At 53.3% G+C, this 53,492-nt stretch carries 50 protein-coding genes (1 of these 50 running past the window's edge); 28 read left to right on the top strand and 22 right to left on the bottom strand.

Features of this window, described 5'->3' with window-relative positions:
• Positions 1-128: 128 nt before the first annotated feature.
• Positions 129-3,182: a BPTD_3080 family restriction endonuclease gene (locus tag PHE17_RS06450; protein ID WP_301015001.1), complete on the top strand. Its 3,054-nt coding sequence runs from the start codon at positions 129-131 to the stop codon at positions 3,180-3,182.
• A gap of 4 nt (positions 3,183-3,186) precedes the next feature.
• Positions 3,187-5,982 (top strand): site-specific DNA-methyltransferase, encoded by a 2,796-nt coding sequence (locus PHE17_RS06445; protein WP_301015000.1) that lies wholly within the window; start codon positions 3,187-3,189, stop codon positions 5,980-5,982.
• Positions 5,983-5,989: 7 nt separating this feature from the next.
• Here PHE17_RS06445 and PHE17_RS06440 read toward each other — a convergent pair whose 3' ends face one another.
• The 9 genes from PHE17_RS06440 to ppsA form a co-directional block, all read right to left on the bottom strand.
• Positions 5,990-6,742 carry an HIRAN domain-containing protein gene (locus tag PHE17_RS06440; RefSeq protein ID WP_301014999.1) on the bottom strand — a complete coding sequence of 251 codons (753 nt, stop codon included), beginning with the start codon at positions 6,740-6,742 and terminating at the stop codon, positions 5,990-5,992.
• Positions 6,739-7,671: a HipA domain-containing protein gene (locus PHE17_RS06435; protein WP_301014998.1), complete on the bottom strand. Its 933-nt coding sequence runs from the start codon at positions 7,669-7,671 to the stop codon at positions 6,739-6,741. The genes PHE17_RS06440 and PHE17_RS06435 overlap by 4 nt, the downstream gene beginning before the upstream one ends.
• 109 nt (positions 7,672-7,780) lie before the next feature.
• Positions 7,781-8,521 carry a dolichyl-phosphate beta-glucosyltransferase gene (locus PHE17_RS06430; protein WP_301014997.1) on the bottom strand — a complete coding sequence of 247 codons (741 nt, stop codon included), beginning with the start codon at positions 8,519-8,521 and terminating at the stop codon, positions 7,781-7,783.
• The gene (locus PHE17_RS06425; RefSeq protein ID WP_301014996.1) at positions 8,514-8,912 is read right to left on the bottom strand and encodes a hypothetical protein; all 399 of its coding nucleotides are present in this window, start codon (positions 8,910-8,912) and stop codon (positions 8,514-8,516) included. Before PHE17_RS06425 ends, PHE17_RS06430 begins: the two co-directional genes overlap by 8 nt.
• A complete protein-coding gene (locus PHE17_RS06420; protein WP_301014995.1) occupies positions 8,909-9,274 on the bottom strand; it encodes an EamA family transporter in 366 nt (121 codons plus the stop codon). The genes PHE17_RS06425 and PHE17_RS06420 overlap by 4 nt, the downstream gene beginning before the upstream one ends.
• Complete coding sequence (locus PHE17_RS06415) at positions 9,274-11,790, bottom strand: TIM-barrel domain-containing protein (RefSeq protein WP_301014994.1); 2,517 nt, start codon at positions 11,788-11,790, stop codon at positions 9,274-9,276. Before PHE17_RS06415 ends, PHE17_RS06420 begins: the two co-directional genes overlap by 1 nt.
• 8 nt (positions 11,791-11,798) lie before the next feature.
• Positions 11,799-13,307 (bottom strand): phospholipid carrier-dependent glycosyltransferase, encoded by a 1,509-nt coding sequence (locus PHE17_RS06410; RefSeq protein WP_301014993.1) that lies wholly within the window; start codon positions 13,305-13,307, stop codon positions 11,799-11,801.
• A 141-nt stretch (positions 13,308-13,448) separates the two neighbouring features.
• Positions 13,449-14,294, bottom strand: a complete 846-nt coding sequence (locus tag PHE17_RS06405) for a pyruvate, water dikinase regulatory protein (RefSeq protein WP_301014992.1) — start codon at positions 14,292-14,294, stop codon at positions 13,449-13,451.
• Positions 14,291-16,678, bottom strand: coding sequence for a phosphoenolpyruvate synthase (gene ppsA, locus PHE17_RS06400; RefSeq protein ID WP_301014991.1), 2,388 nt, complete (start codon positions 16,676-16,678; stop codon positions 14,291-14,293). The genes PHE17_RS06405 and ppsA overlap by 4 nt, the downstream gene beginning before the upstream one ends.
• A 269-nt stretch (positions 16,679-16,947) precedes the next feature.
• Between ppsA and PHE17_RS06395 the strand changes: the two genes are divergently transcribed.
• Positions 16,948-17,853: a LysR family transcriptional regulator gene (locus PHE17_RS06395; protein WP_301015005.1), complete on the top strand. Its 906-nt coding sequence runs from the start codon at positions 16,948-16,950 to the stop codon at positions 17,851-17,853.
• Here PHE17_RS06395 and PHE17_RS06390 read toward each other — a convergent pair.
• Positions 17,760-19,028, bottom strand: coding sequence for a glycosyltransferase (locus PHE17_RS06390; protein WP_301014990.1), 1,269 nt, complete (start codon positions 19,026-19,028; stop codon positions 17,760-17,762). The two genes, PHE17_RS06395 and PHE17_RS06390, sit on opposite strands and share 94 nt — an antisense overlap.
• A gap of 385 nt (positions 19,029-19,413) precedes the next feature.
• Between PHE17_RS06390 and ccoN the strand changes: the two genes are divergently transcribed.
• From ccoN to hemN, 13 genes are all read left to right on the top strand, one after another.
• On the top strand, positions 19,414-20,847 hold the full coding sequence (gene ccoN, locus PHE17_RS06385) for a cytochrome-c oxidase, cbb3-type subunit I (RefSeq protein ID WP_301014989.1): 1,434 nt from the start codon (positions 19,414-19,416) through the stop codon (positions 20,845-20,847).
• 12 nt (positions 20,848-20,859) lie between these two features.
• Complete coding sequence (gene ccoO / locus PHE17_RS06380) at positions 20,860-21,468, top strand: cytochrome-c oxidase, cbb3-type subunit II (protein WP_301014988.1); 609 nt, start codon at positions 20,860-20,862, stop codon at positions 21,466-21,468.
• A 9-nt stretch (positions 21,469-21,477) separates the two neighbouring features.
• Positions 21,478-21,657, top strand: coding sequence for a cbb3-type cytochrome c oxidase subunit 3 (locus tag PHE17_RS06375; RefSeq protein WP_301014987.1), 180 nt, complete (start codon positions 21,478-21,480; stop codon positions 21,655-21,657).
• Positions 21,654-22,550 carry a cytochrome-c oxidase, cbb3-type subunit III gene (ccoP, locus tag PHE17_RS06370; protein ID WP_301014986.1) on the top strand — a complete coding sequence of 299 codons (897 nt, stop codon included), beginning with the start codon at positions 21,654-21,656 and terminating at the stop codon, positions 22,548-22,550. The genes PHE17_RS06375 and ccoP overlap by 4 nt, the downstream gene beginning before the upstream one ends.
• A gap of 163 nt (positions 22,551-22,713) precedes the next feature.
• Complete coding sequence (gene ccoG / locus PHE17_RS06365) at positions 22,714-24,114, top strand: cytochrome c oxidase accessory protein CcoG (protein ID WP_301014985.1); 1,401 nt, start codon at positions 22,714-22,716, stop codon at positions 24,112-24,114.
• A 14-nt stretch (positions 24,115-24,128) separates the two neighbouring features.
• Positions 24,129-24,623, top strand: a complete 495-nt coding sequence (locus PHE17_RS06360; RefSeq protein WP_301014984.1) for a FixH family protein — start codon at positions 24,129-24,131, stop codon at positions 24,621-24,623.
• 179 nt (positions 24,624-24,802) lie between these two features.
• Complete coding sequence (locus PHE17_RS06355; RefSeq protein ID WP_301014983.1) at positions 24,803-25,351, top strand: DUF302 domain-containing protein; 549 nt, start codon at positions 24,803-24,805, stop codon at positions 25,349-25,351.
• Between the two features lie 48 nt (positions 25,352-25,399).
• A complete protein-coding gene (locus PHE17_RS06350) occupies positions 25,400-27,139 on the top strand; it encodes a tetrathionate reductase family octaheme c-type cytochrome (protein WP_301014982.1) in 1,740 nt (579 codons plus the stop codon).
• Positions 27,124-27,744 (top strand): cytochrome b/b6 domain-containing protein, encoded by a 621-nt coding sequence (locus PHE17_RS06345; protein ID WP_301014981.1) that lies wholly within the window; start codon positions 27,124-27,126, stop codon positions 27,742-27,744. The genes PHE17_RS06350 and PHE17_RS06345 overlap by 16 nt, the downstream gene beginning before the upstream one ends.
• Before the next feature lie 7 nt (positions 27,745-27,751).
• Positions 27,752-28,603: a TlpA disulfide reductase family protein gene (locus tag PHE17_RS06340; protein WP_301014980.1), complete on the top strand. Its 852-nt coding sequence runs from the start codon at positions 27,752-27,754 to the stop codon at positions 28,601-28,603.
• A 6-nt stretch (positions 28,604-28,609) separates the two neighbouring features.
• A complete protein-coding gene (locus tag PHE17_RS06335) occupies positions 28,610-28,984 on the top strand; it encodes a hypothetical protein (RefSeq protein ID WP_301014979.1) in 375 nt (124 codons plus the stop codon).
• A gap of 49 nt (positions 28,985-29,033) precedes the next feature.
• Positions 29,034-29,498 carry a rhodanese-like domain-containing protein gene (locus tag PHE17_RS06330; protein WP_301014978.1) on the top strand — a complete coding sequence of 155 codons (465 nt, stop codon included), beginning with the start codon at positions 29,034-29,036 and terminating at the stop codon, positions 29,496-29,498.
• Positions 29,499-29,885: 387 nt separating this feature from the next.
• Positions 29,886-31,271 (top strand): oxygen-independent coproporphyrinogen III oxidase, encoded by a 1,386-nt coding sequence (hemN, locus tag PHE17_RS06325; RefSeq protein ID WP_301014977.1) that lies wholly within the window; start codon positions 29,886-29,888, stop codon positions 31,269-31,271.
• Between the two features lie 10 nt (positions 31,272-31,281).
• On the opposite strand, the gene fnr is transcribed toward hemN, so the two are convergent.
• Positions 31,282-32,034, bottom strand: coding sequence for a fumarate/nitrate reduction transcriptional regulator Fnr (gene fnr, locus PHE17_RS06320; protein ID WP_301014976.1), 753 nt, complete (start codon positions 32,032-32,034; stop codon positions 31,282-31,284).
• A gap of 174 nt (positions 32,035-32,208) precedes the next feature.
• On the opposite strand from fnr, the gene PHE17_RS06315 reads away from it, so the two are divergent.
• Together PHE17_RS06315 and pssA are read left to right on the top strand one after the other, a co-directional pair.
• On the top strand, positions 32,209-32,328 hold the full coding sequence (locus PHE17_RS06315; RefSeq protein ID WP_301014975.1) for a DUF3149 domain-containing protein: 120 nt from the start codon (positions 32,209-32,211) through the stop codon (positions 32,326-32,328).
• A 189-nt stretch (positions 32,329-32,517) separates the two neighbouring features.
• Positions 32,518-33,297, top strand: a complete 780-nt coding sequence (pssA, locus tag PHE17_RS06310) for a CDP-diacylglycerol--serine O-phosphatidyltransferase (protein WP_301014974.1) — start codon at positions 32,518-32,520, stop codon at positions 33,295-33,297.
• 6 nt (positions 33,298-33,303) lie between these two features.
• On the opposite strand, the gene PHE17_RS06305 is transcribed toward pssA, so the two are convergent.
• The 6 genes from PHE17_RS06305 to PHE17_RS06280 all read right to left on the bottom strand — a co-directional run bounded on the left by PHE17_RS06305 (position 33,304) and on the right by PHE17_RS06280 (position 39,129).
• Positions 33,304-33,702 (bottom strand): hypothetical protein, encoded by a 399-nt coding sequence (locus tag PHE17_RS06305; protein ID WP_301014973.1) that lies wholly within the window; start codon positions 33,700-33,702, stop codon positions 33,304-33,306.
• Positions 33,703-33,789: 87 nt separating this feature from the next.
• Complete coding sequence (locus PHE17_RS06300; RefSeq protein WP_301014972.1) at positions 33,790-34,272, bottom strand: hypothetical protein; 483 nt, start codon at positions 34,270-34,272, stop codon at positions 33,790-33,792.
• A 20-nt stretch (positions 34,273-34,292) separates the two neighbouring features.
• Positions 34,293-37,106, bottom strand: coding sequence for a hypothetical protein (locus PHE17_RS06295; protein WP_301014971.1), 2,814 nt, complete (start codon positions 37,104-37,106; stop codon positions 34,293-34,295).
• A 37-nt stretch (positions 37,107-37,143) separates the two neighbouring features.
• The gene (locus tag PHE17_RS06290; protein ID WP_301014970.1) at positions 37,144-37,968 is read right to left on the bottom strand and encodes a hypothetical protein; all 825 of its coding nucleotides are present in this window, start codon (positions 37,966-37,968) and stop codon (positions 37,144-37,146) included.
• A gap of 25 nt (positions 37,969-37,993) precedes the next feature.
• Positions 37,994-38,485, bottom strand: coding sequence for a hypothetical protein (locus tag PHE17_RS06285; RefSeq protein WP_301014969.1), 492 nt, complete (start codon positions 38,483-38,485; stop codon positions 37,994-37,996).
• A 68-nt stretch (positions 38,486-38,553) separates the two neighbouring features.
• On the bottom strand, positions 38,554-39,129 hold the full coding sequence (locus tag PHE17_RS06280; protein ID WP_301014968.1) for a hypothetical protein: 576 nt from the start codon (positions 39,127-39,129) through the stop codon (positions 38,554-38,556).
• 180 nt (positions 39,130-39,309) lie between these two features.
• On the opposite strand from PHE17_RS06280, the gene PHE17_RS06275 reads away from it, so the two are divergent.
• From PHE17_RS06275 to folK, 7 genes are all read left to right on the top strand, one after another.
• Positions 39,310-39,552: a helix-turn-helix transcriptional regulator gene (locus tag PHE17_RS06275; protein ID WP_301014967.1), complete on the top strand. Its 243-nt coding sequence runs from the start codon at positions 39,310-39,312 to the stop codon at positions 39,550-39,552.
• A gap of 9 nt (positions 39,553-39,561) precedes the next feature.
• Entirely contained in the window at positions 39,562-40,482 is a 921-nt protein-coding gene (locus PHE17_RS06270) for an SPFH domain-containing protein (RefSeq protein ID WP_301014966.1), read from the top strand.
• A gap of 200 nt (positions 40,483-40,682) precedes the next feature.
• Entirely contained in the window at positions 40,683-42,233 is a 1,551-nt protein-coding gene (locus tag PHE17_RS06265) for a 2-isopropylmalate synthase (protein ID WP_301014965.1), read from the top strand.
• Between the two features lie 6 nt (positions 42,234-42,239).
• Entirely contained in the window at positions 42,240-43,049 is an 810-nt protein-coding gene (locus PHE17_RS06260) for a uracil-DNA glycosylase (RefSeq protein WP_301014964.1), read from the top strand.
• Positions 43,033-43,503 (top strand): ribosomal protein S18-alanine N-acetyltransferase, encoded by a 471-nt coding sequence (gene rimI, locus PHE17_RS06255; RefSeq protein ID WP_301014963.1) that lies wholly within the window; start codon positions 43,033-43,035, stop codon positions 43,501-43,503. The genes PHE17_RS06260 and rimI overlap by 17 nt, the downstream gene beginning before the upstream one ends.
• Before the next feature lie 80 nt (positions 43,504-43,583).
• On the top strand, positions 43,584-44,882 hold the full coding sequence (pcnB, locus tag PHE17_RS06250) for a polynucleotide adenylyltransferase PcnB (RefSeq protein WP_301014962.1): 1,299 nt from the start codon (positions 43,584-43,586) through the stop codon (positions 44,880-44,882).
• On the top strand, positions 44,879-45,367 hold the full coding sequence (gene folK / locus PHE17_RS06245) for a 2-amino-4-hydroxy-6-hydroxymethyldihydropteridine diphosphokinase (RefSeq protein WP_301014961.1): 489 nt from the start codon (positions 44,879-44,881) through the stop codon (positions 45,365-45,367). Before pcnB ends, folK begins: the two co-directional genes overlap by 4 nt.
• Here the strand turns inward: folK and PHE17_RS06240 are convergent.
• Genes PHE17_RS06240 through PHE17_RS06230 form a run of 3 tightly spaced genes read right to left on the bottom strand, consistent with a single transcriptional unit; the run spans position 45,352 to position 50,197 of the window.
• On the bottom strand, positions 45,352-48,492 hold the full coding sequence (locus PHE17_RS06240; RefSeq protein WP_301014960.1) for an efflux RND transporter permease subunit: 3,141 nt from the start codon (positions 48,490-48,492) through the stop codon (positions 45,352-45,354). The two genes, folK and PHE17_RS06240, sit on opposite strands and share 16 nt — an antisense overlap.
• On the bottom strand, positions 48,489-49,559 hold the full coding sequence (locus PHE17_RS06235; RefSeq protein WP_301014959.1) for an efflux RND transporter periplasmic adaptor subunit: 1,071 nt from the start codon (positions 49,557-49,559) through the stop codon (positions 48,489-48,491). The genes PHE17_RS06240 and PHE17_RS06235 overlap by 4 nt, the downstream gene beginning before the upstream one ends.
• Positions 49,556-50,197, bottom strand: a complete 642-nt coding sequence (locus PHE17_RS06230; protein ID WP_301014958.1) for a TetR/AcrR family transcriptional regulator — start codon at positions 50,195-50,197, stop codon at positions 49,556-49,558. The genes PHE17_RS06235 and PHE17_RS06230 overlap by 4 nt, the downstream gene beginning before the upstream one ends.
• 123 nt (positions 50,198-50,320) lie before the next feature.
• Between PHE17_RS06230 and PHE17_RS06225 the strand changes: the two genes are divergently transcribed.
• Both PHE17_RS06225 and PHE17_RS06220 read left to right on the top strand, forming a co-directional pair.
• Positions 50,321-50,896 carry a DUF6174 domain-containing protein gene (locus PHE17_RS06225; RefSeq protein ID WP_301014957.1) on the top strand — a complete coding sequence of 192 codons (576 nt, stop codon included), beginning with the start codon at positions 50,321-50,323 and terminating at the stop codon, positions 50,894-50,896.
• A 101-nt stretch (positions 50,897-50,997) separates the two neighbouring features.
• Complete coding sequence (locus tag PHE17_RS06220) at positions 50,998-51,354, top strand: YajD family HNH nuclease (protein ID WP_301014956.1); 357 nt, start codon at positions 50,998-51,000, stop codon at positions 51,352-51,354.
• 6 nt (positions 51,355-51,360) lie between these two features.
• On the opposite strand, the gene PHE17_RS06215 is transcribed toward PHE17_RS06220, so the two are convergent.
• A complete protein-coding gene (locus PHE17_RS06215) occupies positions 51,361-51,849 on the bottom strand; it encodes a GNAT family N-acetyltransferase (protein WP_301014955.1) in 489 nt (162 codons plus the stop codon).
• Positions 51,849-52,133 carry a DUF1778 domain-containing protein gene (locus tag PHE17_RS06210; protein WP_301014954.1) on the bottom strand — a complete coding sequence of 95 codons (285 nt, stop codon included), beginning with the start codon at positions 52,131-52,133 and terminating at the stop codon, positions 51,849-51,851. Before PHE17_RS06210 ends, PHE17_RS06215 begins: the two co-directional genes overlap by 1 nt.
• Positions 52,134-52,255: 122 nt before the next feature.
• Here PHE17_RS06210 and PHE17_RS06205 point away from each other — a divergent pair, with 122 nt between their 5' ends.
• Positions 52,256-53,492: the start of an SUMF1/EgtB/PvdO family nonheme iron enzyme gene (locus tag PHE17_RS06205; RefSeq protein ID WP_301014953.1), read on the top strand. 1,622 nt of this gene lie beyond the right edge of the window; 1,237 of the gene's 2,859 nt are visible here — the first part of the coding sequence; the start codon lies at positions 52,256-52,258; the stop codon falls past the right edge of the window.

The following is a 53,492-nucleotide window of genomic DNA, read 5'->3' as shown; positions in this document are numbered from 1 at the left end:
CGCCAACAGTTTTACGCCTTGATGGATCGGTTTGTAGCGTGCCATGCCTGCTTACCCGTTCGGATGCTTGCGATGCCTAATTATCCCACAACATAGGGGTTTGGAGGGTTTTTCTACAGCCTCAACGGATGCAAAACCCCTTTTTTGAACAACCCATACTGAATTCACCCTACGCCTACCCAACCCGGCACTGGGAGCTGGATGATCAAGGCCAGCCCACCCAGAAAACCATTGAAGCCCGTCGCCGTGCCGATTTCATTACCCCTATCCCTAAGCCCAAAAAACGCAAAGATGCCGCGCCCCAGCAAGATTTACTGTTTGATATACCAGAGCTGGCAAGTCAGGGACAAAAATACGATCCGACTTCGCTGATCAATGAATTGCGCAAGTACGTGGATGACTGGCGCAAACTCCCGCAAAAAGACTGGAAGGTGACACCAGAAACCGCTCGTTTGCTGCAACATTGGCGTTCCCACGAATTCAACAGCATCCGCCCGTTTTTCTGTCAGGTGGAAGCGGTCGAAACAGCCATCTGGCTGCTGGAAGTCGCACCGACTTCTGGCAACAAAGGCCGCTATTTTCTGGATCATCTGGAAGGTGCGAATCAGGAAGCCAACCCCGAACTGCTGCGACTGGCGCTGAAATTGGCTACCGGGGCAGGCAAAACTACCGTCATGGCGATGCTGATCGCGTGGCAGACCATCAATGCGGTACGTTACCCCAACAGCAAACGTTTCACCCGTGGTTTCCTGATTGTCGCACCGGGCTTGACCATCCGTGACCGCTTGCAAGTGTTGCAACCCAATGACCCGTACAGCTATTACCAGAGCCGTGAACTGGTTCCGGGCGACATGCTGCCCGATCTGGAACGCGCCAAAATTGTCATTACCAACTACCATGCTTTCAAGCTGCGCGAACGCATGGAGCTTTCCAAAGGCGGGCGCTTGCTGCTTCAGGGGCGCAAAGGCGAGCCGCTCAATACGCAGGAAACCGAAGGCCAGATGTTGCAGCGGGTTATGCCGGAACTGATGGGCATGAAAAATATCATGGTGCTGAATGACGAGGCGCACCATTGCTACCGCGAAAAGCCGGGCGAAGACGACCTCAGCGCCTTGAAGGGTGAAGACAAAACCGAGGCACAGAAAAACAACGAAGCTGCCCGCCTGTGGATTTCCGGGCTGGAAGCGATCAAGCGCAAGCTGGGTGTGCTGCGGGTGATGGACTTGTCCGCCACGCCTTTTTTCCTGCGTGGTTCCGGTTATGCCGAAGGCACGTTGTTCCCGTGGACAATGAGCGACTTTTCGCTGATGGATGCGATTGAATGCGGCATTGTTAAACTGCCGCGCGTGCCGGTGTCGGACAATATCCCCGGCGGCGAAATGCCCAAGTTCCGCGATTTGTGGACGCATATCCGCACCCGAATGCCGAAAAAAGGCCGGGGCAAAGCCAATACCCTTGACCCGCTCAGCCTGCCGGTGGAATTGCAGACTGCGCTCGAAGCCCTGTACGGGCATTACGAAAAAACCTTCCATTTGTGGCAAGAGAGTGGCATCACCGTCCCGCCCTGTTTCATTGTGGTGTGCAATAACACCTCCACTTCCAAGCTGGTGTATGACTTCATTGCCGGTTTCCAGCGTGACAATGATGACGGTTCCAGCAGTCTGGAAAACGGGCGGCTGGCACTGTTCAGGAACTACGACGCACATGGCAACCCGCTGCCACGTCCCAATACCCTGCTGATCGACAGCGAGCAACTCGAATCTGGTGATGCACTGGATACCAATTTCCGCAGCATGGCGGGGGATGAAATCGAACGTTTCCGCTACGACATGCGCGAGCGTGGCGACCACAAAGGGGCGGAAAACATCACCGATCAGGACTTGCTGCGCGAGGTCATGAACACCGTGGGCAAGCAAGGGCGGCTGGGCGAATCCATCCGCTGCGTGGTGTCGGTTTCGATGCTCACCGAAGGTTGGGACGCGAACACCGTCACGCATGTGCTGGGGGTACGCGCTTTCGGCACGCAATTGTTGTGCGAACAGGTGATAGGCCGTGCCTTGCGCCGCCAGTCGTATGAGCTGAATGCGGATGGCCTGTTCAACGTGGAATATGCCGACGTGCTGGGCATTCCGTTTGATTTCACTGCCAAGCCGGTGGTGGTGAAACCGCAACCGCCGCGTGAAACCATCCACGTCAAGGCGATCAGCCCGGCACGCAACCCGCTGGCTATCACCTTCCCACGGGTGGAAGGCTACCGGGTCGAATTGCCGGAAGAACGCCTCAGCGCCACCTTCAACGAAGATTCGCTGCTGGAACTGACGCCAGCACTGGTCGGGCCATCCATTACCCGCAATTCCGGCATCATTGGCGAAGCAGTGGATTTGAACCTCAAGCATCTGGGCGACATGCGCCATTCCACCCTGTTGATGAACCTGACCAAACGGCTGCTGTACACCAAGTGGCGCGACCCCGGCGAAGAACCGAAACTGCATTTGTTCGGGCAACTCAAGCGCATCGCCAAGCAATGGCTGGATGGCTATCTGGTGTGCAAGGGCGGCACGTACCCGGCGCAACTGATGTATCAGGAACTGGCGGACATGGCTTGCGAGCGCATCACTGCCGGGATCACGCGGGCAATGGTCGGGGAACGCCCGGTCAAGGCCATGCTGGATGCTTACAACCCGACCGGCTCCACCGCGCACGTCAGTTTTCACACCGCCAAAACCGACCGCTGGGAAACCAGCCCGCAGCATTGCCACGTCAACTGGGCAATCCTCGACAGCGATTGGGAGGGCGAATTCTGCCGGGTGGTGGAAGCGCACCCGCGTGTCATCGCTTACGTCAAGAACCACAATTTGGGACTGGAAGCGCCCTACCAGTACGGTTCCACCCGGCGCACCTACATCCCCGATTTCATCGTGCTGGTGGATGACGGGCAAGCCGACCCGCTGAACCTGATTGTCGAGATCAAGGGCTACCGGCGTGAAGATGCCAAGGAAAAGCGGGCGACGATGGAAAACTACTGGGTTCCGGGAGTCAACAACCTCAAGCGTTACGGGCGCTGGGCGTTTGCCGAATTTGGCGACGTGTGGGGGATGGAAGAAGATTTCGCACAAAAAATTGCAACGGAATTCGACAGCATGATCAATACCAGCATTGTGGGCAAACAGGGACAGGAATAAACACATGGCACAACAACCTTCAGACAAAAAAACCGTTTCTGCCCTCAAGCACACCGAGGCCACGCGCAAAAATATCCCCACCGCTGAATACCAGTCGGTGATGCGTCAGGACGAGGCCAATCCGGTGCGGGTCGCGTATGAGCGGCGTAACCGTGACTTTGATCCGCAATTGGTGTGGCGGGGCAAGGATGAGCAGGATTGGTCTGATCTGGTGGTGAATGCGCCGCCGTTGTACATTCAGGACAAGGTGCATCCGAAGGTGCTGATTGATGACTTGCTGCGGCGTAGCGGGCAGGATGACAAGGCAGCGGAGAACCAGTTTGAGCTGTTTGCCGATTTCAATGGCGTGCCGAGTGAGGAAGCCCGCACCGAGTTCTACCAGCATGATGCCAACTGGACGAACCGCATGATTCTGGGTGACAGCTTGCAAGTGATGGCATCGCTGGCGGAACGTGAGGGCTTGCGCGGCAAGGTGCAGTGCATTTACCTTGATCCGCCGTATGGGATCAAATTCAACTCCAACTTCCAGTGGTCAACCACCAGCCGCGACGTGAAGGATGGCAACAAGGAACACATCACCCGCGAACCCGAACAGGTCAAAGCCTTCCGCGATACGTGGCGTGATGGCATCCACTCCTACCTCACCTACTTGCGTGACCGGCTCACCGTCGCCCGCGACCTGCTCACCGACTCCGGCTCTATCTTCGTCCAAATCGGCGACGAAAACGTCCACCGCGTCCGCGCCGTCCTCGACGAAGTTTTCGGCGATGAAAATTTTTGCGGACAAATCGTTTTTCGTAAAACTACTGGTAAAGGAAGCGGCCTTCTGGATGTAACCACAGATCTGCTGCTTTGGTTCGCAAAACGTCGCGAAGAGGTTAAGTTTCGGAATTCCTACGAGCCAAGAAACTGGCGTTCAGAAGTTAACATTCGATTTGTTGAACTATCAGACGGCACTCGTCGTAATCTAACAAGCGAAGAAATTTCGAGTGTGGCAGAACCACCACCTAATTCACGTGTTTATCGTCCGAATCCATTGACAAGTGCTCGGTCAAAAAATGCCAATGACCTTCAAAGCTATACGTTTCAGGGCACTTCTTATTCACCAGGAAACCGCACATTCAGTACAAATCTCACCGGTCTAAAAAAGCTGGAATTAGCAGACCGACTATTACCAATTGGGCGCAGTCTTAATTTTATCCGCTACTTCAATGATTTCCCGTTCAAGTCTAGTTCGGATATTTGGGAAGACACCCGTACAGGAGGGTTTGGTGATGACAAACTTTATGTTGTTCAAACTGTGCGTAAAGTTATTGAAAGATGCATCTTGATAACGACTGATCCGGGGGATTTGGTGCTTGACCCGACGTGCGGCAGCGGCACAACCGCATACGTGGCGGAGCAATGGGGTCGCCGCTGGATCACGGTGGACACCTCACGGGTAGCACTGGCCTTAGCCCGCGCCCGCATCATGGGCGCACGCTACCCCTATTACCTGCTAGCCGACTCCCCCGAAGGCCAACAAAAAGAAGCCGACATCACCCGCACTATCCCCGCCAGCAAACCCACTTACGGCAACATCCGCCAAGGCTTCGTCTACGAGCGCGTCCCCCACATCACCCTCAAAGCCATCGCCAACAACGCCGAAATCGACGTAATCTGGGAAAACCACCAAGCCAAACTCGAACCCCTGCGCCAACAACTCAACACCACCCTAAAGCAAGACTGGCAGGAATGGGAAATCCCCCGCGAAGCCGATGAGAAATGGTCAAAAGCCGCCAAACAACTGCACGCCGACTGGTGGAAACACCGCATTGCCCGCCAGCAGGAAATCGACGCCTCCATCGCCGCCAAAGCCGACTACGAATACCTCTACGACAAACCCTATGACGACAAAAGCAAAGTGCGCGTTGCCGGGCCATTCACCGTCGAAAGCCTTTCCCCCCACCGCGTCCTCGGCGTGGACGAAAACGACGAACTGATGGATGGCGTCAAAGAATCCGCCAGTGGCTACACGGATGCTCGCGATTTCGCCCAGATTATCCTCGAAAACCTCAAAACCGCCGGAGTCCAGCAAGCGCACAAAGAAGACAAAATCAACTTCATCAGCCTGCAACCTTGGCCGGGCGACCTGATCTGCGCCGAAGGCCGCTACCTCGAAGGCAACACCGACGGCGGTGAAGAACGCCGTGCCGCCATTTTCATCGGCCCCGAATTCGGCACAGTCTCGCGCCCCGATCTGGTACAAGCTGCCCGCGAAGCCGGTGACGCCGGATTCGACGTGCTGATTGCCTGCGCCTTCAACTACGACGCGCATTCCGCCGAATTCCACAAACTGGGGCGCATCCCGGTACTCAAAGCCCGCATGAACGCCGACCTGCACATGGCGGAAGACCTCAAAAACACTGGCAAAGGCAACCTATTCGTCATCTTCGGCGAACCCGACATCGACATCCTCGACGCAGGCAGCAACCGCATCCAAGTCAAAGTCAACGGCGTGGACGTATTCAAACCCCAAACCGGCGAAGTCATCAGCGACAATGCTGACGGCATCGCCTGCTGGTTCATCGACACCGACTACAACGAAGAAAGTTTCTTCGTGCGCCACGCCTATTTCCTCGGCGCAAATGACCCGTACAAGGCACTCAAAACCACCCTCAAGGCCGAAATCAACGAAGAAGCATGGGCAACGCTCAACAGCGACGTTTCCCGCCCGTTCAAAAAGCCGCAGTCAGGGCGGATCGCGGTGAAGGTGATCAACCATTTGGGGGATGAGGTGATGAAGGTGTTTCGGATTTAGCAGTCAGCTATGAAGCCACTTTCAGCATAACGGGGCATTCATCTTCAAACTCACCATCAGCAAAGGTGGTGAAGTTTGATAACCACGGAGATTCCAGCCTGCACATCAAACGGTACTGTAACGGTGCAGTCAGATTAATCTTGGCGACAGATAGCTTCACGTTGGCTGGGGGTTGCGCATCCAATAACTGATTAATGTCAGCCGTAAAGAAACTGGGGCAGTAGCCGATAATTTCCGGTGGGTCATTCGTCCTGATCGCCAGTGCCAAAGCATCCGCCCGATTCTGCACATCCTTCATCAGGAATAGCTCATCACCACTTTGCAATGTGGCGATTCTGTCAGCCTGTCGGGTAGGTACATGACGGATGCCATGCACAAAAAACTCCACTACATACTTGCCATCCTGCTTTTCAGGGTAAGGGAACAGTTGCAAGTTGTCAGTAGCACGGATGCCACCTGATCTGGACAGTTCATCCATATCGGTGACGAGCTGTTTGCTCAAGCCCAACCACTCCATGTAGTCGGCATATTCCGGGCGGTTCTTGGCTAACAGGCGATTTTTGAAGATAGGGAACAACGCCTGCGACTCATAGGTTTTAGTGACGTTGTTCATCACCCCAAACGGGACAAATTCTGGTGATTTTTTGGCTGACTGGCTATAGCGGAACGAATAGATACCCCCACGCTTTTCCAGTAACCCCAAGGTCATCCAGCGCCGACTCGTTGGGTTTTGCCAGAATAACAGTAGCTTCTTACTCATAACTCCAGACCTAAAATAAATTTCCTGTTCGCTTCCAGATATTTCAGCGTAAATTCGCTGGTCACAGCATCCATCCCGAATTCTGCGGGCACTTGCCCAAGAATGTGTTCAATTTGTGCTGGTTCTATAGCACCTAGCCGTTCAACCCACTGCTTAATTTGCGCTGGTTTCTTGCTCATCATTGCGGCACTCTCGAAACATTCCAGATTTCGTAACCGCTGCGTGCCGTCATTGCTGAAAAATGGCGTTCTGGCCTTCCGGGCAAAGCCTTCTACAGAATACCCCACATCCTTGGTCTTCAAGCGTTCTTTTTTCTCTTCTATCGTCAAACGGCAGGCCAGACTGGACGCATGGTCGAACGATGGGGCAAGGAAAATCCCCCCGCTTGGTTCAGTATAGTCCAGAATTATGCCCCAATTCTGGTCGTGCCGATCCTGATTACCTATCAAACAGTCGAACATCAAGTATGCTACAAACATACCTGCCACATCATAAACGCCTTCATCGCTTGTGGGTTTGTACCCAAGTGGTAGCTGGACGACTTCCTTTTGTTGCCATTGGTAGAGCAGTGCCATGACAGTATTTAGCCGGTATTGCCTCAACTGAAATGCCTGTTTTTCATCATAACTCTCGACAAACTTTGTCAATATTTCATTGCCGTGTGCTAACAACCAGTTTTCAGGAACAAAAGATGGAGATACAACAGCCTGCTGCTTTTGCCATGTAGCCAGATCGTAGCCTGCACTGGGTAGCCCAATGAGTCGAGCCAGTTCATAGGCAACTTTTTCTGCCCAGTTCTCGCCTGTTCCCGCACGTCCTACCTTACAAAGTTGTTGAACACCCGCAGCTTCATCATAAAACCAAAATTTCGGCTTACTGCCTAGCTGCTCTAGCTGGTGACGTTCCGTAATTTCAGTAATTTGATACATTCATGCAATCCCGTTTGAGTGGTTTTTTTCCAATTGGTGGTGCAGTTTACAGCCTGTTTGAAAACCTTCTCAAGGTAACACATGAATTTCCTGATCGCTGACACGTTCACTACATCGCCCGATGCAACCACCGAATCTTCAACAAATCCGTAAACATGCGGATCGAATCCTTAATTGGGTCAACCTTGGAGCCGTCCATGTGTTCCCATTTCACCGCCACCTCCTTGATTTTAAAGCCCTGCTTGCGGGCAATGTACAAATGCTCCACGTCAAAGCCGAAGCCGTAAATGCGCTGTAATAAGGCAATCCGTTGCGCCGCTTCACGCCGGTAGGCCTTGAACCCACACTGCGTATCCTTGATGCCGGGAACAGAGAGGGTGCGCACGGCTATGTTGAAGATCAGGCTCATCGCATCCCGATACCACGGCTTTTTTTCCACCTCGGAATCCGCCAGTTTGCGTGAACCGATCACCACATCGAAGCCTTGCTCAAAGTACGGCAGCAGCTTTTCGATTTCTTCAATCGGGGTGGAAAGGTCAGCATCACTGAACAGCACGATGTCGCCGGATGCTTTGATCATGCCGCGTGCAATCGAAAAGCCTTTACCGACGTTTTTGATGTTTTCCATCAACTGGCCTTCTTCCTGCTCCTTGGTTTCCTTGCCGTAAATGTCGATGAATTTCACCACTTCGGTGGTCAGGTCGCGGCTGCCGTCATCCACCACGATGATTTCGCTGCGGTAGGTTTGGCGGGAGAGGTAATCCTTCACCTTGTACAGCGAATCGGCAATCCGGCTTTGCTCGTTGTAGGCCGGAATGATGATGGAAAGGTAAGGTCGTTCGTTATTCATGTTGTTTTGCCTCAGAAGGTGCTGCTACCAGCGCCACGCCCAGCATGATCAGCATGATCCCGCCGGTCTTGCCCAGCGTGAAAGATTCGCCGATCCGGGGCCATAGTACCGCGCCCAGATAAACCAGAATGTACCCCACGCTCAGTAAAGGGTACGCCACGCTCAGTTCAAAATGCCCGAGCACATAAATCCACACCAGCATGGCAATGCCGTAACAGACAATGCCCGCCACCACCCACAGCACGCCAAACCATTGTTCCGTACTAACCTGCCCGGATTGCAACGCGGGGAAAAACGCCGCCAGCGCCCCCACCGATTGCATCCCCGCCTTCATGAACAATTGCCCCAGCGCCCCGCAGGTAATCGAAATCGCCATCAGTAACCATTTCATGCGATACCCCCGACCAGCAGCGAAATGCCTGCCATGATGAAAGCCGTGCCCAGCCAGCGGCGCGGTGGAATGCTTTCATGGAACAACTGGCGAGCTGCCAGCATCACCACCACATAGCCTAGGCTCAGCATCGGGTAGGCAATGCTCAGTTCCAGCTTGCCCAGTACCACCAGCCACAGCAGCAAGCCCGTGCCGAGGAAAAACACGCTCAGCAGGATGTTAGGTTTCAGCAGTAAAGACAGCGGCGAACCCGTGTGGGTTGCCAGATCGTGCGCCGCCAGTTTCTGAAAAATCTGCGCCGTACTGCTGCACCCGATGGATAGCACCAGCAGTACATAAACCCACAGGGAAGCGTTGTGCATTACTTTTTCTCCTTCGCCTGATAGCGGATGTCGATGTGGTGATCCTGTTTGGCTGCGAGTGCAGGCAAGCGCAGTTGCAGGGTATTGGGGTTGATGCGTTGCCAACCGTAGCCGGATTTCCCGGCAGCATCCAGCGGCTTGTCATCAACGCTGATGGAGGCAACTGGGGCGATTTCTGCCAGTACCAGTTGCACTTCGCGCTGTTCGGGAGCGTCTTGGTAGTCGCCTTTGGCGGCATCTAGCCAGATGTGCTGGTCGTTTTCCCCGCGCTGCTGGCGGATGCGGGTAGTGCGCACGGCGTCTTGCAAATAGGCAGTGGTTTCGCCGTCATCTTCATACAGGGTGAATTCGCTGGCTTGATTGTGCGGGAAGATGTCCAGTTTCAACAGCGTGGGTTTATCCATGCTGCCTTGGGTGCGTCCGAAAGCATCCACACTGCCATCCGCCATAGCCAGAACCGGGATGATCGCTCCGGCGCGTGCATACAACGGCAGGCGGTAGAGCTTACCGTGGTACAACGGGACGTTTTCCAGCCATTCGCCTTTGCTGCCTTGCCACGCATGGGTGTGGTAATCGAACCACTCGCCTTTGGGCAGGTAAACACGCATGGCCTTGCTGCTGGAACGTGTTTCTAACGCCGCCAGCAAATCATCGCCAATCAATTTTTCCGCACCCATACCACGCAGCGCCGGGTCGTTTTCATCGGCGTAGATTGCCGGGGCAATGATCGGGTCGCCGAAACGGTGGGCGCGGTGCGCTAGTGCATAGTAGTAAGGCATCAGTTCGTAACGCAGGCGTGCATTCGCCCGGTTGCTGGCAATATCACCGACTTGATCCGGCGCGGTGTGGAAGCAGTTGCAGACATTATCCGCGTGCGGGCGCAGCGGCAGGTCAATCAGCGCAGAAACCGCGAACCAGCGGGTATACAAATCCCCATACGCTTCCGGCTTGCCATCAAACGATTTGCGGTAGAAGCCACCAGAATCCGAGCCGAAATAATCCACCCCCGACAGGCTCATCTGCATCTGCGCATTCAGGTGGGAAGCGAGGTTCTCCAGCCGTGCCGGAATATCCCCCGACCACATGCCCGCGCCGTAACGCTGCATCCCCGGCCCACCGGAACGTGACAGCATGAACGGGCGGTGCTTGCTGCCATTACGTTGATACCCCTCGAAAATCGAGCGATGCCATAACAGGTTATACAAATTGTGCAGATCGGAATGGTGGGTTTTGCCGGGCGTAAAGCCGTGATAAACACCATCGGCGGCGAAATCCATCGGTTCGCCCAAATCTGTCCAATGCCCTAGAATGCCCATGTCCACCAGAGGTTGGCGTTTGGTGTCGTGCCAGTAAGCGGCGGCTTCTGGGTTGCTCCAGTCGATCATCCCGCCTTTGCCCCACCACGGTTTTTTTGCCAGATACACCGGCTTGCCATCCGGCTGTTTGACCAGATAGCCCTTGTCCTGCAAGGTTTGGTGTTCCGGCAAGCCCCGGCTGACGTAGGATTCCTCGATCAGCATCAACCCCACGTGCTGTTTGCTCAGTTCCTTGATTTTGTCGGCAGGCTTGGGGAAATGGCTTTCATCCCACGTCAGCGCCCCCATGCGGCTATCCTCAGAGCCGTCAATGATCCCGCCGAACCACTGCAAATCCATCACGAAACCGTCCAGCGGAAAGCCATTGTTCTGTAAGGATTTACGCACCCCGTCCAGTTCCGCCCAGTCATCGTAGCCGTATTCGGACATCCACAAGCCCAGCAGTTTACGCGACGGAACCAGCGGCTTGCCCACCAATTGCATGTAACCACGCCGTAAATCCGCCAGTGAATCACCCACGCGGAAATAGAAACGCAGGTCATCCCCGCCGCTTACCCCGACTTTCAGCGGGTCTTGTTGGAAATCCCAGTTTTGCGGATAGGAATTGTCCAGAAACAGCGACCACGGCGTTATGTCCTTACCGAGTGCATAGAGGATGGGGAATTGGGTATTGCCGACCAAACCGCCGTTGGCATCGACTAATTGGTTGCCGTATTTGCTGCCTGCCACCCGCGTGCCGCGTTTTAGCCAGTCGCCATCGGTTGTGCCGGGGGCAGGGTGCTGCTGACCAAGGCCGTAAAGCTGTTCCACCTTACCCTTATCCATTGCCAGCGTAAATCCGCCGTTGTTGCCGAGACCGGGGCATAGCCGGGTAACGTCACGTTGCTTCACATTGTCATAGACGCCGAGGCAGAGTGATGTGGTATCAAGCGTCAAACGCAGGCGGCTGGTTTCCTGCACCTGCTTGTCACCCTCCATACGGATGTCTGCCGCGTTGGGTGCAAGTTTGTCGTCCAGCACATAAGGGCTGGGGGGAAATGCAGGTTCATTGCAACGTGCTGCCGGGCGGTAACTGGTGCGGAACAGGCCGGGTTCCAGCACCTGCACATCCATGCACGCCAGTTCAGTACGGGCAGCAAGTTGTGCGGCTGGCGATGCACCCGCCCACAACAGCAACAAAGGGATGAACTTGCGTATCATCTGCATCCTTATTTGAACATCGCATCTTCAGTGATGGGAATGCGCGGCGGACGGGTGCTTTTGTACAGTTCCAGCACACCCTTATCCTGCCTGCTCATCACTTGCGTAGTTTTCCAAGGGATTTCCAATACCTTTTCATAGCCCCGGCTTTTCATCACCCCGCGCAAATCTTGGTTGGCGGTGGGCTGGATCAGGTTATCCATGAATACGTAGGTAAACTTGTTGTCCCACAAGGCTTCGACCACATCTTTCTTTTCCGATTTGCCATCCATGTTGTTGTCCATCCATTGCAATTCCTTGATGTGATTTTGCGAAAGCTTGCCGAAGGCGGCATAACGCATCAGGTAGGGGTCTTCGCTGGCAATGGTGGTATTGGCATCAATAGGCTGTGCTGCCATTGCGTCGATGATTGGGCGTACATCCGGGTAGCCATTTTCCATATCAAGCAGTAGGGCGTAATTCAGCCATACCATGCCCAGCACCATAGCCGCAGCAACTGCCTGCACCGCCAGTTTGAAATTGAAACGTTCCAGCACATTCCACAACAGCCATGCCATCACTGGCGAGAGGAAAAACAGCGCGTACACCAGATGCTTGTACAGCGAAATCATGTTTTTTCCGTGCAAATGGTAAGCCGCCAGTGGCAAAGCAAATACCAGCAGGGTCAGCATGATCAGTGTCGTGCGGTCACGCAGGGCTTGCCCCCGCAGGCGGAATACTTGCCAACCCAGCGCTGCCAGCCACATTGTCAGCGGCAAGGCCAGATACAGGGTTTCCATGTGCAACAGGTATTCGTAGTTGGAGTTTGCACCATGCACCCCTTTGATCTGTATGGTGTACAGCCCTTGCAGGTCTTCCCAGTGCAAACCGACATATATCCCCAGAATCAGCGTAACGCCCAAGCCAAACAGCACACCCACCAGTGGTGATAACCATAAGGCCACCAATACCAGCAAAGGTAGGTAGGCAACCACGATATATTTACTGGTTACAGCTAGCGCAAACAATGCCACCGCCATCAGCAATGCCAGGTACCGTTGCCTGCCCTGACGCTCGCACGCTTGTAGCAACGGAGCCAACGACAGGCTGAAAAATGTCAGAGCAATGATGTCGTAAGTCGCAAACTTGCTGATGAAAATATGTGCCGCCTGCATCGCAAACAGCGCCACGCTCAAGCCCGCCAGCACCACCGAGCCGTATAACTGGCGCACAAAGAAATACATGCCAGCCAATGACAACAGGCCAAGCAAGCCCGCGACTGCCCGTGCCCCTTCCAGCCCCGCGATGGCCTCACCGATGCCCAGCAGATACCAGTCTAGGTTGGAACCAAAAATGTAGAAATAGGTACGCCATTCCTTGCCCGCCAGCAATTGCTTGCCGACAAACAAGTAATCGTATTCGTCGATATGCCCGCCGTTGAAATTGAGGTGAAGGCGCATGGCAGCGGAAAACAGTAATCCACAGAGGAGGGCAGCGAGGAACAGGTAAGGTATCGCGCCGGGCTTGCGTATTGCCACAGGCTGTCTCCCTTGAGTTATTTTTATACTGAATAATGGGTTTATCCGCAGGGTACTGCATGGGGCGGTACCCGACGACTAATCACTATCGTAATCAATAATCTGTATGGGCGCGATATAAAACCAGATAACTGGTGTAGCTTATTCGCCGTACAACTGGCGCTTGAGGCCGCTACGGTTAATGATGGTGGTGGCAATTTCCTCAATCGAGATAGCAGTGGTGTCAATGAACGGAATATTTTCCCGTCGATAGAGACTGTGCTGCCATTCGAGTTCCTGCTGGCATTGGCTGAGTGAGGCATAGCGGCTGTTAGGCTTGCGTTCCTGCCGGATGCGTTGCAACTGTTCCGCCGTAATGGTCAGCCCGAACAGCTTGTTGCGGAAAGGGCGGATGATCGCAGGCAGGGTAGAGGAATTCATATCCTCTTCTGTCAGCGGGTAATTGGCAGCGTAAATGCCGTATTGCATTGCCAAATACAAACAGGTCGGGGTTTTGCCAGAGCGTGATACACCCACCAAGATAATATCAGCGTCCGCAAAGTTTTTGGCGCTGATGCCGTCGTCGTTCGCTTGCGCGAAGTTGATGGCGGAAATACGCTTGGTGTAAGAGGCATTGTTGTGCAAACCGTGCGAACGCCCGATAGCGTGGGAGGATTGCTGCCCTAACTCTTGCTCCAACGGCCCGATAAAGGTGTCGAAGAAATCGTAAATGGTGCACTCGGCCTTCTCAATCCACAAGCGTACTTCTGGGTTGATCAGGGTGCTGAATACCAGCGGGCGGCAACCATCGAGTGCCGCCATCAGGTTGATCTGTTCCACCGCCTCGATAGCCTTTTCTTCGGTATCGAGGAAGGGGATGCCGACTTTGCGCCACTGGATGCCGTCAAACTGGGTCAGCAAGCTGTGACCCAGTGTTTCGACGGTAATGCCAGTCCGGTCGGACAGGTAAAATACCGTCCGACGTTTTTTGCATTTGCCGTCACTCATGCCTTGGATTCGTCCAAGCTGGCAAGGTGCAACCAAGTGTCAACCACGGTATCCGGGTTCAGCGACAGGCTGCTGATACCTTGTTGGTGCAACCATACGGCGAAGTCCGGGTAGTCAGAAGGCCCTTGACCGCAGATACCGACGTATTTGCCGTGCTTGTGGCAGGCATCAATCGCCATCTTCAACAGCTTTTTCACTGCTGGGTTACGTTCGTCGAACAGGTGCGCAATCAAGCCAGAGTCACGGTCGAGGCCGAGGGACAACTGCGTCATGTCGTTGGAACCGATGGAGAAGCCGTCGAAGTATTCGAGGAATTCTTCCGCCAGTACCGCATTGGATGGGATTTCGCACATCATGATCAAACGCAGGCCGTTTTCGCCACGCTTGATACCTTGGGTTGCCAGCAGTGCAACCACTTGCTGTGCTTCTTCCAAAGTACGGCAGAATGGGATCATGATTTCGACGTTGGTCAAGCCCATTTCGTTACGGACTTTACGCAGTGCGCGGCATTCCAGTTCAAAGCAGGCGCGGAATGATTCGGACAGGTAGCGGGAAACACCACGGTAGCCGATCATCGGGTTTTCTTCGTGCGGCTCGTAACGGTCGCCTGCCATCAGGTTGGCGTATTCGTTCGACTTGAAGTCGGACATGCGCACGATGACTTTGTTAGGCGCGTAAGCCGCTGCGAGGGTCGCAATGCCTTCGACCAGTTTTTCCACGTAGAAGTCGACTGGGCTGGCGTAACCGGCGATTTTCTTGCCAATCTTAGCCATCAGGTCAGCAGGCAGGTTGTCGAATTCCAGCAACGCTTTCGGGTGGATACCGATAGTGTTGTTGATGATGAATTCCAAACGTGCCAGACCTACACCTGCATTTGGCAGACGCGAGAAGGCGAAAGCACGGGATGGGTTGCCCACGTTCATCATGATTTTGACGGAAAGGTCAGGCAGGTTGCCAGTGTCGGCAGTGCGTACTTCAAATGGCAGCAAACCGCTGTAAATGAAGCCGGTGTCACCTTCAGCGCAGGAAACAGTGATTTCATCGCCGTCGCTGACGCGCTGGGTAGCATCGCCACAACCAACGACCGCTGGAATACCCATTTCACGCGCAATGATCGCGGCGTGGCAAGTACGTCCACCCCGGTTGGTGACGATGGCGGAAGCGCGTTTCATGATCGGTTCCCAGTCTGGGTCGGTCATGTCGGTAACGAGCACGTCGCCTTCCTTGACCTGATCCATCTGGTTGATGCTCATGATGATGCGGGCAGGGCCTTGGCCGATTTTTTGGCCGATAGCGCGGCCTTCGGCAACGACAGTGCCTTTTTCTTTGAGCTGGTAACGTTCAATGATGGTCGCGGAGGCGCGGCTTTCGACCGTTTCAGGGCGAGCCTGTACGATGTAGAGCTTGCCGTCGCCGCCGTCGAGTGCCCATTCGATGTCCATCGGGCGCTGGTAATGCTTTTCGATGATCATGGCTTGGCGGGCAAGGGATTCAACCTGCTCGTCGCTCAAGCAGAAACGCATACTGCGTGCAGTGTCCACTTCGCGGGTCAGGGTTGCCTTGTTATGCGCATCGCCAGCAGTGGCTGCGTACACCATTTCAATGGCTTTAGTCCCCAAACGGCGTGACAGGATCGCTGGGCGGCCTGCTTCAATGTTGGGTTTGTAAACGTAGAATTCGTCCGGGTTGACTGCGCCTTGTACCACGGTTTCGCCCAAGCCGTATGCGCCAGTGACGAATACTGCATCACGGAAGCCGGATTCAGTGTCGAGGGTGAACAATACGCCGCTAGCGCCGATGTCGCTGCGTACCATTTTTTGCACGCCCGCAGACAGGAACACTTTGTCGTGCTCGAAATGCTGGTGGACACGGTAAGCAATCGCGCGGTCATTATATAAGGAAGCGAAAACTTCCTTGATTGCCGCGATTACGTTGTCGAGGCCGCGTACATTGAGGAAGGTTTCTTGCTGGCCTGCGAAAGAGGCATCCGGTAAGTCTTCAGCGGTGGCGGAAGAGCGTACTGCGAAAGAAGCGGTGTCGCCAGAACCGGCAGCCAGTGTGTCGTAGGCTTCACGCACGGTTTCCAGCAGTTTCTCTGGCAGTGGTGTATCCATGACCCAACCACGGATGGTTTTGCCTGCGCTAGTCAGGGCGTGGATGTCGTCTACGTCAAGGGAATTCAATAGCGCGTTGATACGGTCAGCCAGACCATCAGCGCGGATAAAATCTTGGTAAGCATGTGTGGTGGTAGCGAAGCCGTTAGGGACGCTGACCCCGACGTTTGCTAAGTTACTGATCATCTCCCCGAGGGATGCGTTCTTACCGCCGACGATGTTGACATCGTGCATTCCCAATTGATCAAACCAAAGAATGTAATCTGCCATCGTGAAATACTCCTGAGTCGCTGTTGGAAAATGTTGATTCCTACCGAACGGTTAGCATTATTGTTTCATAGGGGAAGAAGGGGAAAAAGAGCGGCGTCTACATCGACGCCGCAAGCACCACAGTTAGCATGAGAAAAACATTCGGTGTGAATGTTTAACTGCGGCGTAATGTAACGAAAAATTGCCCTGTTCAAAAATCAATTGTTTCAATTATTACTATTGTGCTGCACAATAATGGAATAATTTAGGGAGGATGAACGACCGTGGCAATGCACTACTACAAGCAAACGCGCTACAAATTATTGCGGACTTTTTGTGTGGTGGCGCAAAAGGAGAACATCACCCACGCTGCTGAGCAATTGCATATCAGCCAGCCCACGGTTTCCCTGCAAATCCAAGCGCTTGAACGTGAGATGGGCGAGCAGTTGTTGGAGCGGCGCGGCCCGAGTGTGCGTTTGACCCCCGAAGGTAAGATACTTTACCAGCTTGTACAGCCAATTGCTGCCGGGATAGATGGCTTGCGGGAAAGTTTTGCCGCCAATTTGGGCAAGATGGAAAAGGGCGAACTGAACATTGCTGCCGGGCAGTCTACGGCCTTGTATGTATTGCCTGAGTACCTGCGCCGTTTCCACGAAGTTTACCCCGGCATCCGCATCAACCTGCATAACGTTACCGGGCAAAGCGGTATGAAAATGTTGCTGGAGGACCAAGTGGATTTGGCGGTGGGGCCGTTGCTGCAAATTCCTGATGGCATCATCTATCGCCCGTTTGTCTCCTTTGGCTCGATCCTGATCACCGGGGAAAACCACCCCTTGGCGGAGAAGGAGACGGTGACGTTGGAAGACATCAGTCCTTACGGTTTGATTTTGCCGCCGCGCAACATGAGTACGTGGCGCATGGTGGATACCGTGTTCCGCCAGAACGAGTTGCCTTATTCGGTGGCGATGGAAGCCGGTGGTTGGGAAATCGTCAAAAAATACGTGGAAATGGGCTTGGGGGTTTCCATCGTGACCGAGGTCTGCCTGACCGGGAACGAAAAAATCAAGGCGATTCCGCTGAATGACCATTTCCCATCACGCAGTTACGGGCTGATTGTGAGGCGTGGCAAGTTCTTTACCCCGCAGGCAAAACGGTTTATCGAGATGTTTGATGAGGCGTTTTTCTCACCCGGTTGATGGGGGCTGTTCCCGCCTGATGCACGTGCCGCTGCGCAATATAATTCTTGGTATTGCGCGGTGATGTCTTTGATGTTGTAGTGCTTTTGGATGCGTTGCCGTGCCCGTTGCCCTTGTTCTTTGCGCCAAGTTTCACCTGCGTTAATCCATTCCAGCCATGCAAATGCCAGTGAGGATGCAGTTGCGTCCCGTAGGATTTGCCCGGTATTGCCAACAATGCGTGGTATGTCGCCGACATCGGTGGCAACGCAGGGTATGCCGCACGCCATTGCTTCCCCAATGACATTGGAACAGCCTTCGCCGTAGGTGGAGGTGAGGGAAAATATGTCTAGCGCATTCATGACGGCGGGGATGTCGTTGCGTTCTCCGAGGAGATGGAGCTTGTTTTGTAACGACGGACAACGTTTCAGGAGTGCGGCAATGTCACGGTTTTCGGGGGTGATGTCCCTTCCTGTTAGGATGAAATGCACATTCTTTTGGTGTTGCGCCAGAAAATTGGCAGCATCAATGAACAGCGCATGGTTCTTCATAGGCTGATAATTCGCCACCATGCCGATGGCAACGCTATCAGCGGGGATACCCAAGCTCTGGCGGATGTTTTCCCGGCTGTAAATGTTGGGGGCGAATAGGTGGGTGTCGAAGCCGTTGGGGATGATATGGGCTTTCGCCTCTTTAAAGCCGAAATTGGCGTGTTGTTCGGCAGCGAGGTAAGCGTTGTAGAGGATACCAGTGGGTTTGTCTGAACGTTTGGCGGATAGCCGGATCGCCCATTGGGTGGTGGTGGATTCCAGTTCAATGTCGTAAAGGCTTTGGCGGATATTCCAGAACACCGGGTAGCGGTTGGAAAGTGTTGTGTTGGCAATGGATGCCGCCAGATTGCCGTGGTACATCCAGCCTTGGATGACATCGGGGGTCAGTTCCCGCAACAATCTTGCCAGTTTAAGGATGTGCCACCCGGAAGTGAGGCTGTTAGCCATGTTGAGGCAGTGTACGGGGATGCCGTGGGCGCGGATTTTGGCAGCGAGGTGCGCATCGTTATCCAGTGAAATGACTATGGGGTAAAACTGGCTGCGGTTGGTGTGCGCCAGCAGCCGATACAGCATTGTCCCAGCCCCGTCAGCGGCTAGGCTGGTAATGATATGGACGACATAGGTCTGGCTGGTTTTTTTGTTCATCGTCAATCGGGTTTGGGAGTGGTCACGCTGTAGATAAGCATACCAAAGGCGCTAAACGGTGCAGTTGCAGACGAGGCCAATCGGGTAGTTTATTGCGATAATCGGGAAAATTGATTTTGCTTATTTTTTAATTAGTGCTCGCCCTTGCATGGGGTTGTTTATTATTTGCTCAAGTAGTGGGTGTGGAATTACTTGATATAAGTCATAAAAATGACAGTTTACGTAAATGTCTCCAATCTGCCACAGTCAATGTTGACTTTAATCAAGCATAACAGCCCCTCTCTAGTAGATGCTTCGCTTACCGGAGTGTGTGATTTCACACACATCATTGCGTGTTTTATGGCACTATTCCCGGTGAGGTGTTCAACTCTTTCGGAGGGACTTTATGGAGAACCAGCAGACCTACAATTACAAGGTCGTGCGGCAGTTTGCCATCATGACGGTGATCTGGGGGATCGTCGGTATGACGGTGGGCGTGCTCATCGCCGCACAATTACGTTGGCCGGAATTGAATTTTGATATTCCGTGGCTGACGTACAGTCGTTTACGCCCATTGCATACTAATGCAGTTATTTTTGCCTTCGGTGGCTCTGCTTTGTTTGCGACCTCGCTGTATGTTGTACAGCGTACCTGTCATACCCGTTTGCTCTCTGACAAACTGGCTGCTTTCGTGTTTTGGGGTTGGCAAGCGGTTATCCTGCTGGCGGCGATTAGCCTGCCGTTGGGGATCACTTCTTCCAAAGAATACGCAGAACTGGAATGGCCGATTGACTTGTTGATCACTGTAGTCTGGGTTGCTTACGCTATCCTGTTCTTCGGTACGATCATGAAGCGCAAGACTTCCCACATTTATGTGGCGAACTGGTTCTACGGTGCGTTCATCCTGACAATTGCATTGCTGCACTTGGTCAATAACGCTGAGTTGCCAATTGCCCTGTTTGGCGGAAGCTGGCTCCAGTCCTACTCTGTTTACCCTGGCGCGATTGATGCTATGGTGCAATGGTGGTATGGGCATAATGCGGTTGGTTTCTTCCTGACAGCAGCGTTCTTGGGGATGATGTACTACTTCGTTCCGATGCAGGCAGGCCGTCCGGTTTATTCTTATCGCTTGTCAGTTGTGCATTTCTGGGCATTGATCTCTACTTATATGTGGGCAGGCCCTCACCATCTGCACTACACCGCGCTGCCAGACTGGACCCAATCTTTGGGTATGGTGTTCTCCCTGATCCTGCTGGCTCCAAGCTGGGGTGGTATGATCAACGGCATTATGACGCTTTCCGGTGCATGGCACAAACTGCGTACTGACCCTATCCTGCGCTTCCTGATTGTTTCCCTGTCTTTCTATGGTATGTCTACCTTTGAAGGCCCGATGATGGCAATCAAAACCGTTAACGAACTGTCACACTACACTGACTGGACTGTAGGCCACGTCCACTCCGGCGCTTTGGGCTGGGTAATGCTGGTTTCTGTCGGTTCTTTGTATGCGCTGATTCCAAAAGTGTTCGGGCGTGAAAGCATGTACAGCACCAAGCTGATCGAAATCCATTTCTGGGTTGCGACTATCGGTGTCGTACTTTATATCGCTTCCATGTGGATTTCTGGTGTTATGCAAGGCTTGATGTGGCGTGCAGTGAACGCAGACGGTACATTGACTTACAGCTTCATTGAATCGCTGAAAATCACTTATCCGTTCTACTTCGTGCGCTTCTTGGGCGGTCTCCTCGTGGTGTCAGGCATGGTTATCATGCTCTACAACGTGTTGAAAACCGTGGCTGGCGCAAAACCTGTTGATGTTGCCATTGCGGCTCCAGCCCACTAAGGAGGATTTATCATGAGTCATGAAGTCGTCGAGAAGAACGTGGGTCTGATGGCCGTCCTGATGGTGCTGGCGGTGAGCATGGGGGGCTTGGCGGAAATCGTGCCGCTGTTCTTCATGAAAGACACCACCGTGCCGGTTGATGGGTTGAAGCCCTACACCGCACTGCAACTGGAAGGGCGTGATATTTACCTCAAAAACGGTTGCTATAACTGCCACTCGCAAATGATCCGTCCGTTCCGTGCTGAAACTGAACGTTATGGTCACTACTCTGTTGCGGGTGAATTTGTCTACGACCATCCGTTCCAATGGGGTTCCAAACGTACTGGCCCTGATTTGGCACGTGTTGGCGGGCGTTACAGTGATGACTGGCATCGTACCCACCTGAACAACCCGCGTGATGTGGTGCCTGAGTCTAACATGCCTGGTTTCCCTTGGATGGCTACAACCGTGCTGGATGGCGCGGATACGGCTGCTAAGATGAAAGTCATGCAGACACTGGGTGTACCGTACACTGACGAGGAAATCGCTAAGGGTGCAGAGGAAGTAAAAGGCAAAACCGAACAGGATGCGCTGGTTGCTTATCTGCAAAACTTGGGTACTGTCATCAAGACACAGCGTTGAGGCAGTGTCATGGATTACAACGATTTCCGTGGTATTACGACGCTGACGTTACTGATTGCCTTCGTATTGATGGTGGTGTGGGCGTATAGCCGGAAGCGTAAAAGACGCTTCGATGTGGCTGCCAATTCCATCTTCGACCAAGAGGATGAGCGTGTACACGAGGCGTCTGTGAAGGAGGTAGATAAATGAGCAGTTTTTGGAGTGCGTGGATCATCGTGATCGCGCTGGGCAATATCTTTGCCTGTTACTGGCTGGTGCGCTGGACAACCAAAAAGCGTCCCGGCGAAGCGGCGCAAGGTGATGTCACTGGACATGCGTGGGATGGCCTGCAAGAGTTTAACAACCCATTGCCGCGTTGGTGGCTGTGGTTGTTCTACATCACTATCGTCTTTTCTCTGGTTTATCTGGTGTTGTTCCCTGGTTTAGGTACTTTCAAAGGGTATCTGGGCTGGACTTCACAAGGTAGCCAGTACGGCGCTGAGATGGATAATGCAGCTAAGACGTTCGACCCGATTTTCAAGAAGTATGCTGCCATGCCGATTGAACAGGTCGCGTCTGACGCAGATGCACACGGCATGGGGCAGCGTATGTTCCTGAGCTACTGTGCACTGTGCCACGGTTCTGACGGTAAGGGTGCGAAAGGCTTCCCTAACTTGGCAGATGCCGATTGGTTGTACGGCGGTACACCTGACCAGATCAAACAAAGCATCATGATGGGTCGTCAGGGGGCTATGCCACCACATCCGGCACTTGCTGGGGATGACCTTGATAAAGTGGCTAACTATGTTGCTAGCTTGAGTGGTCGTACTGAAGGTGTTGACGCTGCTAAAGCGGAAGCAGGTAAAGCGATGTATCCAACCTTGGATTGCGTTGCCTGCCACGGTGCGGATGGTAAAGGCAACCAAGCAATGGGTGCGCCTAACCTGACTGACACCACTTGGTTGTATGGTTCTTCCCTTGACACCATCAAGGAAACCATCAGCAAAGGGCGTAACGGCAAGATGCCAGCACACGCAGATTTCCTTGGCGCAGACAAGGTACATCTGTTGGCAGCTTACGTTTATAGCCTGTCTAAGAAGTAATCTTTGCTTAGATCAACGAGCCGCCGCAAGGCGGCTTGTTTGTTTTGGGGCTACGAAAATTAATAAAACTGCCCGCTAAATCGCTTTTTATCAATAAGCTAATCCCACTAACATGCTAGGCTTGCTACGTCTCCACTGTGTAGTAAGGTTAAAGGGTATCAAGATGGAAAAAGCTCCTGACAAAACACCGGCAGAAGACGGGCTGGTTGACAGCGGTTTTTATCAAAAGCACAAGACAATCTATGCGCGACAAACGAAAGGTTTTTTCACGACCTTGCGCAAAGTGACTGTGTGGTTGTTGCTAGGATTGTTCTATATCCTGCCTTGGATTAAGTGGGGAGGACAGCAATTGGTGCTGTTTGACCTGCCTGCCCGCAAATTCTACCTGTTTGGCATGGTTTTCTGGCCACAGGATTTCTTCTATTTGGCGCTGTTGCTAATCATTTCCGCGCTAACCTTATTCTTCGTGACGGCCTTGGCAGGACGCATTTGGTGCGGCTATGCTTGCCCGCAAACGGTGTGGAGCGAGGTTTTTGTCTGGATTGAGCAGTGGGTGGAAGGCGACAGGCCACAGCAAATCAAGTTGGAAAATGCTGCTTGGGATCGTTCCAAGATCAGTAAGAAAGTCATTAAACATGCCCTGTGGTTGTTCTTTTCGCTGCTGACAGGTTTCAGCTTCGTGGGCTTCTTTGTCCCGATGGAAACCTTGTGGACTGAATTCTCTGGCGGTACGTTAGGTGGTTGGGCATTGTTCTGGGTGCTGTTTTACGGTTTCGCCACTTATGGCAATGCGGGCTTCCTGCGTGAACAAATCTGCTTGTACATGTGCCCTTATGCACGTTTCCAAAGTGCGATGTTTGACAAAGATACCCTGATCATTTCCTATGACGAAGCGCGTGGCGAGCCGCGTGGTGTGCGTAAACGTGGTGCGGATAAATCTGCGGGCGAAGGCGATTGCGTCGATTGTACCTTGTGTGTGCAAGCCTGCCCGACAGGTATCGACATCCGCGATGGCCTGCAATACCAGTGTATCGGTTGTGCTGCTTGTATCGACGCTTGCGATACGGTTATGGATAAAATCGGTTCCCCGCGTGGTTTAGTGCGCTATACCACTGAGCATGAACTGAATGGTGGTAAAACCCATATCCTGCGTGTACGTACCTTAATCTATGCCGGGTTGTTGACGTTGATTACAGTGGCTTTGCTGTATTCAATGGTGAACCGCATTCCGCTGGACATGGACGTTATCCGTGACCGCAATGTGCTGTTCCGTGATACGGGGGATGGTGGTATTGAAAATATCTACATCCTGAAAGTCATCAACATGGATCAGCAGGCGCATAAGTACAAGATTACGGTATCCGGCATTGAAGGTATGACGCTCTCTGGTGTGGATAATGTGAATGTACCTTCCGGCAAAGTGGCTGAAGTGACCGTGAACGTCAGGGCGAACCCGGATAAGATGACATCCAAGAGTGAAAAGGTTATGTTCCACATTGAAGCGGAGGAGAATCCAACGTTGACGGATTCCCAAGAGGGCCGCTTCCTTGGTCCGGGTAAATAGAGTGAGGGTTGCGTATGCGCATTGAAGACACAAAGCCTTGGTATAAGCAGGTGTGGCCTTGGATATTGATTGCGTTGCCGGGTTCAGTGGTGGTGGCGAGCCTTTATACTTACCGATTGGCTGCACTGACCTCAAGCGGGCTGGTTGTGGACGATTACTACAAGGCTGGCTTGGCAATCAATGATATTAAGGAGCACGGGCAAAAAGCCCAGTCCTTGGGATTGACGGCGAAGTTGTCGGTTAGTGGTAAAAGTTTACAGGTGCTGCTGAACAAGACAGATGTGGCAAAAGGTGAAACCTTGCGGATGAAGTTTTCCCATGCCACCTTCCCACAATTGGATCAGGCGGTGATGTTGGCACAAACGGCTGATGGCTTTTGGTCAGGGCAGTTTGAGCCTTTAGCACCCGGCAAATGGTATGTCTATTTAAGTGCGCAAGATGAAAGTTGGCGCTTGTCTGGCATGATGCACGAGGCAGACATGGTTTTGGACATGAAGCCGGATTTGTAAGTCCGCAAAACGCTGGTTATTTTGTGTAAAAGGCCGCTGCATGGTTTGTGCAGCGGCCTTTTTTATGCCCTCTACGTGTTTTTTATCGGCTTCCCGGAAGTATTGCGGTTTTTCAATGTATTTGTGTGGTTATTAGTTGAGTATGTGGGCTGCTTCTATTCGGCGGCTGGAGGGGTGACATGCTCAAAGTTATCGGTGGTTTTATCGCAGGCATCGTGTCTGTTCTGGTTTTGGCTGGAACCATGATGGGTAGTTTTATGTTTCGGGAAATTGAAAGTCCTTTCACAGTAGAGGAAACAGCCGCCCGGATTCAGGCTAATATTCAAGCCAAAAAGGACAAAGGTTGGTCGCTTTCTGGCTTGCGTGACCCTGTTAAGCCGCTTCAGGCAGCGGGTGAAAATGCGCTTCCAGTACTCTTGATTGAAGCGTGCAGCACCCGTTATTCTGGGCCAATGCTCAAAGATGATAAAACCCGCATCCTCTCGATCTTGATGCCTTGCACCATTACGGTCTACAAAAAGAACGACGGCAAAACTTACGTTGGCTTGATGAATGCTGGCCTGTTGGGACGTATGTTCGGCAGTAAAGTCGGTGAAATCATGGCTGAGGTTGCTGCTGACCAAGCCAGTTTCATTGCATTTGACCCTTCTAAACCTGCCCCTCCCCTGATTAAAGGTATGCCCGGCGCTGGTGGCGGCGCTGGCAAAGAAGCTGGCGGCGGATGTTAAGTGGCAGCATACCTGGTGATTGGGCGTAACTAAAGTGAGGAGATGATGATGCAGTGGTTATACGCACGGGGATTATTGCTTCCCTTGATGTTGGCGTGGGTAACGTCGGTGGCATTTGCTGATGACCCTAAAACGACGGCAGTACCCGCGCCAGCTCCGACAGCGGTAGTAGCGGCACAGCCTGCACCACCAACACCCGCCACACCTGCGCCGCCTGCAACACCACCGTTGACGGCAGCAATGGCGAACAAAGACCACACCACGGCTGATCACAGCAGGTTTGAAGCGCTGCAAAAAGATTTCAAGTCTGGCCCTGAAGTGACCGAAGCCTGCTTGACCTGCCACACCGAAGCCGCCAAACACGTCATGAAAACCAAGCATTGGACGTGGGAATACATCGACAAGTCCGGCAAGAAATTGGGTAAGAAGAATGTCATCAACAACTTCTGCACCAGCGCCATTTCCAACGAAAAAGATTGCATGGCTTGCCACGCGGGTTACGGTTGGCAGGATAAGCACTTCGATTTTAAAAATGAAAAGAACGTGGATTGTCTGGTTTGTCATGACAGTACCGCGACTTACCGCAAGCTGCCGGGGGATGCGGGGCATCCGGTGTACGAGCGCAAGGAATTCCCCAAAGATTCCGGTAAGTTTGTGGAAGCGGCAGACCTGAAAATGATTGCGCAATTGGTTGCTAAGCCCAACCGTGCCAACTGCGGTTCTTGCCATTTTTACGGTGCGGGCGGCGATGGCACGAAGCACGGTGATTTGGACAGTTCCTTGAAAAAACCGGGCAAGTACCTCGACGTACACATGGATGCACAGGGCTTGAACTTCAGTTGTACCACGTGCCACCAAACGGATGAGCATAAAGTCTCCGGTAGCCGTTACGAAGTGACCGCAGTCATGACGGGGAATGCACATACCCGTGGTGCTAAAGACGATAAGAATCCGGCCTCTTGCCAGTCTTGCCACGGTGATAAACCGCACCAGCAAAATCCGTTATTGATGGGGCAACTGAATGCCCATACCGATAAGTTGGCTTGTCAGACCTGCCATATTCCCGAATATGCGCGTGGCGGTGTGGGTACTGAAAAATCGTGGGATTGGTCTACTGCCACAAAGATGGGGCCAGAAGGTAAACCGATTGCCACCAAAGACAGTGCCGGACGGCGGGCTTTCGACTCCAAGAAAGGAACTTTCGTGTGGGATTCTTACTTGATTCCCGAATACAAGTGGTTCAATGGCGACATGAATTACAGCGCTCGTGGTGACAAGATCGACCCCAGTAAAACCGTCAATATCAACCAACCGGAAGGGACAGCAGGGGCAGCAGATTCGCGCATTTGGCCTTTCAAGGTGCATCGGGGCAAACAGGCTTACGACAAGGAATTCAGCTATCTGCTTAATGTGCATACGGCGGGCGAAGATGAAACAGCATTGTGGCACAACTTTGATTGGCAAAAAGCGATTACCGCAGGCATGGCGAGCGCTGAAATGCCTTACAGCGGCAAGTTTGATTTTGTTAGCACGGAAATGTCATGGCCGATTGCCCACATGGTTGCACCTAAAGGTGATGCCTTGGCTTGCGCCCAATGCCATCAGGCAGAAAGCCGTTTGAAGGGCATCGGCGGGGTGTACATGCCGGGGGTTGATGGTAATAAATACCTCGATATGTTTGGCTGGGCGGCGGCGATACTTGCTTTGCTCGGTGTCATTATCCACGGTGCATTGCGCACTATTTGCGTCAGCAGGAAAAAGAGGGGGCTAGCATGTCAGCGGTGGTGAACAGAATTTACCTTTACAAAGGCTATGAACGCTTTTGGCACTGGTCGCAGGCGGGGCTGATTTTTTTCATGCTGTTTACGGGGTTTGAAGTCCACGGCACGTATGAATTTTGGGGCTTCAAAACGGCGGTGGAATACCATATCTATGCGGCGTGGGCGTTGCTGGTGCTGTGGGCATTCACGATCTTTTGGCAGTTCACGACGGGGGAATGGCGGCATTACATCCCTAGCCTGAAAAAGGTGGATGCGATGATTAAGTATTACACTTACGGCATCTTTGTCCATGCGCCTAACCCCTACCAGAAAACCACGGACAACAAGCACAACCCACTGCAACGCTTGGCATATTTGGCGGTACTGTCGCTGATGTCACCGCTGGTTTGGGGGTCGGGCTTGTTCTACCTGTTTTACGGTGTGTGGCAACCAACTTGGCTGGGTGGCTACCTGCCATTAGATGTGGTGGCGTTTGTCCACACGGCGGGGGCATTCATGTTCCTGATATTCATTATTGCCCACATTTACCTCACCACCACCGGGCATACGGTATTTGCGCACATCAAAACCATGATCACGGGCTGGGAAGAGATCGAAGAGGAGCATAAGTAAGATACTTATGGGCAGTAAACTGACACTTGTTTTGTTCTTTGCTGCATGGTTTGGCACTGCGTTGGCAGTGGCGGAGGAGGGCGGGCAAGCCGCTATTCCGCACCTCGGCGAGAAAGGCTTGGCAGGGTATCAGGATTACATGGCCTCTGCCGAGCACAAAGCCTTTGTCATTGCACCCGGCGGGACGTGGGCATGGTCTGCTGAGCAATCCACCCCCGACATGGCCTTGGATACCGCTTTGGAAGAGTGTGGCGGTTACACCGAGCAGAAATGCGTCCCTTACGCACAAGACGATAGCGTCGTGTTTGATGCCCAACGCTGGTCAGGGTTGTGGGGGGATTACGCAAACGCAGAAGATGCAGCTAAAGCCAAAGTCGGGACAAAACGCGGCGAACGTTTCCCCGACTTGCGTTTAGTTGCAGCCGATGGTGATGTGGTTTCCTTGGAAAAGCACCGGGGTCATGTGGTGATGCTCCATTTCTGGGGCAGTTGGTGTCCTTCCTGCGCCCATGAATTGCCCGATTTGGCTAAGTTACGCCAACGTTTACAGGCAGATAAGCTGGATGTGGAAATGCTGTTCGTACCTGTGCGTGAAGATGCCGCTGAATCCCGTGCATGGTTGAAAACCAAGCATCTTGACTTGCCCGTGTTTGATGGCGGTGCTTCCGATATGGGGGAAGAGTCGCTTGCACTGGCGGATGGCACGCGGCTGTCAGATCGGACATTGGCGGAAGTTTTCCCCACCACCTATGTGCTGGACAAACACGGCATGGTGGTCTTCTCCCTCTCAGGAGCGCCACCCGCTTGGGAAGGATACCTGCCCTTCCTGCAAGATGCTGTCAGTCATTCAGGACAGTAAATCACGATGACAAATTTCAAGCCGTTGGTATTGCTTACCCTGATGGGCGTGGTCGTGGGCGCGTTTGGCATGAAGCTCTGGTATGGGTTGCAATATCCGGGGCGTCCCTTATTTGTGGAAATCAGCAATATGCGCGGGGAAATCATCCCCTTGCTGAAAATCGAACACGGCAGCGACACCACGCAGGAAAAGATTCTGCTGACCCAATTGCGGGCGGGCGAAACCCGCATGATTACCCTCAATCACGAACCGAGCAGGGGTTATAGCCTTGAAGCCCAATTGCTGGATGGTAGCAAGGTTGAGGCTTGCGTGGGTAAAATGTCTGACCGTTGGGTAAACCGGGTGATCATCACCAGCAATGGGATTTTCAGCAAAGATTGATGGTTTGATAAGCGTTTAGAATAGACTTTATTTTGGAGTATAAACAACAATGTATGGAGTTAAATGGTTGGCGTTGGCAATTGCGTTCAGTGCGCTTGTCAGTGTCGGGGCATGCTCGAAAGCAGAAAGCGTAGGCATAAAGAGTGCAGTTGCTGCTGGGCAACAGGGTGGTGTGAGCAATGTCTCCAATACCGAACTGCAAACCTTGCTGGATGAAAAAGTCCCGCTGGTGGATATTCGTTTGCCAGAAGAATGGCAAGAAACGGGCATCGTGGCGGGTAGCCAGCCGATCACCCTGTTTCAGAAAGACGGTTCGGTTGCGGCAGATTTCCTCACAAAAATCCAGCAAGTTGCCCCGATGGATAAGCCCGTTGCCTTGATTTGCCGTACTGGCAACCGCACCCGTGCGGGATCAGAAATGTTGGTGCAAGTGGGTTATAAACAAGTTTACAACGTGACGCACGGTATTACTGGTTGGGTCAAGGAAGGTAAGGCGGTCGTAGCTGTGAATTAGCCGTTCAGCGGTTTGTGCTGTTGCCGCCAGCAAGTTAATATCGCGCTCTTGGGGCTAGAGGACGGAACCTGACCAGTTACAAGCTGTCAATGGCCTGTATCAGTTGTGGGATTCTGAAAAAAAGAAGGCTCTCGAAAAAGTGAGAGCCTAATGCTTTAGGGTATGTAGAGCGTTGATGGAAACTGCCGACCAGAGGAGGTAACGAACATCGATGCCAACAGCTTCCAAGGTTCATTAGACCCATTTTCCGTATGGGATACAATCCATGAGCTGACACTTTCTTGATGCATATCAACTTAGTGTGATCTTTCGTGCCAGAGGCTTGCATTTGAGCAGCACATGCAGCATTTATGTATTCACCCCCGATTGGGTGCAAAAGAGGTTGGTATGAGTACAGTCCAGTTTGATGCAAATTTGATTCGTCGGTATGACACGGCAGGGCCGCGCTACACGTCTTATCCGACGGCGGTTGCATTCGGGCCATTCACTGAGGACGAATACAAGGCACATGCCTACATGAGCAACGAAGACCCAATCCCGTTGCCGTTGTCACTGTATTTCCACATTCCGTTCTGCGATACCGTCTGTTTCTACTGCGCCTGCAATAAAATCGCCACTAAAGACCGTTCGCTGTCTGAAAAGTACCTCACCTACCTGTTCCGGGAAATCGAGATGCAGTCGCGCCTGTATGACCGCGACCGCTTGGTAGAGCAATTGCATTGGGGCGGCGGTACGCCCACCTTCCTCAGCCATGACGAAATGCGTGCGCTGATGGAAAAAACGCGGGAACACTTTTCCCTGCACATTACCGACGAAGGCGATTACTCGATTGAAATTGACCCGCGTTCAGTCACCCCGGAAACGATTGGCGTGCTGCGTGAAATCGGGTTCAACCGTTTCAGTCTGGGTGTGCAGGATGTGGATGAGCGTGTGCAAGTCGCCGTTAACCGCGTCCAGCCGATTGAACAAACCAAGGCGGTGATTGAGGCGTGCCGTGCATACGGGGCGAAATCTGTCAGTGTCGACCTGATTTACGGTTTGCCATTCCAGACAGTGGAAAGTTTCCGCCAGACGCTGGATACCATCATTGAGTTGTCAGCAGACCGCATTTCGGTATTCAACTACGCGCACCTGCCCAACCTGTTTAAGGCGCAGCGGCGTATCAATGATGATGATTTGCCATCGGGTGAAACTAAATTACAAATCATGCAATTGGCAGTTGAGCACCTGACCTCGGCAGGCTACGAATACATCGGCATGGATCACTTTGCCAAGCCGGATGATGAACTGGCGATTGCCCAGCGCCAAGGAACGTTGCACCGCAATTTCCAAGGCTACACCACCCATGCAGATTGTGATCTGGTGGCGATGGGCGTCAGCTCCATCAGCAGTGTGGCGGAATGCTACAGCCAGAACGTCAAAACGCTTGATGAATACTATGCTGCGATTGATGCGGGGCATTTGCCGGTTGTTAGGGGCATTACCTTGGATGAGGATGATGTCTTGCGGCGGGAAATTATCCAGCAACTGGCTTGCCATTTCAGCCTGAACTTTGCGCAAATTGAACGGGCATACCATGTGAACTTTGCCGAATATTTCGCAACTGAGTTGGCATTGATGCAACCGATGGCAGGTGATGATTTGCTGCGTTTTGTTGACGGTGGTATTGAGGTAACGCCGCGTGGGCGTTTCTTGATCCGTAACATTTGCATGGTATTTGATGTCGGCCTGCGTAAGCAGGGTGCTCAGCAACGTTTCTCGCGCGTTATTTAAGCGCTCTTATTTAGAGCACGTCGCTGGCTGGACGGCAGGTGTGGTGCGCCAATTGTTTGAGGCGCTCCATATCTTGGATTTTGATCAGGCGATGCTGCACCACGATGATGTTTTCTTCCTGTAAGCGGGAAAACATGCGGCTGAGGGTTTCTACGGCCATGCCAAGGTAGTTGGCGAGGTCGTGGCGTGCCATCGGCAGGTTGAATTCGGTGGATGAAAAGCCGCGATCCTTATTGCGCTCTGACAAGCCGGATAGGAAAGTTGCCAGCCGTTCTTCAGTGCGCATTTGCCCTAAGGTCAGCAGCAGCATGTGTTCACGTTCGATTTCAGCACCGATCTGGCGCATCATTTGCCCGCGCATGCTGCTCAGTCTGCCGCATAATTCCTGAAAACTGTCCATGTTGAGTTCACAGACTAAGGTGTCGTCCAGTGCTTGTGCGTCACAGGTGTGGCGGTTGTTGGCGAAGGCATCAAAGCCCAGTAAATCGCCCGGCAGGTAAAAGCCCAGTATCTGTTCTTCGCCATCGGGGGTGGAAAGGGACGTTTTGACGGCTCCTGCCTTGACGGCAAAAATGGAGTGTTGTTGGTCATCACGGTGAAACAGGTAATCTTTCTTCTTGATTTTTACTGTTTTGTTGATGGCATTTTCCAACAACTCAAGCTCCTCGCGGGTGAGTCCACGGGGAAGGCAGAGTTCGCTCAAGCTACAATTGTGGCAAGCAACGGCTGATTTTTTGGTTGTCTGTACTGGCACTGTCTTCATGTGTTGTCCCGAACCGTGACAATTGTCAACGACTTGCAAGATAGTTACCTCACCATCCCTGTAAATCGCATGAGGCAATCGTTTTCTTGATGTAAATCAGATTTACGTGCACATCTTCGCTTAAACTTGGCATTGTACACGTTTACTGTCATTAGTATAGGAGATTAGGCTACCATGACTGAGCTACTGTTTGGAAGTTGGATGGGGGTGTTGACCCTAATCGTGATCGTCTTCATGTTGGTGATGATGGCATATCTGGGCTGGGTGTTCGTAAAGAAATCGGGTGAAGAATAAGGAACCGAGTAAAAATACGTTCCACTTTGCGAGGATGCTGGCTAATATTCTGCTGGCAGCAAGTGCCGTTAGTCTTGCGTATACCGTTTGGATGATTTATCACAATATCATCCAAACGGTGACGCCGCCTGTCGTCGAGCGACCTGCTGCCAAGCCTCTGATAACGCCAGTTAATGGGAATAATGCACAGTGGAAGACCAACAACCAGAACTAAAATCATCGCCGCGCAAGGGCATCTATCTTTTACCTAACCTTCTGACTACCGGAGCCATGTTCTGTGGCTTCTACGCTATTGTCGCTGCGATGCAGGGCAAGTTCGAGGCGGCTTCAATTGCCGTGTTTATCGCCATGATCCTTGATGGTCTGGATGGGCGCGTTGCCCGTATGACCAATACCCAATCAGAGTTTGGGGCACAATACGATAGCTTGGCAGATTTGATTTCATTCGGGGTTGCACCGGGGCTGGTCATGTACCAGTGGGCGTTGGTGCACCTGCAATCTTATGGTGTGGCGTGGGGCAAAGCTGGCTGGTTAGCAGCTTTCGTTTACGTTGCGTGCGCCGCGTTGCGTTTGGCACGTTTCAATGTCCAAATCGGTAAGGTGGACAAGCGCTTCTTCGTCGGTTTGCCCAGCCCAGCCGCTGCCGCTTTGGTGGTGGGGATGGTGTGGGTATTCAATGATCTCGCCATGACCGGGCGTAACCTGCAAATGCCAGCCCTTTTCCTTACGTTGGCGGCGGGCTTGCTGATGGTGAGCAATGTCAGTTTCTATAGCTTCAAAGACCTTGACCTGCGCAACCGTGTGCCGTTTATAGCGGTGCTGGCGGTGTTGCTGGTGTTTGCCTTGACCACGATTGACCCGCCGAAAGTGCTGTTTGGGGTGTTTTTCTTGTATGCGTCATCCGGGCCAGTGCTGTGGGTGTGGCGGCGTTACCGGAAGTTCCAGCGGCGCAGAAAGGGCGTCGAGTAATCCTCGTTAATCGCTGATCGTATAGACAATATTGGGGGCGCTACCTATTTGGGTAGCGTTAAATGCTAGAACAGCGCCCTTGGTGCGTGTCACCCCTACCTTGCAGATAATCGTGGTTGTGCTGGCTTCCGTTGGGCAGCCCAGCACTTCGGATGTAACGGCAAGGTTCAGTCCTGAAGGCGTGATTTGCAGCTTGGCTTGCGGGTCATTGGAGCTGATGGAGAGGAGGCTGTTGCCGCTGGCATTCTTTGCCCCCTGCGCAAAACTAAAGGGGATGGCGGGGTCAATGTCGATCAAGACAACTTTGGGCACAGTAAGCTTGAGGATTTGGGACGTGTTGCCCGCAAGCGCGAGCGTACTTCCTGCTGCAATCAATAAAATGCCGAAATAGTATCTGGGGCGCATGGGGGAGTTCCTACCAGTTCTGACCCCTACAGGCTACGTGATTCCCTGCCTTTTGTCCCGTGCGCCACGATCAGTGGCAGTGCCATTTCAGTTTTGCGTTAGCGTATAAATAATATCCGTGGAGTACGTGCCGTAAGGGATCATGCCGTTACCGCCCGATGGCTCAGCACTGATTGTCAGGCTACCTGAGCTGGTTTGACGTTTGCCAACACTACAATATTGAGGTGCTGTACTGAGCCGGTCGGATAATGTCGATGAGTCGCAAATCCCACTGGTGCTGCTAATTTTTAGGTCAATGCCGTTTATATTACTACTGGTGTGGACATCTAACTGCGCATTTGGGTTATTGGAGGTAATGGCAACACTGGACGTGACGCCCTCTGGTGCTGCAAATCCATCCCCTGCATTGCTGGGGGCGCTGAAGTCAAAAGTGGGGGATATGTTCTCGACATCAATCAGCTCTACAAGGGGAATAGTCAGGTCTATGTTTTGGGTAACGGTATCAGCCGCATGGGTCGTCCCCGTGCTACCCAACAGGGCGATAGTGAGGGTGTAGTAGAAAGTTTTCATACTGAAGCTCCTATGATGGCTTAGCCGACAACGTTAAAGCCCCCGCTGGGGCCGGTTTTTTTGATGTTTTGCGCTGTTGGCAGGGCGCGTATCAAGACTTCCTGATTGCCACCAGAACTTAGGTCGATGGCAAACTGGGTTTGTTCAAGGCGATAATTGTCGGGAACTTTGTCACTGTCCACCACCACCAGTTGCCATTGTCCGGGTGGGATGCCGACAAAGCTGAAACTGCCGTCGTACAGTGTGGTGCGTTTGTGGGTAATGCGTTTGCCGACCTCACCGACAGGGCGTAGTTCCACCAGAACCATTCCCAGCCCCTTTTCAGCCCGCAGAGGGCTATCTGCGTGGTCGATATTTAAGGCGGCGGCAGCATCGGGCACATAAGTCTGGAGTTTGCCGCTAATGCGCGAAGCAGGGTACAACTCCAATACCGGCTCTACGGTTTGGCTGGATTGCACGGTGACGTTGGCTTCCTCACCGTTTTGGCTGAGCATGTAGCCTTGGGTATTCGCCCGACTGCCGTCGACTTGGATCGGATACGCTTTGGCAACCATATCCGGGTAGTGAAATTTACCGTTTTGGTCGGTAACAGCAAATTGCCCGCCCATTTGTACCACCACATCGCTGGCAGGACGCTCATCAGCGGCGAAACGCACTTTCCCACGTACAGAGCCGATGTTTTTGCGTTTGCGGATAGGCATGTCCAGCGGTAGGCCGTATTCGACTTGGAAAATATTGTCATGGCTCAACTTGCCATCGCTGGCGAGGCTATCGACCCGGCGGGCACTGAGGCCGATATTTCCCCAACGTTTTAGGTCGCGGCTGTATTTGGCTTCAAAGCTATTGGCGTGGGTGTTGTCGCTATCATTTTGGTTACGTTGTAAATAGCCGGATAACTCGGTTTTGCGGTCGAGTTGGTAAGTGGCATTCAAACCGGCGGAGGTGGTTTTGCCGTCGCTATCAAGGCCGTTGCTGATGGCGTAGCTGGTATTGATGTCGAGTGATGTGGTGGGCTTCCAGTTGATGGCTAATTCTTGTTTGTTACCTTTGCTGCTGCTTTTTATACGGTCAGTACGTGATCCATGGGCGAGTGCTGCGCGGACATGGAAAGTTTCAAACTGCTGACGGTATTCCAATGTGGTGGCTTGGATTTCCCGGTCGGTGGACGGGGCGATGCGTAAGTCTTTTTCATTGCGCCGCTTATGCCCTAAGCTGACTTCGATTTGCCGTTCGTCGCCGAAGCTACGGCTGATGCTGACTTGATGTTCTTTGTCTTGGCGGATTTCTTTGCTGGAGTCTTGCGCCAGATTATCGCGGGTATGGCGGCTGCTGGCTTCTACACTGGTTTTTTCGTCAATCTGGTAACGGGCATTGGCGAAAGCTTGTTTAGTATCCGAACTGCCACCATCAAATTTGGGGTCAGCTTCGACGTAGGAAGCATTCGCGCTGATTTCATGCCATTGTCCATTGAGGTCGACGCTCCAGGCTTTGGCATCGTTGTCTTTCGCGACTTCAGAACGGATGCCTGCGTGTTCCCCCTGCCATGCGCCATTAACGGCGGCGATAGTTTCATTCTTTGCCGGTTCAGTGGTGGTGGCTTCCTTTTTGTGCTGGATAACGCTTGCACCCGCGTCGAATTCATCCCATTGGTAATGGATGGCAGCGCCTGAAACTTTTTCCTTATTGGTATCAGCAGGACGGCTTTGCCCGCTAAAGGCTTTGATCTCCAGCGGTTTGCGGTGTTTTTTGTTTTTTGGGGTGTAAGTTGTTTCAACACCTACGCCGGATAGGGAATTGCCACTTAGGTTGCTGGTGTGGAAGTTTTGGTGGCCTGTTTTGACTTCCCACGCACCATTATCGTAAGTGAACTGGTATTCAGCTTGCTGGTTGCTGTTGGTGTCTGTTTCATTGCTGTCGCGCCCATTGCGTAAGCGGATTTCAACATTGTGTTCGCCATCTTGGTCGATAGCCCCTTTGGCGTAATATTCCAGTTGGGCTTGGCTGGAATCGGTTTCGCTGCCATCGGCATTTTGGCGTTTTTGCCGCGTGTAGTGAGTGGTTAGCTTGCCGGGCAGTTTTTGGTATTTGCCCATGCCTTTGGGGGTGCGGGCAATTAACGGGATGGTGACAGATTCTTCTGCCAGTTTACCGCCGCCACGTGCTTGTAGGTTGACACGGTAAGCAGTGCTTTCTTCGATGCTGCGGGGAATTTGCCCTGTGACCGTGACATTCCCGGTTTCACCGGCGGCTAGCGTTAGGCTGCGTGGTGTCACTGCTTTAACGTAGCCATCGTCATCATTGGCAGCGAGGCTGTAGGTAACGGCATGGTTGCCGGTGTTTTCCAGCATGAAGCTGACATTGTATTCTTCCCCGCCCAATAAACTGCTGGGTGGGGCGACGGCGGCGAGTTTTACACCCGCCTGTTCTTCCATCTGGACGGCAACGGTTTGGCTGCTGGTGATGCCGCCGTTATCTTGTGCGGAAACTTGATAGCCAATCATGTACGTGCCAGATGCCGTGCCACGTGGGGCAACGACATGAATAAGGCGTATATCCCGCGCCCCGCTGGCGAGTAAAAAAGGCGCGGTGTTGGTAACAAGTTCCCAACCGGCTGGCAGGGTGAGGTTTTCCTGTAGCTGTTGGGCTTGTCCGGTGCGGTTTTCGATTTCAATCCGCAGGGTAATGATGCCCGGCTTGCTGGCGGTAACTTGGCGTTGTCCGGGGGTAATGCTGATTTCATCCGCAGCCGTTGCAACTTGCGCCAGCACCAGCAAGCTTGCAGCAAGTGTTAGCCGCAAAGCATCCCGTGCCACGGTTGGCTGTGGTTGTTCCACGTTCATTGCCCCTTCAAGATGCCGTTGCTGGAACAAACTATGGCTTGATGGTCAGGTTTATATCGGAGCCAAACATTTGTCCGTTGTTATTGTCTTCTGCGGCGAGTAATGCTTTGTAATTACCGGGGGATAAGTCGCTGAGGTTGATGCTGAACATTTCGCGTTCACCCGCGTATAAGCCGTGTGTTTCAGCACTGAATTTGCCAACGTTGCTGCCGTCCGCACCGAACACGTCCAGCCAGACTTTGGGGCGGCTGTGACGATTACCTGTGTTGGCGATGGCAACATGGAAAGCGCGTCCGCCCTGTCTATCTTTCGTGACTTGCGGGGCTTCAAATTTCAGGTTGGCAGCACCTTGGTTGCCCACGTTGGCGAGGACTTGTACGGCATAGCGGACTTTTTGGTGGATGGTCAGGCCGGGTTTCTCTGTTTGTGGGGCAAGCTGTGATTCGCGGGAGCTGTTAGAAACAGGTTCGAGCATCAACATGCTCCAATACGAGCCTTGCAGGTTGCCGCCGGGGACTTGCAGGGTATAAGGGACGCTTTGGCTTGCGCCGGGGGCAAGTGTTACACGGTCAGTGCCAAGGTTAATCCAGTTGGCGTTGGAACGTGCATGGCTACCGTTGCCGGGGGTGTATTCCGTACTGCCCGCCGCATTGACTTTAACATCTTCTTGATAAATTTTGACTTCAGCAGCTTCATTGCCAGTATTTTTGAGTTCCAGTACACCGCTGACGGTGCTGCCGGGGTTGACGTTGTATTCATGCGTCAATCCGCCAGAGAGCATGACGGCGGCTTGTGCTGGGTTAAAGAATAGGCATGGAATAGCGAGAGCCACGCATTTCAGGAAGGTGTGTTTCATAGTGTAAGCCCCTGTTTATATGAAATTATGTGCAGTCTTCAGTTGTACTTGTGATTATTTTGTAATCAATTGGTAGGCGGAGTGGTGTACCGTAGCCATCTTCGACACCTAGGTTGGTTAGCTGAAATTGCAATGGTATGTCTGTACGGTTGCCAGTACCGGAACCGCAGAAAATGGTTTTGAACGATTCGTCCAAAAGGATGATGCTGTTGCCGCTGATTGTGCCGTTACCACTGCCTGCACCTGTGCGGGTGATGTGAATGTTTAAGCCATTATTGTTGCTGTTTGAGCGTTTTGCTTGAACCTTCCAATAAGTAAGGCTGCCACCCAGATTCTGGACGCTGATAGTGCTTGCATTGCTGGGGCTGTCCAACGTTTTGTCGTAGTAGGTGCCAGCATTGGTAATGTCATCCGTGAAAGTGTACGACCAGTCAGTTACAGTAATATCAGCAGCTTGTGCCGTTACGAATACACCCGCCAGCACAACGCTGAACAATGCCTGTTGCCATAATCGCATGATGTTTACCCCATTAGCTCCGAAATCCCCAGAAAGCCCGGGCATTGCACCCGGACTGGATGTTTTGCTTACACGTCGGATAGTGTGTAAGTAATCTCAATGGTTTTGGCAGCGTCATCCGCCGCAGAAAATGCCATCATGTCCCCATCAGTTTCCGGGCCAAATGTATATGTGATGGTTCCACTAGCATCTCTTTTGTTCAATATAGCTGTGATTATATCAATAGATTTCACTGAATCAGTAAATGCTAATGTATTTAGTGTGCCAACAGTTGTGCTCGGGGCAACAGTCAACTTCCAATGACTAGGTAGCTCTGTTGCGATGCTTGCGGTTAGTTTGCGGTCTCCTGTGGTGACACCGGCTTCGCTGTTTGAGCTGATTTTGAGTAATTGCGCACTGGATGTCTGATTACTTGTGACTTTGAAACCTTCACCAGCATTTACTGGCGCAGGCATGGTTATGTTCACGTCAGCGTCTGCAACCTGTAGCAGTGCTACTTCCGGGACGATAATTTTGACATTTTGCTTGTCTGCTGCATCATCGGCAGTGCCGGTATTTAGGTCTGTACTGCCATCGTATAAGGCGAACGCGGCAGGTGCAGCGAGGATGGCTGCGAGGGAGAGGACAAGTAGTTTCTTTTTCATGGAATGCGCCCTTTATTTCTTATTGAGTTGTTCAAGTTATTTTCGTTGTGAGCAGGTATGTTGTTTCAGCCCTGTGCAGATTGTACACAACATTGTGTCCAGCTTGTTGGACAATTGGTGTGTTTTTGTTCGCGAAGTGTGATAAAAATATGCCAATAACAAGAATCAGGGGGAACAATCATGTCAGCTCAGGCACTTTCTGCCTTCTTGCTCCAACAAATGCGAAAACAGGGGCTTTCCAACATCGACGTGGCGAAACGCGCCAAAATATCCCGCCAGACGTGGTACAACCTGCTGAATGCAGACATCAAGGAAGTCCGCTTGTCGACCATAATCAGTATCGCCGAGGTGTTGGGTGTGCTGCCCTTGCAGTTGCTTGATGTGTATTTTGAAGGGCGTGTGTCCGGCAGTGTGATGGGGTAGGGCGAAACAATGGGGAATTTCATTTATCCGGGGCTACTGTTGGGCTTGCTTACTGGCGTAGTGGGATTGTTGTATCTCATGTATATCCGGGTTCCAACGGGGATGGCTTACGTGCGCTCTGGTTGGGGTGGGCAAAAAGTATTGTTGAAACAAGGGGCTTTTGTTATTCCCGGTATCCAGCACATCACTGCTTTCAGTTTGCAAACCTACAGTGTTGAGTTGGCGGCAATGGGGACAGCAGCGTTACGTACCCAGGACTTGTTGCGGGTGGATATTACCTTGGTTGCCAGCATACGCTTGGCGGCACAGGAGGGGGCAATCCTTACAGCGGCGCGTACTTTTGGGCAAGCGGGTTTGCAATACGCGCATGTGCAACAATGGCGTGACACCGATTTTAAGGCACTGGTAGAAACGCTTGTGGCGGGCAGGGAATTAGAAACACTGCACCAGCAGCGTTCCGCCTTTACCGACCATATTGCACGGGACATCAGCACTTCGTTGGCGAAGTATGGGCTGGAGTTGGTATCCCTTTCCCTTGTGCAATTGCAGCAAACTGCCCCGGATTTTTACGACCCCAAAAATTGCTTGGATGTGAAAGGCTTGGCGTTGTTGGAACAGACCCGTTTGAGTTATAGCAAACAACGTCGTGTCCAGCAGCGTGAGGACGTGTTGTCCAGCAAACGGCACGATTTCGATGTGGCTATCCAGCGTATGGAGTGGGAGCGGAAAGAGTTTGTCGCCCGCTTGCAGCATATCCGTTTTAAGGCAGAAGCGGATGCGAAGGCTGAGCAGGAGTTGGAGGAAATCCAGATCGCCAAAGAACTGGCGCTGGAAATGGTGCAGCGTGATGTGGCTTTGACCCGCATCCAAACCCAGCAGGAGTTGGCAGCGGCACGGCGCGCATTTCCTTTCGACGTTGCAAATGCTTGATCTCCCCGCAGCTTTGGTGTAGCGTCGGCACTATGAATACACGTCGCTACACGCTGCTCCTGCCCCTCTTTCGACTGCCCTGCTGGGCGGCATAAATTCTCATGCCCGGCGGGGCAACACGCGCTATCATTACCCCCATTTTAGATTGATACACTGCCTGTCAACCAAGCTATGTACAGGCGGCGGTTTGGAGCAACATCATGTCAAAAGAGCGTTTAATTATATTCGATACGACCTTGCGTGACGGCGAGCAAAGCCCCGGCGCATCCATGACGCAGGAAGAGAAAATCCGTATTGCGTTGATGCTGGAAAAAATGCGCGTGGATGTTATCGAAGCGGGCTTCCCAATTGCCAGCCCCGGCGATTTTGAGTCGGTCAAAGCCATTGCGAGTATCGTCAAGGACAGTACGGTGTGCGGCCTTGCGCGTGCTTTGGATAAGGACATTGACCGCGCAGCGGAAGCGATCAAATTCGCCAATTCCGGGCGTATCCACACTTTCATCGCCACTTCCCCGATCCACATGCTGAACAAGTTGCGCATGTCGCCGGATCAAGTGGTGGAACAGGCGGTACATGCAGTCAAGCGTGCGCGGAATTACACCGATGATGTGGAATTTTCTTGCGAAGATGCGGGGCGTTCCGAGTTTGATTTCCTCTGCCGGGTAATCGAAGCGGCGATTGTGGCGGGGGCGCGGACTATCAATATCCCTGATACGGTCGGCTACCAGATTCCTTCCGTTTTCGGCGATATGGTCGGTCGCTTGATCCAAACGATCCCAAATGCGGACAAAGCCGTCTTCTCCGTGCATTGCCACAATGACTTGGGCTTGGCGGTAGGGAATTCCCTCGCAGCGGTGATGCAAGGCGCACGGCAGGTGGAATGTACCATCAACGGCTTGGGCGAACGTGCCGGTAACGCTTCTTTGGAAGAAGTGGTCATGGCAGTACGCACCCGCGCTGACGTATTCCCGGTTGAAACCCGCATTGACGCGACCCACATCGTGCCGACTTCGCGTTTGGTTTCCAACGTTACCGGCTTCCCGGTGCAGCCGAATAAGGCGATTGTCGGGGCGAATGCTTTCGCGCACGAATCCGGCATCCACCAAGATGGCGTCTTAAAACACCGTGAAACCTACGAAATCATGCGGGCGCAAGATGTGGGCTGGTCGGACAACAAAATTGTGCTCGGTAAGCATTCCGGGCGTAATGCCTTGAAAACCCGCTTGCAGGATTTGGGTATCGAATTGGCCTCGGAAGAGGAACTCAATGCCGCGTTTTCGCGCTTCAAGGATTTGGCTGACCGCAAGCACGACATTTTCGACGAAGACTTGATGGTGCTGATGATGGATGCGCGTTCCGCACAGGAAGATGCAGCCTACGAACTGGTTTCATCCCACGTGTGTTCCTCCACAGGCGAAGCGCCCCATGCGACCGTGACCTTGAAAGCCAACGGCGTGGAGCAGACTGCCGAAGCGGTTGGTGGTGGCCCGGTTGATGCCGTTTACAAAGCGATTGAAATTATCGTGGGTGAAACGGCTAACCTTGCGCTGTATTCCGTCAACAACATCACCAGCGGCACGGATGCGCAGGGCGAAGTAACGGTGCGTTTGGAAAAAGCAGGGCGCATCATTCACGGGCACGGCGCAGACACTGACATCGTGATTGCTTCCGCCAAGGCTTACGTGGAGGCATGGAACAAGCTGGTTAGCCAGAACCAACGGGCGCACCCGCACCAGCACGACGGGGTGTAAGCACCAGTGGATGCGCAACGGCGTCAGCGTTACATGCAGGCGATGGGGATTCCGGTGTGGAAGCCGAAGCTTGCTGTTGTTGCTGCCGAAGTTGTCCCAGTTTTCCCGGAAGAAAACCCCTCCCCAACCCTCCCCTTATCAGGGGAGAGGGCAAGAGCGGAGGTGGTTCCTTTCTCCTCCCCTGACAATGGGAGGTCGGGAGGAGTTTCTTCGGTGCAGTCGGGGGAACGTGTTTCCGATTGCTCCACTCTTTCTTGGCAAGACCTCCGCGCCACTGTCCTAGCTTGCACCCGTTGCGACATCAGCAAAACCCGCAAGCAAGCGGTATTCGGCGTTGGCGACCCGCAAGCCCGCTGGATGATCATTGGCGAAGCCCCCGGTGCAGATGAAGACCGCCGGGGCGAGCCTTTTGTCGGTAAGGCAGGGCAATTGCTCAACAATATGTTAAGTGCCATCGGTTTGCCGCGTGAGTCGGTTTACATCGCTAATGTGTTGAAATGCCGCCCGCCCAACAACCGTGACCCCAAACCCGAAGAAGCCGCCAATTGCCGCGCTTATTTGGAGCGCCAAATTGAGCTGGTTAACCCCACACTGATTCTGGTGGTGGGGCGCATTGCTGCACAAAACCTGTTGCATACCCAAGCGCCGTTGGCTCGTCTGCGTGGTCAGGAACACCGAGCCCCGTTGAGCCAAACGCCAGTCATCGTCACCTATCACCCTGCTTACTTGCTGCGCCAGCCTGCCGACAAACGCAAGGCATGGCAGGATTTGCAGTTTGCCCTAGAAGTATTTGCCCGCCATGCCGAACGACACTGATTTCCTGCCCTTACGCCCCATGACCCCCGAGGACATGGATGCAGTAATGGCGATTGAAGAACGGGCTTTTCCTTTCCCGTGGACACGCAACATTTTTCTCGACTGCCTCCGTCACGGCTATTCTTGCTGGGTTTACGAAGAAAATAACCAGATGGTCGGTTACGCAGCGGTCATGTTCTCCTTGGATGAAATGCACCTGCTGAATATTTGCATCCGCCCGGAAGACCAAGGTAAGCGTTTAGGCAGCCGTCTGTGGAAAACGCTGGAGCGCATTGGGCAAGGCATGAAAGCGGAAACGTGTTTTTTGGAAGTGCGACAGTCTAATTTTTCAGCAATCCGTTTGTATATGAACATTGGTTTTAATGAGATCGGTTTGCGCAAAGGCTACTACCCAGCCGTGGTGGGGCGGGAAAATGCCATCGTCATGGCGAAAACACTCTTTCATGTGTTGTAAAAAAGTTGCAGTTAGGGTAGGTATATGCTTTTGGCAGTGGTATTATTACCACTTTCACATCGGGGAGTAGTGATTTAGCTGTGTCTAAAACGGAACTTGAGATTCATCCTGACAAAGTATGTGGTCGAGCTAAGGATGTTATCCGTCGGCTACAGAAGGCGGGCTATGAAGCCTATCTGGTGGGTGGGTGCGTCCGTGACCTGCTGCTTGACAAGACCCCCAAAGATTTTGACATTGCCACCAGCGCCCGCCCCGAAGAAATTCGCCGCTTATTTAACTCCTGCCGCCTGATTGGTCGGCGTTTCCGCCTTGCCCACATTTATTACGGGCGCGATTATTTGGAAGTGGCAACTTTCCGCGCTCCCCACGATGACAACGATGATGGCGGTAAAGTTAACGACGAAGGCCGCATTATCCACGACAATGTGTACGGCACGTTGGAAGAAGATGTATGGCGGCGTGATTTCACCATTAATGCCTTATTTTATGACCCCTCGAATGGCGAGCTGCTGGATTTTGTCGGCGGTTTGGATGACCTGCGTAACGGTAAAATTCGCCTGATTGGCGACCCCGAAAAGCGTTTCCGCGAAGACCCGGTGCGTTTGCTACGTGCCATCCGTTTCGCCGCTAAATTGGGGTTTGATATTGAGCCAAGCACGGAGGCGTTTGTCCAGCCTTTGGGAATCCTGTTGGATGGCGTTTCTTCGGCGCGTTTGTTCGACGAAATCATCAAGTTGCTGCATAGCGGCGATGGTTGGAACACCTTCCAGTTATTGCGCAAATACGATTTATTGAAAAACGTTTTGCCATTGACCGACGAAGGCATTGCTGACGATGACACAGGCGCATTCGCCCGAATGCTGGAATTGTCGTTGCGTAACACCGACCAGCGCATTGCCGAAGGCAAGTCGGTCATGCCTGCGTTTTTGTATGCGGTGTTGCTGTGGTTTGAAGTGAATTACATTTCCGAAGAACTGCAACTCAAAGGAATGCCGGAAAATCAGGCGATCCAGCAAGCTGCTACCGAAGCCTTGCAGGATCAGGTGGATTTCACCGCCGTGCCGCGCCGTTACAGCAATATCACCCGCGAAATATGGGCGTTGCAAGGGCGTTTCCGTTTCCGCGATTTGCGCCGTGCTAGCGTGCTGGTAAGTCACCCACGTTTCCGCGCTGCCTATGATTTCTTCTGTCTGCGTGCCCAATCCGGGGAAAAAGTGGAAGGCGATTGCGAATGGTGGACAGCTTTCCAACATGCCGCACCAGACGAGCGCCCGGAGTTGTGCAAAGATGCACCCGGCAAGAAAGGCCCGCCCCGCCGTAAAAAGCGGCGCAAGAGCAGTAACGCCAAAGCGACTTCTGCGGCTCCGTCTGCTGAATGAATACCATCTGCTACGTCGGATTAGGCAGTAATCTCGGCGACCCTGCGGCAAACCTGCATTCTGCTATCGCGCAACTCTCTGCCACGGAAGGGGTGGAATTGCGCGGTGTTTCCCGTTTCTACGCCAGCAAACCGATGGGGCCGCAAGACCAGCCGGATTATGTGAATGCTGTCGCTTGTGTACAAACCATGCTGGATCCCCATGCTTTGCTGCAAATCCTGTTTACGGTGGAACGGGCGCACGGGCGGGTGCGTGATGCGAGTTTGCGTTGGGGGCCGCGTACCCTTGACCTTGATTTGTTGCTGTACGGTGATGCCGTTATTCGTGATGTCGATTTGCTAGTGCCGCATCCCGGTATTTGCGAGCGTTCGTTTGTGCTATTGCCATTGGCTGATCTTGCGCCGCATCAGGTGTTTGCGGATGGGCGCAAGTTGCAGGATTGTTTGGCGGCGTTGGCGTGTGATGACCTTTATCCGCTGGCTTGAGTTTCACTCACAAACGCATCCTTCCCTTTGCTCAGCTTAAACCACACGGTATAAAGCGCTGGCAGGAATAACAAGGTCAGCACCGTTGCCACCAGCAACCCACCCATGATCGCTACCGCCATCGGCCCGAAAAACACACTTTCTGATAGTGGGATCATCGCCAGTATTGCCGCCAGCGCAGTCAGCATGATCGGGCGGAAACGCCTTACCGCAGCATCAATCACCGCTTCGCGTGGCACTTGCCCCTCTTCGATATTGCGCTCGATCTGATCCAGCAAGATTACTGAGTTGCGCATGATCATGCCGGAAAGTGCAATCGTCCCCAGCATTGCCACGAAGCCGAATGGCTGGTTAAACAGCAGCAGGAATACCGCCACTCCTATCAGCCCAAACGGCGCGGTCAGCATCACCATAATGACGCGCTGGAAACTCTGCAATTGGATCATCAGCAAGGTCAGCACCACGATGATGAACAGTGGGAAACCCGCACCGATGGATTCGTTGCCTTTCGCGCTTTCTTCTACCGCCCCACCCGTTTCCAGCCGGTAGCCCAGCGGCAAGGCTTTGCGGATGTCACCCAGCCGCGCTTCCACTTCTTCGGTGACAGTGGGTGCTTGGATTTTACCGTAAATATCCCCGCGTACCGTGATGGTGCGGACGCGGTTGCGATGCCAGAGGATGCCTTCTTCCTGCGCGTATTCGACATTCGCCAGTTGTGACAACGGCACGGTTTTGCCGGTGGAGGTTGGCACATTCAGCCCGGCAAGGCGGGAAAGTTGGTCGCGTTCGCCTTCTGTCCCGCGCAGCAGAATGGGGATGGTTTGGTCTTGTTCGCGGAATTCGCCGATGGGTGTGCCTTGCAGGGTGCTTTGCAGCAGTTGCGACAGGGCGGCTTGGGTCACGCCGAGGCTGATGGCTTTTGCCGTGTCTACTTTCAGGCGAATGGCTTTGCTGCGTTCGTTCCAGTCCAAATGCACGTTGACCAGATGTGGGTTGGCACGCATGGCGCTGGCAACTTGTTCGGCAAGTTCGCGCAGTTTCCACAAATCATCGCCGGAAATGCGGAACTGTACCGGGTAGCCTACTGGCGGGCCGTTTTCTAGGCGCACGGCACGCCCGCGCGTCAGTGTGAATTGCCCGCTGTTATCCAACAGGTCGATTAGTTGGGTGCGTAAAACTTCGCGGTCGGGAATGCTTTTGGTGGTAATCACGAATTGCGCAAAACTGGCGGCAGGCAGTTGTTGGTCAAGCGGCAGGTAGAAACGTGGCGAACCGTTGCCCACATACGCGACGAAGTTGTCGATATGGTCTTGCTGGGTATTCAGGTATTTTTCCAGCTTGCCGACTTCCGCTTGGGTCGCTTGCAGAGAAGAACCTTCTGGTAATTTCAGGTCAACGATCAACTCTAGGCGTGTGGCATCGGGGAAGAACTGTTTCTGCACCAACTGGAACAGCATGATGGAGCCGATGAAGGTGGCGAGCGTCAGTAAGATGACGATTGCTGGGTAATTGACGCAGGCTTGGATCAGGTGGCGGAAATGGCGATAGAACCTTTCCGCGAGGTGATGTTGGGCATCCAGTAAGGGTTTGAGTAATTTGGCGAAATACCCTTCCTTTTCCTGGGAGGGATCATGCGACACATGCTCCGGCAACAATTTGAACCCCAAATACGGGATCACAATTACCGCCGCAAACCACGAAATCACCAGCGCAATCGTGACTACTTCAAAGATTGAACGGGTGTATTCCCCGACCGAGGATTGTGCGGTGGCAATTGGCAGGAAGCCTGCCGCCGTGACCAACGTCCCGGTTAGCATCGGAAACGCGGTGGTGGTGTAGGCGAAGCTTGCGGCTTTGACCCGATCCCAGCCTTCTTCCATTTTCACCACCATCATTTCGATAGCGATGATGGCGTCATCCACCAGCAGCCCCAAGGCTAGCACCAATGACCCTAGCGAAATCTTGTGCAGGCCAATGCCGAACAGGTGCATAGTGAAAAAGGTTGCCGCCAGTACCAGCGGGATCGACAGTGCGACCACTGTTCCAGCGCGTACCCCAAGGCTGATAAAACTTACCGCCAGCACGATGACGACGGCTTCAAACACGGTTTGCAGGAATTCGCCGACCGAGCGTTTCACCGCCGAGGGTTGGTCATTGACCCGGTGCAGTTCCATGCCGACGGGAAGCTGGCTTTCGATACGGACTAGCGCTTCATCCAGTGATTTGCCCAGCGCAATAATGTCGCCGCCTTTGCGCATGGAAACGCCAATCCCGAGCGCTTCTTGCCCCTGATAACGGAAGGTGGAATGCGGCGGATCGACCAATCCGCGTTTCACTTCCGCCACTTCGCGCAGGCGCAAGGTGCGGTCGCCGATATTGATCGGCAGGTTGCGGATGTCTTCAAGGCTGGTGAATGCCCCTTGTGGACGCACGTAAATGCGGTCGGAAGCGGTGTTGTACGCACCCACGGCGGCGATGCTGTTTTGCGCCTGCAAGACATTGACCAGTTGTTGCACGGTGAAACCCAAAGTCGCCAGCTTAGTATTGGAGAGTTCGATGTAAATGCGCTCATCTTGCTCACCAATGCTGAGGACTTTCGCCACGTCTTTGACCCGCAGCAATTCCTTGCGGATGTCATCTGCCGCGTCACGCAATTGGGCGAAATTGAAACCATCACCCGTCAGGGCAAAAATATTGCCGTAAGTTTCGCCGAATTCGTCGTTGAAAAACGGCCCTTGCACACCTTGGGGGAGGCTGCGTTCCATGTTTTCGGTGCGTTTGTGGATGTCGTAAAACATATCCGGCATGGCGCTGGAAGGGGCATTATCTTTGGCAATGACGAAAATATTAGCCTCGCCGGGGCGCGAAAAGCTGCGAACCACGTCGACGTAATCGGTTTCGAGTACGGTTTTCTCAATCCGGTCGGTGACTTGCGATTCCACTTCTTGCGCAGTCGCACCGGGCCAATAGGCTTGTATCAGCATCACTTTGAAGGTGAAGGGCGGGTCTTCCGATTGCCCCAGCTTGCCGTAGCCGAAAATGCCTAAACCCAGCGTCAGTATCATCAAATACAGGACGAAATTACGGTGGCGCAGCGCCCATTCCGAGAGATTGAAACCGTTCATGAGCCAGCCTTCCCGTCATATGGAATGGGGGTGATGGTTTGCCCTTCGCTCAGTTTGTGGATACCGGCGGCGATCACTTGTGCGCCCGCTTGCAAACCGCTGACTATTACCCCGTCTTCGCCATAGGCAATCACGTTGACGGCTTGGGTGTGTACTTGATGATCTGCCCCCATGACCCACACGGCAGCTTGTTTGCTTTGTTGGAACAGTGCGGAAGCAGGCAACCAGTTAGTTTCTTGGGTACGCGCCGCAGGCAAGCTGATGTCGGCGGTTGCACCCAGCCGTACACCTTCCGGCGGGTTCAACAGGCTGATCTTGACCAAAAAGCTGCGGGTAACGTCGGTGGCAGGGGAAATTTCCCGCACTTTGCCCTGAAAGGCTGTGTCCGGCTGTGACCACAGTTTGATATTGACCAACGTGCCTGCAGTGAGGGTTTTGGCGGTATTTTCACCGATGCGGATGTAGGCTTCGCGTTCGCCGTCGTAAGCAATGTGTGCGACGGGTTGTCCGGCAGCGACCACTTGCCCGCTTTCGGCGCTGAACGTGGTGATTACCCCGTCTTTGTCGGCTTTCAGGTCACTGTAGCCGGATTGGTTTTGTGCCAGATCAAACTGTGCGGTGGCGGCCTTGGCGCTGGATTCGGCGGCGTTGTAACGGTTGATGTAGGCTTCCAACGCGGCTTTGCTGATGAAATTTTTCTGGAACAGTTCGCGGTTGCGTGCCAGTTCCGCTTTGGCGGTGGCTTGGTCGGAGAGGGCGGCGCGGGCAGCGGCTTGCGCGGCTTGGGTGTTCAGGTTCAAGTCGGTGGTGTCGAGGTGTGCCAACACTTGTCCGGCTTTTACGCTGTCACCGGCTTCTGCTTCGCGTGCCATGATTTTGCCACTGACACGGAACGACAGGTCGGCCTCAAAACGCGCCTTGATTTCGCCGGAATAGCTGACATTGCTGGCTGTGGTTTGGTCGGTAACTGTCCAGACTTGGGCGGGGCGGATGGGGGCTGCGGGGGCTTCTGATTCCTTGCAAGCCGCTAATGATGCGAGCAAAGCCAGCAGTAAGATGCGTTTCATGTCAGTTCCTCCGGGGTCAGTGCACCGCGCCACAGGGCGTTCAGGGCATTTTCCAGCATGAGCAGGTAATCGTCGGTGCAAGCGCAGATCAGCGAGCGTTCTTTCATCAGCTCTTTCAGCGGGGTAGGGCGCAGCAATTGCCACAGCCCCAGAATCAGTGCGTAGCTTTGCAGCATCAGCGCCGGGGTAATCAGCGGGAAATGGCGTTGCAGGGCGGCGACAACCGTATTCAGGCGGGCATAAGTGCGCTCTTCAAAGGCGTAGCCGACTTCCAGCGGGATGTGCCGTTCCATCATGCCGTGGCATTGCGTCGCCAAAGGTAAAAACGCGGGGGTATTGAGCAAGAACTGGCGGGTGAGGCTGAGCATATCCTCCAGCGTCATCGGGGCGTCTTGTCGGGCACGTTCTGCGACGCGGTTGAAAAACTCCGTCACATGCCGTTCGTGGATGGCGAGAAACAGCTCTTCCTTGCTGCGGAAATACAGATAGACTGTACCTTTAGCAAGCCCAGCAGCGCTGGCAATGTCTGCCACATTCGCCATGCGTTCGGGTTGGGAAAGCCACAGTTGTTCGGCAGCATCAAGGATGGCCTCGCGGCGCAGTTCCTTATCTTCGGGATTGGTAGCGCGGATTTGCATATAAATGACTAGCGGTCAGTTGTTTGTAGCGATTGTAAATGACCGGCAGTCAGTTGTCGAGCGGGAACTTCCACACCATTAAGCTGCCAAACTGATCATAACACTCACGAAAGGAATCTTTTTATGTTCAAGCCATTAGTTACCACGTTGCTGTCGTTAATGCTGGGGTTCAGCGCTATTGCCAATGCTGCCGGTTTGCCGCCAGTACCACCGCCACCACCTGTTGACGGGGGAATGCCGATTGAACAGCCTGATCCACGTATGCCGTTGATCCTCAAAGCATTGAAAGCCAATCAGATGAAGTGGAAAGCGCAGAAAATCAGCAATTACACATTCACTCTAGCCCGCAGTTGTTTCTGTGCGCCGGAATTTACCGCTCCCATCCAGATTACGGTGAAAGGCGGCAAGGTCGTGAAAGCCGTGTCAACGCCGCCAGCCGCGTTACCTGCCGGAAATGGACGCATGGCTCCTGCCAATACCGATGCCCGTGACCGTGCCATGACTGTAGATGGTTTGTTCAAAACCATTCAAGAAGCGGTCAACAGCAAGGCCGCGCAAATTGATGTGAAATATGACCGTAAGTACGGCTATCCGATTTCCATTTTCGTTGACCGCAGCCGCATGATGGCAGACGAGGAAATGGGGCTGAGCGCGAGCAACCTCAAACCGATTCCGGTGAAAAGAAGGCCGCACCGCTAAGGGGGTTAGCCGCGCTAAATCGGGCAGGTGTTGCACGGCTCCACCTGCCTGATGGGCTGTGCTATGCTTGCCCCTACTACTGAATTGAAGGGCAAATATCCATGAACCTGAATCCCGAACACGAAAAAATCGTCCTCAAAGCCCGCAAGAATGCCGAAGACCGTTCCAAAGGCTACCGCGAACAAGCGCTCAAACTGTACCCGTGGATTTGCGGGCGTTGCACCCGTGAATTTACCCACGCCAACCTGCGGGAACTGACCGTGCATCACCGTGACCACAACCACGACAATAATCCGGCAGATGGCAGTAACTGGGAATTGTTATGCCTGTATTGCCACGACAACGAACACCAAAAGCTGATCGAAGCAATGCATGGCGGCTCAGCGGGAACCAAAGGCCCAGCAGCGGCAACGCATAACCCGTTTGCGGATTTGAAAGAGAAGATGAAGAAGAAGTAACGGGTGTTAGGCGTATTTTTTGGCATCCTTCAACAACAGCAGCAGTTGTTGTCCGCCCAGTGGGGATGCTTCAAAGCCGAATGTACGGTAGAAACGTGCAGCATCCTCGTTGAGGGGATGCGTCATCATAGCCCGCACTCCCGCCTGTTCTGCAATCATCAGGGCACGGCGGATCGCATCTTTCAGTAACCCTACGCCAATCCCTTGCCCTTGGTAGCGTTGGTCAACCGCCAACCGCGCCAGCAGAATGACAGGAATGGGATATTGCCCCATACCTTTGCGTACCCGTTCCGGCGCATCCAGCGTATCAACTTGGCCTACCGTCAGGCTGAAATAGCCAACTACACGCTTTTCATCTGTAACCACAAAGGTACGGGCAGAGCCGCTGCCTTGTGCTTGGCGGGCATAACGTTGTAACCAGTCATTGAGGGAGGTTTGCCCGCAATCAAAATCTTCCAATTCGTGTTCGCGCAATAACGGTGCTGGTGCGTGCATCACTGTTCCCACGGTGCGGTTTTGCTGAACAGTTTTTCTAACCCGGCATTCGCTTGGGGTGGGCGGTCAAGCAGTTCCAGCAAGGTTTGGTATTGTTGCCCGGAAACCATGAACAGGCGCTGTTCCAGCAAGGTCTGTTCGGCAACGGCACAGGCACTGTCCAGAATGAACTCCGTCAGGGACTTGCGGCTGACTTCAGCGGCGCGGCGCAAAATGGCTTCTTGTTGCAAGGTTGCCCGCAGGCCGAAACGGGCAGGGCGGGTCGTGGCGGTGGTGGCGAGCATGGTGTTCCTCCCTTGGAATTCATACTGTCATGTTACAACATCAGGCGTACAAGATGCTATGCATGACAGTGTGGGTTTTTGTGCCATAATCCTTGCTATTCCTATGGGCTTGGAGATCGGGCATGAGTGTAACCCCGCCGACCGCACAAATCTTTCTCAGCTACAGCCGCACCAATCTGGAAGCGGCGCTTGCCTTGCGTACTGAATTGGAAAAAGCCGGGTTTACGGTATTCCGTGACGAAGACTCCATCCGCGTTGGCGATAATTGGATGGCGCAGCTACAAACCGCGCTGCAAAGCTGTTCTGCCTTTGTGCTGCTGGTTGGGGCGAACGGCATCCAGCGTTGGGTGATGGCGGAAACCCAGTTTGCTTTGGCGCGACATCTGTCGCCGCATGATGATGGGCAACGTCTGCCGATTTTCCCGATCCTGCTGCCGGAAGGCAATGTGCATAGCCTGCCGCCGTTCCTGAGCCTGTTCCAAATCCAGCGTTGGCAAGCCGATCAGGCTTTGCCAGAAACCCTTATCCACGCCATCCGCGATAAAACCGAACTGCTGGACAACAGCAATACCGTGGAAGGTTGTCCGTTCCTTGGTTTGAGTGCTTTCCAGCCCGAACATGCACACCTGTTTTTTGGGCGGCGCAAGGAAACGCTGGAAGCCCTCAAATTCCTCGGCACACAACGCGACAGCAATCCCGCCAACATCCCCATCGACACGCAATACTGTCGCTGGTTGCAAATTGAAGGCAATAGCGGTGCAGGCAAATCCTCGCTGGTGAACGCCGGAATGTTGCCGCTGATCCAACAGGGTGCATTGTGGGCACGGACTGGCTACGAACAGTGGCACATCCTCGGCCCGTTGATGCCGGGGGAAAAGCCGTTGCAACAACTGGCGGAAGTGCTGGAGCATTCGCTGGTGGCGGACGCGGCGTTACGTGATACGGGCAAGCGTTACCGCAGTTTGCGGCAAGACCCTAACGCGCTTGCCCTGCGCTTGCGTGATTTCAAGCAGGATAAAAAAGCCTTTCTGCTGGTGGTTGACCAGTTTGAGGAGTTGTTCACCTTTGCCGACAAAGCCGAAAAGTTGCACTTTGACCAGCAGCTATCCACCGCGTTGAAAGACAAAGATTGTCCGCTGTTTGTGATCAGCACGGTGCGCATCGACTTCTTGGAAGGCTTCGAGCAATTGCCATGCCTGTCGGAACTCTACAACCAGCACTGCAAACGCTACCTGTTGAAAACCATTGCGCAGGATGGCTTGCGCGAAGCCATCGAACAGCCTGCACGGCTGGCGGGGCTGGATGTGGGTGCGATTACCACCGCCATCATGAACGATGCCAAAGATGAACCGGGCGCAT

The sequence above is a fragment of the Thiothrix sp. genome (assembly GCF_028714775.1).
Lineage (GTDB): Bacteria > Pseudomonadota > Gammaproteobacteria > Thiotrichales > Thiotrichaceae > Thiothrix.
The sequence above is the reverse complement of the archived record's forward strand: the minus strand, read 5'-3'. Positions and strand labels throughout refer to the sequence as shown.

Bases quoted from the DNA above. Each gene is read 5' to 3' on its own strand.
- PHE17_RS06450 (WP_301015001.1), top strand. From the start codon at position 129: ATGCAAAACCCCTTTTTTGAACAACCCATACTGAATTCACCCTACGCC.
- PHE17_RS06445 (WP_301015000.1), top strand. From the start codon at position 3,187: ATGGCACAACAACCTTCAGACAAAAAAACCGTTTCTGCCCTCAAGCAC.
- PHE17_RS06440 (WP_301014999.1), bottom strand. From the start codon at position 6,742: ATGAGTAAGAAGCTACTGTTATTCTGGCAAAACCCAACGAGTCGGCGC.
- PHE17_RS06435 (WP_301014998.1), bottom strand. From the start codon at position 7,671: ATGTATCAAATTACTGAAATTACGGAACGTCACCAGCTAGAGCAGCTA.
- PHE17_RS06430 (WP_301014997.1), bottom strand. From the start codon at position 8,521: ATGAATAACGAACGACCTTACCTTTCCATCATCATTCCGGCCTACAAC.
- PHE17_RS06425 (WP_301014996.1), bottom strand. From the start codon at position 8,912: ATGAAATGGTTACTGATGGCGATTTCGATTACCTGCGGGGCGCTGGGG.
- PHE17_RS06420 (WP_301014995.1), bottom strand. From the start codon at position 9,274: ATGCACAACGCTTCCCTGTGGGTTTATGTACTGCTGGTGCTATCCATC.
- PHE17_RS06415 (WP_301014994.1), bottom strand. From the start codon at position 11,790: ATGATACGCAAGTTCATCCCTTTGTTGCTGTTGTGGGCGGGTGCATCG.
- PHE17_RS06405 (WP_301014992.1), bottom strand. From the start codon at position 14,294: ATGAGTGACGGCAAATGCAAAAAACGTCGGACGGTATTTTACCTGTCC.
- ppsA (WP_301014991.1), bottom strand. From the start codon at position 16,678: ATGGCAGATTACATTCTTTGGTTTGATCAATTGGGAATGCACGATGTC.
- PHE17_RS06395 (WP_301015005.1), top strand. From the start codon at position 16,948: ATGCACTACTACAAGCAAACGCGCTACAAATTATTGCGGACTTTTTGT.
- PHE17_RS06390 (WP_301014990.1), bottom strand. From the start codon at position 19,028: ATGAACAAAAAAACCAGCCAGACCTATGTCGTCCATATCATTACCAGC.
- ccoN (WP_301014989.1), top strand. From the start codon at position 19,414: ATGGAGAACCAGCAGACCTACAATTACAAGGTCGTGCGGCAGTTTGCC.
- ccoO (WP_301014988.1), top strand. From the start codon at position 20,860: ATGAGTCATGAAGTCGTCGAGAAGAACGTGGGTCTGATGGCCGTCCTG.
- PHE17_RS06375 (WP_301014987.1), top strand. From the start codon at position 21,478: ATGGATTACAACGATTTCCGTGGTATTACGACGCTGACGTTACTGATT.
- ccoP (WP_301014986.1), top strand. From the start codon at position 21,654: ATGAGCAGTTTTTGGAGTGCGTGGATCATCGTGATCGCGCTGGGCAAT.
- ccoG (WP_301014985.1), top strand. From the start codon at position 22,714: ATGGAAAAAGCTCCTGACAAAACACCGGCAGAAGACGGGCTGGTTGAC.
- PHE17_RS06360 (WP_301014984.1), top strand. From the start codon at position 24,129: ATGCGCATTGAAGACACAAAGCCTTGGTATAAGCAGGTGTGGCCTTGG.
- PHE17_RS06355 (WP_301014983.1), top strand. From the start codon at position 24,803: ATGCTCAAAGTTATCGGTGGTTTTATCGCAGGCATCGTGTCTGTTCTG.
- PHE17_RS06350 (WP_301014982.1), top strand. From the start codon at position 25,400: ATGCAGTGGTTATACGCACGGGGATTATTGCTTCCCTTGATGTTGGCG.
- PHE17_RS06345 (WP_301014981.1), top strand. From the start codon at position 27,124: ATGTCAGCGGTGGTGAACAGAATTTACCTTTACAAAGGCTATGAACGC.
- PHE17_RS06340 (WP_301014980.1), top strand. From the start codon at position 27,752: ATGGGCAGTAAACTGACACTTGTTTTGTTCTTTGCTGCATGGTTTGGC.
- PHE17_RS06335 (WP_301014979.1), top strand. From the start codon at position 28,610: ATGACAAATTTCAAGCCGTTGGTATTGCTTACCCTGATGGGCGTGGTC.
- PHE17_RS06330 (WP_301014978.1), top strand. From the start codon at position 29,034: ATGTATGGAGTTAAATGGTTGGCGTTGGCAATTGCGTTCAGTGCGCTT.
- hemN (WP_301014977.1), top strand. From the start codon at position 29,886: ATGAGTACAGTCCAGTTTGATGCAAATTTGATTCGTCGGTATGACACG.
- fnr (WP_301014976.1), bottom strand. From the start codon at position 32,034: ATGAAGACAGTGCCAGTACAGACAACCAAAAAATCAGCCGTTGCTTGC.
- PHE17_RS06315 (WP_301014975.1), top strand. From the start codon at position 32,209: ATGACTGAGCTACTGTTTGGAAGTTGGATGGGGGTGTTGACCCTAATC.
- PHE17_RS06305 (WP_301014973.1), bottom strand. From the start codon at position 33,702: ATGCGCCCCAGATACTATTTCGGCATTTTATTGATTGCAGCAGGAAGT.
- PHE17_RS06300 (WP_301014972.1), bottom strand. From the start codon at position 34,272: ATGAAAACTTTCTACTACACCCTCACTATCGCCCTGTTGGGTAGCACG.
- PHE17_RS06290 (WP_301014970.1), bottom strand. From the start codon at position 37,968: ATGAAACACACCTTCCTGAAATGCGTGGCTCTCGCTATTCCATGCCTA.
- PHE17_RS06285 (WP_301014969.1), bottom strand. From the start codon at position 38,485: ATGCGATTATGGCAACAGGCATTGTTCAGCGTTGTGCTGGCGGGTGTA.
- PHE17_RS06280 (WP_301014968.1), bottom strand. From the start codon at position 39,129: ATGAAAAAGAAACTACTTGTCCTCTCCCTCGCAGCCATCCTCGCTGCA.
- PHE17_RS06275 (WP_301014967.1), top strand. From the start codon at position 39,310: ATGTCAGCTCAGGCACTTTCTGCCTTCTTGCTCCAACAAATGCGAAAA.
- PHE17_RS06270 (WP_301014966.1), top strand. From the start codon at position 39,562: ATGGGGAATTTCATTTATCCGGGGCTACTGTTGGGCTTGCTTACTGGC.
- PHE17_RS06265 (WP_301014965.1), top strand. From the start codon at position 40,683: ATGTCAAAAGAGCGTTTAATTATATTCGATACGACCTTGCGTGACGGC.
- rimI (WP_301014963.1), top strand. From the start codon at position 43,033: ATGCCGAACGACACTGATTTCCTGCCCTTACGCCCCATGACCCCCGAG.
- folK (WP_301014961.1), top strand. From the start codon at position 44,879: ATGAATACCATCTGCTACGTCGGATTAGGCAGTAATCTCGGCGACCCT.
- PHE17_RS06240 (WP_301014960.1), bottom strand. From the start codon at position 48,492: ATGAACGGTTTCAATCTCTCGGAATGGGCGCTGCGCCACCGTAATTTC.
- PHE17_RS06235 (WP_301014959.1), bottom strand. From the start codon at position 49,559: ATGAAACGCATCTTACTGCTGGCTTTGCTCGCATCATTAGCGGCTTGC.
- PHE17_RS06230 (WP_301014958.1), bottom strand. From the start codon at position 50,197: ATGCAAATCCGCGCTACCAATCCCGAAGATAAGGAACTGCGCCGCGAG.
- PHE17_RS06225 (WP_301014957.1), top strand. From the start codon at position 50,321: ATGTTCAAGCCATTAGTTACCACGTTGCTGTCGTTAATGCTGGGGTTC.
- PHE17_RS06220 (WP_301014956.1), top strand. From the start codon at position 50,998: ATGAACCTGAATCCCGAACACGAAAAAATCGTCCTCAAAGCCCGCAAG.
- PHE17_RS06215 (WP_301014955.1), bottom strand. From the start codon at position 51,849: ATGCACGCACCAGCACCGTTATTGCGCGAACACGAATTGGAAGATTTT.
- PHE17_RS06210 (WP_301014954.1), bottom strand. From the start codon at position 52,133: ATGCTCGCCACCACCGCCACGACCCGCCCTGCCCGTTTCGGCCTGCGG.